Annotated in this window: 55 protein-coding genes (1 of these 55 only partly in view); 28 read left to right on the top strand and 27 right to left on the bottom strand. The window is 59.8% G+C overall.

Annotated features, from left to right (window positions below):
* On the bottom strand, positions 1 to 1,228 hold the 5' portion of the coding sequence (locus tag QF010_RS26920) for an acyl-CoA dehydrogenase family protein (RefSeq protein ID WP_429511829.1). It extends 422 nt beyond the left edge of the window; the window shows 1,228 of its 1,650 coding nt (coding positions 1–1,228); it begins with the start codon at positions 1,226 to 1,228; its stop codon lies beyond the left edge, outside the window.
* A 74-nt stretch (positions 1,229 to 1,302) separates the two neighbouring features.
* A complete protein-coding gene (locus QF010_RS26915; RefSeq protein WP_429534268.1) occupies positions 1,303 to 3,687 on the bottom strand; it encodes a 7TM diverse intracellular signaling domain-containing protein in 2,385 nt (794 codons plus the stop codon).
* Positions 3,688 to 4,011: 324 nt separating this feature from the next.
* Between QF010_RS26915 and QF010_RS26910 the strand changes: the two genes are divergently transcribed.
* The 4 genes from QF010_RS26910 to QF010_RS26895 all read left to right on the top strand — a co-directional run bounded on the left by QF010_RS26910 (position 4,012) and on the right by QF010_RS26895 (position 7,557).
* The gene (locus QF010_RS26910; protein ID WP_429534267.1) at positions 4,012 to 4,809 is read left to right on the top strand and encodes a hydroxymethylpyrimidine/phosphomethylpyrimidine kinase; all 798 of its coding nucleotides are present in this window, start codon (positions 4,012 to 4,014) and stop codon (positions 4,807 to 4,809) included.
* 32 nt (positions 4,810 to 4,841) lie between these two features.
* Positions 4,842 to 5,465, top strand: coding sequence for a thiamine phosphate synthase (gene thiE / locus QF010_RS26905; RefSeq protein WP_033054179.1), 624 nt, complete (start codon positions 4,842 to 4,844; stop codon positions 5,463 to 5,465).
* Between the two features lie 29 nt (positions 5,466 to 5,494).
* A complete protein-coding gene (hemL, locus tag QF010_RS26900; RefSeq protein ID WP_429534266.1) occupies positions 5,495 to 6,778 on the top strand; it encodes a glutamate-1-semialdehyde 2,1-aminomutase in 1,284 nt (427 codons plus the stop codon).
* A 224-nt stretch (positions 6,779 to 7,002) separates the two neighbouring features.
* Complete coding sequence (locus QF010_RS26895; protein WP_033054173.1) at positions 7,003 to 7,557, top strand: tetratricopeptide repeat protein; 555 nt, start codon at positions 7,003 to 7,005, stop codon at positions 7,555 to 7,557.
* Between the two features lie 170 nt (positions 7,558 to 7,727).
* On the opposite strand, the gene QF010_RS26890 is transcribed toward QF010_RS26895, so the two are convergent.
* Positions 7,728 to 8,057 (bottom strand): DUF1820 family protein, encoded by a 330-nt coding sequence (locus tag QF010_RS26890; protein ID WP_007894425.1) that lies wholly within the window; start codon positions 8,055 to 8,057, stop codon positions 7,728 to 7,730.
* 134 nt (positions 8,058 to 8,191) lie between these two features.
* Here QF010_RS26890 and miaB point away from each other — a divergent pair, with 134 nt between their 5' ends.
* From miaB to lnt, 5 genes are all read left to right on the top strand, one after another.
* Positions 8,192 to 9,520, top strand: coding sequence for a tRNA (N6-isopentenyl adenosine(37)-C2)-methylthiotransferase MiaB (gene miaB / locus QF010_RS26885; RefSeq protein WP_033054384.1), 1,329 nt, complete (start codon positions 8,192 to 8,194; stop codon positions 9,518 to 9,520).
* 206 nt (positions 9,521 to 9,726) lie between these two features.
* Positions 9,727 to 10,743, top strand: coding sequence for a PhoH family protein (locus tag QF010_RS26880; protein WP_033054171.1), 1,017 nt, complete (start codon positions 9,727 to 9,729; stop codon positions 10,741 to 10,743).
* Positions 10,736 to 11,230 (top strand): rRNA maturation RNase YbeY, encoded by a 495-nt coding sequence (ybeY, locus tag QF010_RS26875; RefSeq protein ID WP_033054170.1) that lies wholly within the window; start codon positions 10,736 to 10,738, stop codon positions 11,228 to 11,230. Before QF010_RS26880 ends, ybeY begins: the two co-directional genes overlap by 8 nt.
* Positions 11,231 to 11,235: 5 nt before the next feature.
* Positions 11,236 to 12,075, top strand: coding sequence for a CorC family transporter (locus tag QF010_RS26870; protein ID WP_008152854.1), 840 nt, complete (start codon positions 11,236 to 11,238; stop codon positions 12,073 to 12,075).
* A 15-nt stretch (positions 12,076 to 12,090) separates the two neighbouring features.
* Positions 12,091 to 13,614 carry an apolipoprotein N-acyltransferase gene (lnt, locus tag QF010_RS26865; protein ID WP_429534265.1) on the top strand — a complete coding sequence of 508 codons (1,524 nt, stop codon included), beginning with the start codon at positions 12,091 to 12,093 and terminating at the stop codon, positions 13,612 to 13,614.
* 106 nt (positions 13,615 to 13,720) lie between these two features.
* On the opposite strand, the gene QF010_RS26860 is transcribed toward lnt, so the two are convergent.
* Together QF010_RS26860 and QF010_RS26855 are read right to left on the bottom strand one after the other, a co-directional pair.
* Positions 13,721 to 14,479, bottom strand: a complete 759-nt coding sequence (locus tag QF010_RS26860) for a YdcF family protein (protein ID WP_429534264.1) — start codon at positions 14,477 to 14,479, stop codon at positions 13,721 to 13,723.
* Between the two features lie 108 nt (positions 14,480 to 14,587).
* The gene (locus QF010_RS26855) at positions 14,588 to 14,908 is read right to left on the bottom strand and encodes a hypothetical protein (protein WP_033054165.1); all 321 of its coding nucleotides are present in this window, start codon (positions 14,906 to 14,908) and stop codon (positions 14,588 to 14,590) included.
* 279 nt (positions 14,909 to 15,187) lie between these two features.
* Between QF010_RS26855 and leuS the strand changes: the two genes are divergently transcribed.
* From leuS to QF010_RS26830, 5 genes are all read left to right on the top strand, one after another.
* On the top strand, positions 15,188 to 17,794 hold the full coding sequence (leuS, locus tag QF010_RS26850) for a leucine--tRNA ligase (protein ID WP_429534263.1): 2,607 nt from the start codon (positions 15,188 to 15,190) through the stop codon (positions 17,792 to 17,794).
* 88 nt (positions 17,795 to 17,882) lie between these two features.
* Entirely contained in the window at positions 17,883 to 18,488 is a 606-nt protein-coding gene (locus QF010_RS26845) for an LPS-assembly lipoprotein LptE (RefSeq protein ID WP_033054161.1), read from the top strand.
* Positions 18,489 to 18,527: 39 nt separating this feature from the next.
* Positions 18,528 to 19,565, top strand: coding sequence for a DNA polymerase III subunit delta (gene holA, locus QF010_RS26840; RefSeq protein ID WP_033054159.1), 1,038 nt, complete (start codon positions 18,528 to 18,530; stop codon positions 19,563 to 19,565).
* Between the two features lie 112 nt (positions 19,566 to 19,677).
* Positions 19,678 to 19,842 carry an alternative ribosome rescue factor ArfA gene (gene arfA / locus QF010_RS26835; protein ID WP_008152840.1) on the top strand — a complete coding sequence of 55 codons (165 nt, stop codon included), beginning with the start codon at positions 19,678 to 19,680 and terminating at the stop codon, positions 19,840 to 19,842.
* A 62-nt stretch (positions 19,843 to 19,904) separates the two neighbouring features.
* On the top strand, positions 19,905 to 21,227 hold the full coding sequence (locus QF010_RS26830; RefSeq protein ID WP_033054157.1) for a lytic murein transglycosylase: 1,323 nt from the start codon (positions 19,905 to 19,907) through the stop codon (positions 21,225 to 21,227).
* Between the two features lie 117 nt (positions 21,228 to 21,344).
* Here QF010_RS26830 and QF010_RS26825 read toward each other — a convergent pair whose 3' ends face one another.
* From QF010_RS26825 to QF010_RS26765, 13 genes are all read right to left on the bottom strand, one after another.
* On the bottom strand, positions 21,345 to 22,295 hold the full coding sequence (locus QF010_RS26825; protein WP_429534262.1) for a S66 peptidase family protein: 951 nt from the start codon (positions 22,293 to 22,295) through the stop codon (positions 21,345 to 21,347).
* Between the two features lie 174 nt (positions 22,296 to 22,469).
* Complete coding sequence (gene lipA / locus QF010_RS26820) at positions 22,470 to 23,492, bottom strand: lipoyl synthase (RefSeq protein ID WP_059402097.1); 1,023 nt, start codon at positions 23,490 to 23,492, stop codon at positions 22,470 to 22,472.
* A gap of 1 nt (position 23,493) precedes the next feature.
* The gene (gene lipB, locus QF010_RS26815; protein ID WP_008152829.1) at positions 23,494 to 24,141 is read right to left on the bottom strand and encodes a lipoyl(octanoyl) transferase LipB; all 648 of its coding nucleotides are present in this window, start codon (positions 24,139 to 24,141) and stop codon (positions 23,494 to 23,496) included.
* Positions 24,141 to 24,416, bottom strand: a complete 276-nt coding sequence (locus QF010_RS26810) for a DUF493 domain-containing protein (RefSeq protein ID WP_008152827.1) — start codon at positions 24,414 to 24,416, stop codon at positions 24,141 to 24,143. The genes lipB and QF010_RS26810 overlap by 1 nt, the downstream gene beginning before the upstream one ends.
* Before the next feature lie 80 nt (positions 24,417 to 24,496).
* On the bottom strand, positions 24,497 to 25,654 hold the full coding sequence (locus QF010_RS26805) for a D-alanyl-D-alanine carboxypeptidase family protein (protein WP_033054153.1): 1,158 nt from the start codon (positions 25,652 to 25,654) through the stop codon (positions 24,497 to 24,499).
* 184 nt (positions 25,655 to 25,838) lie between these two features.
* Complete coding sequence (locus QF010_RS26800) at positions 25,839 to 26,849, bottom strand: septal ring lytic transglycosylase RlpA family protein (RefSeq protein WP_429534261.1); 1,011 nt, start codon at positions 26,847 to 26,849, stop codon at positions 25,839 to 25,841.
* Positions 26,849 to 27,859: a lytic murein transglycosylase B gene (gene mltB, locus QF010_RS26795; RefSeq protein ID WP_347803401.1), complete on the bottom strand. Its 1,011-nt coding sequence runs from the start codon at positions 27,857 to 27,859 to the stop codon at positions 26,849 to 26,851. The genes QF010_RS26800 and mltB overlap by 1 nt, the downstream gene beginning before the upstream one ends.
* 17 nt (positions 27,860 to 27,876) lie before the next feature.
* Positions 27,877 to 28,980 (bottom strand): rod shape-determining protein RodA, encoded by a 1,104-nt coding sequence (gene rodA, locus QF010_RS26790; RefSeq protein WP_050482761.1) that lies wholly within the window; start codon positions 28,978 to 28,980, stop codon positions 27,877 to 27,879.
* 31 nt (positions 28,981 to 29,011) lie between these two features.
* Entirely contained in the window at positions 29,012 to 30,907 is a 1,896-nt protein-coding gene (mrdA, locus tag QF010_RS26785; protein ID WP_033054149.1) for a penicillin-binding protein 2, read from the bottom strand.
* 10 nt (positions 30,908 to 30,917) lie between these two features.
* Positions 30,918 to 31,385, bottom strand: coding sequence for a 23S rRNA (pseudouridine(1915)-N(3))-methyltransferase RlmH (gene rlmH, locus QF010_RS26780; RefSeq protein ID WP_007937439.1), 468 nt, complete (start codon positions 31,383 to 31,385; stop codon positions 30,918 to 30,920).
* 9 nt (positions 31,386 to 31,394) lie between these two features.
* Positions 31,395 to 31,889, bottom strand: a complete 495-nt coding sequence (gene rsfS / locus QF010_RS26775; RefSeq protein ID WP_033054148.1) for a ribosome silencing factor — start codon at positions 31,887 to 31,889, stop codon at positions 31,395 to 31,397.
* Positions 31,890 to 31,961: 72 nt separating this feature from the next.
* Positions 31,962 to 32,651 (bottom strand): nicotinate-nucleotide adenylyltransferase, encoded by a 690-nt coding sequence (nadD, locus tag QF010_RS26770; RefSeq protein WP_269434502.1) that lies wholly within the window; start codon positions 32,649 to 32,651, stop codon positions 31,962 to 31,964.
* 1 nt (position 32,652) lies between these two features.
* Entirely contained in the window at positions 32,653 to 33,924 is a 1,272-nt protein-coding gene (locus QF010_RS26765; protein ID WP_033054146.1) for a glutamate-5-semialdehyde dehydrogenase, read from the bottom strand.
* 189 nt (positions 33,925 to 34,113) lie between these two features.
* On the opposite strand from QF010_RS26765, the gene QF010_RS26760 reads away from it, so the two are divergent.
* Both QF010_RS26760 and QF010_RS26755 read left to right on the top strand, forming a co-directional pair.
* A complete protein-coding gene (locus QF010_RS26760) occupies positions 34,114 to 34,809 on the top strand; it encodes a DNA-3-methyladenine glycosylase (protein WP_033054145.1) in 696 nt (231 codons plus the stop codon).
* Between the two features lie 44 nt (positions 34,810 to 34,853).
* Entirely contained in the window at positions 34,854 to 36,170 is a 1,317-nt protein-coding gene (locus QF010_RS26755) for a bifunctional DedA family/phosphatase PAP2 family protein (protein WP_033054144.1), read from the top strand.
* Between the two features lie 96 nt (positions 36,171 to 36,266).
* On the opposite strand, the gene QF010_RS26750 is transcribed toward QF010_RS26755, so the two are convergent.
* From QF010_RS26750 to QF010_RS26730, 5 genes are all read right to left on the bottom strand, one after another.
* Positions 36,267 to 36,878, bottom strand: coding sequence for a hypothetical protein (locus tag QF010_RS26750; protein WP_050482759.1), 612 nt, complete (start codon positions 36,876 to 36,878; stop codon positions 36,267 to 36,269).
* A gap of 61 nt (positions 36,879 to 36,939) precedes the next feature.
* On the bottom strand, positions 36,940 to 37,125 hold the full coding sequence (locus QF010_RS26745) for a hypothetical protein (protein ID WP_156363895.1): 186 nt from the start codon (positions 37,123 to 37,125) through the stop codon (positions 36,940 to 36,942).
* Between the two features lie 491 nt (positions 37,126 to 37,616).
* A complete protein-coding gene (locus tag QF010_RS26740; RefSeq protein WP_033054142.1) occupies positions 37,617 to 38,207 on the bottom strand; it encodes an LON peptidase substrate-binding domain-containing protein in 591 nt (196 codons plus the stop codon).
* 10 nt (positions 38,208 to 38,217) lie between these two features.
* Positions 38,218 to 38,934, bottom strand: coding sequence for an LrgB family protein (locus QF010_RS26735; protein ID WP_008152800.1), 717 nt, complete (start codon positions 38,932 to 38,934; stop codon positions 38,218 to 38,220).
* A complete protein-coding gene (locus QF010_RS26730; RefSeq protein WP_429534260.1) occupies positions 38,931 to 39,293 on the bottom strand; it encodes a CidA/LrgA family protein in 363 nt (120 codons plus the stop codon). The genes QF010_RS26735 and QF010_RS26730 overlap by 4 nt, the downstream gene beginning before the upstream one ends.
* A 196-nt stretch (positions 39,294 to 39,489) precedes the next feature.
* Between QF010_RS26730 and QF010_RS26725 the strand changes: the two genes are divergently transcribed.
* The 3 genes from QF010_RS26725 (at position 39,490) to QF010_RS26715 (ending at position 42,445) form a co-directional block, all read left to right on the top strand.
* Positions 39,490 to 39,945, top strand: coding sequence for a MaoC family dehydratase (locus tag QF010_RS26725; protein WP_008152797.1), 456 nt, complete (start codon positions 39,490 to 39,492; stop codon positions 39,943 to 39,945).
* A 112-nt stretch (positions 39,946 to 40,057) separates the two neighbouring features.
* Positions 40,058 to 41,776, top strand: a complete 1,719-nt coding sequence (locus QF010_RS26720; protein ID WP_033054140.1) for a C13 family peptidase — start codon at positions 40,058 to 40,060, stop codon at positions 41,774 to 41,776.
* Positions 41,777 to 41,803: 27 nt separating this feature from the next.
* Positions 41,804 to 42,445, top strand: a complete 642-nt coding sequence (locus tag QF010_RS26715) for an oxidoreductase (protein ID WP_033054138.1) — start codon at positions 41,804 to 41,806, stop codon at positions 42,443 to 42,445.
* 118 nt (positions 42,446 to 42,563) lie between these two features.
* On the opposite strand, the gene QF010_RS26710 is transcribed toward QF010_RS26715, so the two are convergent.
* From QF010_RS26710 to QF010_RS26695, 4 genes are all read right to left on the bottom strand, one after another.
* Complete coding sequence (locus tag QF010_RS26710; protein ID WP_033054137.1) at positions 42,564 to 42,848, bottom strand: YceK/YidQ family lipoprotein; 285 nt, start codon at positions 42,846 to 42,848, stop codon at positions 42,564 to 42,566.
* Positions 42,841 to 43,473, bottom strand: a complete 633-nt coding sequence (gene ubiX, locus QF010_RS26705) for a flavin prenyltransferase UbiX (protein WP_033054135.1) — start codon at positions 43,471 to 43,473, stop codon at positions 42,841 to 42,843. Before ubiX ends, QF010_RS26710 begins: the two co-directional genes overlap by 8 nt.
* Positions 43,470 to 44,819 carry a UDP-N-acetylmuramate:L-alanyl-gamma-D-glutamyl-meso-diaminopimelate ligase gene (gene mpl, locus QF010_RS26700; protein WP_033054133.1) on the bottom strand — a complete coding sequence of 450 codons (1,350 nt, stop codon included), beginning with the start codon at positions 44,817 to 44,819 and terminating at the stop codon, positions 43,470 to 43,472. The genes ubiX and mpl overlap by 4 nt, the downstream gene beginning before the upstream one ends.
* A gap of 223 nt (positions 44,820 to 45,042) precedes the next feature.
* On the bottom strand, positions 45,043 to 46,956 hold the full coding sequence (locus QF010_RS26695; RefSeq protein WP_033054131.1) for a sigma-54-dependent Fis family transcriptional regulator: 1,914 nt from the start codon (positions 46,954 to 46,956) through the stop codon (positions 45,043 to 45,045).
* Between the two features lie 433 nt (positions 46,957 to 47,389).
* On the opposite strand from QF010_RS26695, the gene exaC reads away from it, so the two are divergent.
* From exaC to QF010_RS26650, 9 genes are all read left to right on the top strand, one after another.
* Positions 47,390 to 48,910, top strand: a complete 1,521-nt coding sequence (gene exaC, locus QF010_RS26690; protein WP_033054129.1) for an acetaldehyde dehydrogenase ExaC — start codon at positions 47,390 to 47,392, stop codon at positions 48,908 to 48,910.
* A 248-nt stretch (positions 48,911 to 49,158) separates the two neighbouring features.
* Positions 49,159 to 50,529: an ethanolamine permease gene (gene eat / locus QF010_RS26685; protein WP_033054127.1), complete on the top strand. Its 1,371-nt coding sequence runs from the start codon at positions 49,159 to 49,161 to the stop codon at positions 50,527 to 50,529.
* A 137-nt stretch (positions 50,530 to 50,666) separates the two neighbouring features.
* Positions 50,667 to 52,061 (top strand): ethanolamine ammonia-lyase subunit EutB, encoded by a 1,395-nt coding sequence (locus tag QF010_RS26680; RefSeq protein WP_033054124.1) that lies wholly within the window; start codon positions 50,667 to 50,669, stop codon positions 52,059 to 52,061.
* An 8-nt stretch (positions 52,062 to 52,069) separates the two neighbouring features.
* Positions 52,070 to 52,894 carry an ethanolamine ammonia-lyase subunit EutC gene (gene eutC / locus QF010_RS26675; protein ID WP_429511817.1) on the top strand — a complete coding sequence of 275 codons (825 nt, stop codon included), beginning with the start codon at positions 52,070 to 52,072 and terminating at the stop codon, positions 52,892 to 52,894.
* 118 nt (positions 52,895 to 53,012) lie between these two features.
* Positions 53,013 to 53,474 (top strand): GNAT family N-acetyltransferase, encoded by a 462-nt coding sequence (locus QF010_RS26670; protein ID WP_008153569.1) that lies wholly within the window; start codon positions 53,013 to 53,015, stop codon positions 53,472 to 53,474.
* 218 nt (positions 53,475 to 53,692) lie between these two features.
* Positions 53,693 to 54,349: a DedA family protein gene (locus tag QF010_RS26665; protein ID WP_033054121.1), complete on the top strand. Its 657-nt coding sequence runs from the start codon at positions 53,693 to 53,695 to the stop codon at positions 54,347 to 54,349.
* A 6-nt stretch (positions 54,350 to 54,355) separates the two neighbouring features.
* A complete protein-coding gene (locus QF010_RS26660; RefSeq protein WP_429534259.1) occupies positions 54,356 to 55,168 on the top strand; it encodes a M90 family metallopeptidase in 813 nt (270 codons plus the stop codon).
* Between the two features lie 113 nt (positions 55,169 to 55,281).
* On the top strand, positions 55,282 to 55,809 hold the full coding sequence (gene ppa, locus QF010_RS26655) for an inorganic diphosphatase (protein WP_028620880.1): 528 nt from the start codon (positions 55,282 to 55,284) through the stop codon (positions 55,807 to 55,809).
* A gap of 223 nt (positions 55,810 to 56,032) precedes the next feature.
* Positions 56,033 to 56,785 carry a S24 family peptidase gene (locus tag QF010_RS26650; protein ID WP_033054118.1) on the top strand — a complete coding sequence of 251 codons (753 nt, stop codon included), beginning with the start codon at positions 56,033 to 56,035 and terminating at the stop codon, positions 56,783 to 56,785.
* Positions 56,786 to 56,925: the final 140 nt, after the last annotated feature.

Genomic DNA, 56,925 nt, shown 5'->3' with positions numbered 1-56,925 from the left:
AACCGGCGCCGCCCATGCATTCGGCAGCTTCGTTGATCATCCCGGGCGCGCGCTTGCAGATCCAGTACTTGCCCACCGCCGTGACCAGCCGAGCGAATTTGGCTTCATGCTCGTCATCCAGATGATCCAGCGCCCGGCCCATGCGCAGGCTCAAGGCCAGGGCGGCTTCGCTTTCCAGGGCCAGGTCGGCCAGGACGTTCTGCATCAAGGGTTGTTCGCTGAGTAGTTTGCCGCCGACCTTGCGGTGGGCGCAGTGATGGCTGGCCTGGGTCAGGGCCTGGCGTATCAGCGAACTGGAACCGACCATGCAATCGAAGCGGGTCATGGCGACCATTTCGATGATGGTCGGAACGCCCCGCCCTTCCTCGCCGACCATCCACGCCAGCGCACCACGGAACTCCACTTCGCTGGAAGCGTTGGAGCAATTGCCAAGTTTGTTCTTCAGGCGCTGTATGTAGAACTGATTGCGCGTGTCATCCGGGCGATGGCGCGGCAGCAGGAAACAGGTCAAACCCTTGTCTGTCTGGGCCAGGGTCAGGAAGGCATCGCACATGGGTGCCGAACAGAACCACTTGTGGCCCACCAGTTCATACGCCTGCCCCGGACCACTGGCACCGACCGGAAAAGCCTTGGTGGTGTTGGCCCGCACGTCGGTGCCACCCTGTTTCTCGGTCATGGCCATGCCGATGGTGACCCCGGCCTTGTGGGCCATGCCGACGTTGCGCGGGTCGTATTCGGTAGAGAGGATTTTCGGCAGCCACTGCTCGGCCAGGTCCGGTTGCAGACGCATCGCTGGAACGCTGGCGAAGGTCATGGTCAGCGGGCAACCACTGCCGGCTTCGGCCTGGCTGTGCAGGTAGGTCATGGAGGCGCGGGCGACATGAGCGCCGGACTGCGGATGCGCCCAGGGCATTGAGGTCAAACCGTGTTCGACCGCGGTGCGCATCAACTCGTGATACGCCGGGTGAAACTCCACCAGATCGATGCGATGGCCGTAACGGTCATGGCTGCTGAAAACCGGCTTGTTCTGATTGGCCAGGAACCCCGCTTCCATCAGCGGCCCGCCGGCCAGTGCACCGTAAGCGTCGATCCGCGACTCGGCCCACCCGGCCCCGAAACGCCGCGACCACTCCTGCAACGGCAGGTCGATGCGATACAGGTTGGCGCCGTCCAGCGACGGTGGCTGGTTGGTGACTTCGTGGGTTTCGGCGAACTGATGCAGGTTCATGACGGGGCTCCTTTGGTCAGCCAAGTGACTTCAGTTAAGCACCGCCCCTTGACCGAACAAAGTGTCATATCCGCCTAACTGTCGGCGCTTTCACCCTGTCTTGGGCACAGCACCCGGCGATAGAGCGCTGCCTGCAAGTCCTCGAATTTCACCGGTTTGCTCAGGTAATCGATCAAGGCACCTGTCGGGCAGCGTTCCCGATCAATGCTCAAGGCAATCACGAATACCGGCAGTTCGCCGCAGCCCGGCAACGCGCGGATCTGGCAACAGAGGGACGTGCCACCCAGAGATGGAAGCTGGCCATCGAGCAATACCGCATCGAAGGTTTCGCGCTGCAAGTGATCGATCGCGCCAGCCCCGTTGTCGGCGGTGCGAACCCGGAAGCCCAGCTTGAGCAACATGCCACGCATCACCAACTGATTGATGCTGTTGTCATCAACCAGCAGGACGGTGCAGTCCTGAGGCAGCCGCAAACGAGGAAACTCCCGGGTCATCAAGGGCACTGACGGCCGCTCGACCACAGGCAATTCGAACTCGACGTCGAGCTGGAAGCGGCTGCCGCGACCGAGCTCGGAGCGGTGAGTCAGTTTTCCACCGAGCAATTCGACCAGTTGCCGACAGATCGCCAGGCCGACGCCCAGACCGCCGTATTCACGGGTCATCGAGCCATCGAGCTGGAAGAACCGCTGATACAGCGTCGCCTCCCCCAGATCGGTGAAGCCGATGCCGGTGTCGATCACCGCAAAGGACAGGGCCAGTCGGTCGGGCGCCACGGGTTTACCCGTCACCCGCAGCGCCAGTCCGCCGATCCGAGTGAACTTGATCGCGTTATCCAGCAGGCATTCCAGGCATTGCGCCAACTTGGCGCTGTCGCCGTTCAAGCGATCCGGCAGCCCCGGCGTGACCTCGACTTTGAAGTCCAGCGACTTGCTCATCGCATTGCCCTCGAACTGCAGGCGCAAAGCCTCGACCACGCCGCGCAAACTGAAAACGGCCGGATAGGTCTTGAGCTTGCCGGCCTGCAATTCGGTCAGGGTGAGGATGCCGTTGACCATGCGCATCATGTCTCGCGCCGAACCGGCGGCCGTTTGCTGGTATTGCTCCAGCTCCGGGTCCATCTCGACGGTCTGCATCAGTTCCAGCGAGCCGATCACACCGTTCATGGGTGTGCGCAATTCGTGGGTCAGCGTGGCGAGGAATTCGTCCTTGAGCTTGTTACTGCGAGCCAGTTGCTGGTTCAGCACTTCAAGCGTTTGACCGGCATCGAACAAGGTCTGCGCCTGTTGCTCGCGCATGGCGTTGATGCGATCGGCCAGCGCCAGGGACAGCAGCGCCACCTCTATTGCCGAGCCAATCTGGCTGGAATACATGGTCAGGAACACGTTTGGCAGGTAACCCAGCACCATCAGGGTGTTGACGATGCCGCCGAGTAAAAACGCCGACCAGGCAATGATGAAATAACGCGCCACTCGCAGGCCACGCAGCCAGGCGAAAATCCCTGCGGCAAAAATCACCACGGTGAAGGTCAGTGCCAGCGCCGTCGCCAGGCGCAGGGCCAGCGCGTAACTGGTCATCAACGACAACCCGACCACCACCGCGCTAAACGCAATCAACGCCAGCAACAAGCGGTCGAGCCAACGACTGTGGGTTGCCGTCTGCAAGAAGCTGCGCGCGAACTGGCTGCCGAACAGGCCTGCGCAACCGATGAAAAACGGCGTCGCGGCGTTGGCCCACCAGGGATTGTTCGGCCAGAAATATTCCACGGCCGCGCCGTTCACTGACAGCTGATACAAGCCGAACGAGGCGATATAGAAGATGTAATAGAGGTAGCTGGTATCGCGCACGCTGAGATAGATGAACAGGTTGTACACCAGCATCCCCAGCAACACGCCGTAGATCAGCCCCAGCACATAGAGTCGGACCGGTTGCGCTTCCAGGTAAGCAGTGCTCGACCATAGGGTGACCGGCGCCTGGATCGACCCTTCACTTTGCAGGCGCAGGTACAGGGTTTGCGCTTGGTCAGGGGTGAAGTTCAGATCGAACAGGTAGTTGTTCTGGCGGATTTCGCGACTGTCGAACGGTAAGGCATCGCCGGTCTGACGTGCCAGTTGATAGCCACCGGCCGCATCGGGCAAATAGAGATCAATGTGATCAAGGGGCGGATAGGCCAGTTCGAGCAACCAGGTGCGTTGCACCGCGGGGTTGTTCGGACGGTAATGCAGATCGATTTTCAGCCAGAACACTGAACGCGAGTAACCGGCGTTGAGGGTGGCTTTGTCGTGGGGCTTGAAGTTTCCGGCCGCGGCTTGTGCACGGACATCGGCGATGGTCGCCTGACCGCCCGCGTCTTCGAACACTTGCAAGGTTCGGCCCAGGGGAAGGCTTTGAGTGAACTCGTCGAATTCGACTGCACTCGCCATGAGGGGCAAGCACAACAGCAACATCAGCAAATAGCGCATTTAAGCCCCAGCGTGGCCTGTCCGGTTATCTCAGGAAGCCCCTCATTCCTTTTGAGTAGACGTAAAACCGGTATTACCTGTTATTCGTTTGGATCCACTCTAGCATAGCCGTTGGTGGCCATTGAACACCATTGAAATTTTTCCTACAAAGGCTCTAGCACGGGCGTTCCAGCTGAATACATTGGTCTAGAGCTGTTTCGCCGGTCAGATTGTGACAATGCCGAACTTCTGTGGCGAGGGAGCTTGCTCCCTCGCCACAATGTATCGGCAAACCTGACGGTCACTGCCCCCGAAAAACAATGTTTGGTGGTAAGCTCGCGCACCATGAATATCTACAGCTCTCGCCCCGTTGTCCTCTGTCTCTCCGGCCACGACCCAAGTGGTGGCGCCGGCTTGCAGGCAGATATCGAAGCCCTGCTCGCTCAGGGTTGTCATGCGGCCCCGGCCGTCACCGCCCTGACCGTGCAAGACACGGTCAACGTCACTGACTTCCGCGTCCTCGACCGTGAGTGGGTGTTGGCCCAGGCCAATGCCGTGCTCAACGATTCCGAAGTCGCTGCCGTCAAACTGGGCATGCTCGGTTCCCTGGAAATGGTCGACACCGTGGTCGAACTGTTGTCGGCACACCCGCATTTGCCGGTGGTCTGCGACCCGGTGCTGCGCGCCGGTGGCGGCGGACGCCTGGGCAAGGACGAAGTCGGCTACGCCATGCGCGAGCGCCTTCTGCCTCTGTCGATCATCGCCACTCCAAACCTTCCCGAAGCCCGCATCCTCGCCGAACTGCCCGAAGGCACCGCGGACGAGTGCGCTGAAAAACTCCTGCCATTCGTCAAACACCTGCTGATCACCGGCGGCCATGGCGATGAACACGAAATCCACAATCGCCTGTACAGCCGCGACGGTCACCGCGAAACCTTCACCTGCCAGCGCTTGCCCGGCAATTATCACGGCTCCGGTTGCACGCTGGCCAGCGCCCTCGCCGGTCGTCTGGCCCTCGGCGAAAACCTCGCCAGTGCCGTGCAGACCGCGCTTAACTACACGTGGCGCACCCTGCGTGATGCAGAGCAGTTGGGCAAAGGCCAGTTCGTGCCGCGCCGCCTGCCGCTGGATTTCTGTTCGTAACTGTCCATGCGTAAAGCAAAAAGGATTGCCCGATGAAGCTACGTGGCCTGTACGCCATTACCGATAGCCAACTGCTGGCAGGTAAATTTCTTTCGTACGTGGAGGCGGCGCTGGAAGGCGGCGTCACCCTGCTGCAATATCGCGACAAGAGCAGCGACGAGGCCCGTCGCCTGCGCGAGGCCGAAGCCTTGCGCGATCTGTGCGAACGCTACAAAACCCAACTGATCATCAACGACGATGCCGAACTGGCCGCACGCCTGAACGTCGGCGTGCACCTGGGCCAGACCGATGGCCCGCTGACCCCGGCCCGCGCATTGCTCGGTCGCAAGGCGATCATCGGTTCGACCTGCCACGCGCAACTCGAACTCGCCGAGCAAGCGGCCAAGGAAGGCGCCAGTTACGTCGCCTTCGGTCGTTTCTTCAACTCCAACACCAAACCCGGCGCGCCGACTTGCAGCCTCGAATTGCTCGACCAGGCCCGCAGCAAACTGCACCTGCCGATCTGCGCGATTGGCGGCATCACCTTGGAAAACGCTGCGCCACTGGTGGCCCACGGGGTTGATCTGCTGGCGGTGGTGCATGGCCTGTTTGGCGCCGAGAGCACGGCTGAAGTGACACGCCGCGCCCGCGCATTTAACGAATTGCTTCATATTTAGAAAGCTAGTCTGACTTTGAGAGCCAAATCATGTCTCGTTCCGAAACGCTGTTTGCCAATGCCCAGAAACACATTCCCGGAGGCGTGAACTCGCCTGTTCGCGCCTTCAAAAGCGTGGGCGGCACGCCGTTGTTCTTCAAACACGCGGAAGGCGCCTACGTCACCGACGAAGACAACAAGCGTTATGTGGATTACGTCGGATCCTGGGGGCCGATGATTCTCGGCCACAGCCACCCCGACGTGCTGGACGCCGTACGCAAACAGCTTGAGCACGGATTGTCCTACGGCGCGCCGACCGAGATGGAAACCCAGATGGCTGATCTGGTCTGCTCGATCGTGCCGTCGATGGAAATGGTGCGCATGGTCAGCTCCGGCACCGAAGCGACCATGAGTGCGATCCGTCTGGCCCGTGGTTTCACCGGCCGCGACAGCATCATCAAGTTCGAAGGTTGCTACCACGGTCACTCCGACAGCCTGCTGGTCAAGGCCGGCTCCGGCGCCCTGACCCAAGGCGTGCCGAGCTCGGCCGGCGTGCCGGCGGCCTTTGCCAAACACACCCTGACCCTGCCATTCAACGACATCGACGCCGTAGCTACCATGCTCGCCGAAGTCGGCCAGGATGTGGCGTGCATCATCGTCGAGCCAGTGGCCGGCAACATGAACTGCGTACCGCCGGCGCCAGGTTTCCTCGAAGGCCTGCGCACCCTGTGCGACAAGCATGGCGTGGTACTGATTTTCGACGAAGTCATGACTGGTTTCCGTGTCGCCCTCGGCGGTGCACAAGCCCACTACGGCGTGAATCCAGACCTGACCACCTTCGGCAAAATCATCGGTGGTGGCATGCCGGTTGGCTGCTTCGGCGGCAAGCGCGAAATCATGTCGCACATCGCGCCACTGGGCCCGGTCTATCAGGCGGGCACCTTGTCGGGTAACCCGCTGGCCATGGCTGCCGGCCTGACGACCCTGCGCCTGATCAGCCGCCCGGGTTTCCACGCAGAGTTGACTGACTACACCAGTCGCCTGCTCGATGGCTTGCAACAGCGCGCCGATGCGGCGGGCATTCCGTTCGTGACCACACAGGCCGGCGGCATGTTCGGCCTGTACTTCAGCGGTGCCGACGAGATCGTGACCTTCGATGACGTGATGGCCAGCGACGCCGCTCTGTTCGGGCGCTTCTTCCACCTGATGCTCGAAGGCGGCGTGTACCTGGCGCCTAGCGCCTTCGAAGCCGGCTTCACCTCGATCGCCCACGGCGAAACCGAGCTGAAACTGACGCTGGATGCCGCCGAGCGCGCATTTGCTGCATTGAAATAACGCTGTGTCGCTGACGTTGGCGATTGCCAGCGTCAGCTTTCACCTGCATTCCCGCCCTTATTCCTACGCCTCTGCTCAAAATTCCCAGCAAAGTGGGCGATATATTCCCCGCGCAGCAGAAAAACGAGTAAAGACTTTGTAAGGTTGGCCCTGCTTATTTCATAATGCGCGCTTATTGGATCCCTCGATGGGTCCACGCGCCCTTCAGAGGTAAGTCGATTCCCATGAACCGCACCGGCCGCGCCCTTGCATTGGGCTGCCTGTTGCTCCTTCAGCCCCTGCTCGCGCTCGCACAAGCAGGCGGCAACTCGTTGTTAATCCCAGCGATGGGTCGTTGCACCCTCAATACTCAGCCGCAAGATCTGGCGCAGGCTCTCGCCGCCTGCCAGAAAGCGTCGGATGAAGGGGATGCGCAAGCGCAATACGAGTTGGGTGAGTTCTACTACGACGGCAAAAATACGCCGCGCGACCTCAAAAAAGCCCTGGGCTACTTCGAAAAGGCCTCGCTGCAAGGCCATGCTCAGGCGCAATTCAAACTCGGCTCCATGTTCTTCCACGGCGAAGGCGTACCGGCCAATAACGTTCAAGCGTATATCGTGCTGAAAATGGCTGCGGTCAATGGCGCTGAAGAAGCGTTGGACACCGCCGACGAAGTCGCGGAGAAAATGCCCCGCGAAGAACTTGAAGTGGCGACCCAGGTGCTGGGGCAAATCTTCCGCAAGTATCTGATGGAATTGCAGAGCGCCGATGGGCGTACGCCGTTCTCACCCCTTCCCTGAATCCTGCTAACAACCTGGTGGGCTTTTGTGGCGAGGGAGCTTGCTCCCGCTGGGGCGCGAAGCGGCCCTGAGTCCTGCAATCACAGTCTGTCAGGCACACCGCATTCTTCGGTTTTACGACTGCTTCGCAGCCGAGCGGGAGCAAGCTCCCTCGCCACAGTGTCTGCTGCTTACTTCTCAGGCATCGGCATCGGAAACGGCATGACATTGCCGACCGCGCCGCGGGCTTCGCTGATTTTCGGCGTACCGAGGCGCTCGACTTCGTCGATCCGCACGATCGAATGCATCGGCACAAAGCTGCGCACAACGCCTTCGAACTGAGCCTTGAGCTTCTCTTCGCTCGGATCGACGACCACTTGCGTGCGCTCGCCAAAGACGAACTCTTCCACTTCCAGGAAGCCCCACAGATCACTTTGATAGATCTGCTTGGCATACATTTCGTACACCTGGCCCTGGTTGAGGAAAATCACCTTGTAGATTGGAGCTTCACGTTTGGTCATGGTGGGCGAGCAACACATCGGGGATAAAAATGAGGGCGCGAACTATAGCATAGCCACCGGACGCACAGCGGTAGGAACCTTGGGTCATGTTCCCTATAATGCGCGGTTCTTTGAATCACGTGATGACTCTTTCCATGGCCAAGAAGCTTTACATCGAAACCCACGGTTGCCAGATGAACGAGTACGACAGCTCGCGCATGGTCGATCTGCTGGGCGAACATCAGGCCCTGGAAGTCACCGCTCGCGCTGAAGATGCCGACGTGATCCTGCTCAATACCTGCTCGATCCGCGAACGCGCCCAGGACCGGGTGTATTCCCAGCTCGGTCGCTGGCGCGAACTGAAACTGGCCAACCCGGACATGGTCATCGCCGTCGGCGGTTGCGTGGCCAGCCAGGAAGGCGCGGCTATCCGCGACCGCGCACCGTACGTGGACGTGGTCTTCGGCCCGCAGACCCTGCACCGCCTGCCGGAAATGATCGACGCCGCCCGCGCTACCAAACTGCCGCAAGTCGACGTCTCGTTTCCGGAAATCGAAAAGTTCGACCACTTGCCCGAGCCCCGCATCGACGGCCCAAGCGCCTACGTGTCGGTCATGGAAGGCTGCAGCAAGTACTGCACGTTCTGCGTGGTGCCTTACACCCGCGGCGAAGAAGTCAGCCGCCCCTTCGATGACGTGATCGCCGAGATCATCCACCTGGCTGAAAACGGCGTGCGCGAAGTGACTCTGCTGGGGCAGAACGTCAATGGCTATCGCGGGACCACTCATGACGGTCGTTTGGCTGACCTGGCCGAACTGATCCGCGTCGTCGCCGCCGTCGATGGCATCGACCGCATCCGCTACACCACCTCACACCCGCTGGAGTTCTCCGACAGCCTGATCCAGGCCCACGCCGACGTGCCGGAACTGGTCAAACACCTGCACTTGCCGGTGCAATCGGGCTCGGACCGGATCCTGGCGGCGATGAAGCGCAACCACACCGCGCTGGAATACAAATCCAAACTGCGCAAGCTGCGGGCCGCTGTGCCGGGAATTTGCATCAGCTCCGACTTCATCGTTGGCTTCCCGGGCGAGACCGAAAAAGACTTCGAACAGACCATGAAGCTGATCGAAGACGTCGGCTTCGACTTCTCCTACTCGTTCGTCTATAGCCAGCGCCCCGGTACTCCGGCTGCCGACCTGGCCGACGAAACGCCGGAAGCGCTGAAAAAAGAACGCCTGAACGCCCTGCAACATCGCCTGAACCAGCAAGGCTTCGAGATCAGCCGACAAATGGTCGGTTCGATCCAGCGGATCCTGGTGACCGATTATTCGAAAAAAGACCCCGGCGAACTGCAAGGCCGGACCGAGAATAACCGCATCGTCAATTTCCGCTGCGACAATCCCACGCTGATTGGGCAGTTCGCCGATGTGCGCATCGACGCCGCCCAGCCGCACTCGCTGCGGGGCTCGTTGATCCAATAACACCCCATTACCCTGCGGGAGCGAGCTTGCTCGCGATTACGGTCTGACATTCAACATATAAGTCGTCTGTCATGCCGCCATCGCGAGCAAGCTCGCTCCCACAGGGGACGGTGTTTGAGCTTGGGTTATTTAAGAGCTTTCGCACCCAGGCCACTGGCGTTATCCTTGATTTCATCTTAATTGCCCCAGGGCGGCTAAATACGACCTTGAACGCACCCATAGAACCACATCGTTTTATCCTCGAGCCTTTTGAAGCTCGCCGCTTCGCCAATCTGTGCGGGCAATTCGACGAGCATCTGCGCTTGATCGAACAGCGCCTGACCATCGAGATCCGCAATCGCGGAAACCAGTTCGAACTGATCGGCGAGCCCAAGCACACCACCTCCGCGGAAAACCTCCTGCGCCGCCTGTACCGGGAAACCAAGGGTACCGAGCTGTCGCCGGACATGGTTCACCTGTTCCTGCAGGAATCGGCCGTCGAAGAGCTGGACAACGTCTCCCCCTCCGAACCTTCCGTCGCCCTGCGCACCAAAAAAGGCATGATTCGCCCTCGTGGCTTGAATCAGTTGCGCTATGTGAAGGAAATCCTCGGTAACGACATCAACTTCGGCATCGGCCCGGCCGGTACCGGCAAGACTTATCTGGCCGTTGCCTGCGCGGTAGACGCGCTGGAACGCGAGCAGATTCGTCGCATCCTGCTGGTGCGCCCGGCGGTTGAAGCGGGCGAAAAGCTCGGCTTCCTGCCCGGTGACTTGTCGCAGAAGATCGACCCATACCTGCGCCCGCTCTACGACGCACTCTACGAAATGCTCGGCTTCGAACACGTCGCCAAGCTGATCGAGCGTCAGGTGATCGAAGTTGCGCCGCTGGCCTACATGCGCGGTCGCACCTTGAACAACAGTTTCATCATCCTCGACGAAAGCCAGAACACCACCGTCGAGCAAATGAAGATGTTCCTGACCCGGATCGGCTTCGGCTCCACTGCGGTCATCACCGGTGACATCACCCAGGTCGACCTGCCGAAAGGCACAAAATCCGGGCTGCACCATGTGATCGAAGTGCTCAAAGACGTGCCGGGCATCAGCTTCACCCATTTCATGCCCAAAGACGTCGTGCGCCATCCGCTGGTGCAGCGCATCGTCGAAGCTTACGAGCGCTTCGAGAATCGCGTGGCCGACGAACCGGCGAAGTTCTCGTCCAAGGACAATCGCCACGATGCTTGAGCTTGATCTGCAACTGGCTACCGACGCGCCTGCCCCAAGCGAAGCCGAGTTCCGCCAATGGTGCGAACTGGCGCTGCGCCAGCGCACAGCCGACTCCGAAATGACCATCCGTTTGGTCGATGAAGAGGAAGGTCGCGAGCTGAACCACACCTGGCGGCAAAAGGATTACGCCACTAACGTCTTGTCGTTTCCTGCCGATGTGCCCGACGAGTTTCTCGACATCCCTCTGCTGGGCGATCTGGTGATCTGCGTGGCGGTGGTTCAGCGAGAAGCCGCCGAACAAGGCAAGGCACTCAAGGCCCATTGGGCTCATCTGGTCATTCACGGCTGCTTGCATCTGCTGGGTTACGACCATATAGATGACGATGAAGCCGAAGAAATGGAAGCACTGGAACGAACGTTGCTTGCAGAGTTGGGCTATCCCGACCCGTATGCGGACGACGAAACAGACGCATCCCCTATCGTTACAACAAAGGATTCAGAGTAATCGCTATGAGCGAAGATCGATCGAGCAACGGGCAAAAGTCATGGCTGGGTAAGCTCACCCAGGCTTTTGCCCACGAGCCGAAGAACCGCCAGGAGCTGCTGGAGCTGCTGCGCGACGCACACCAAAACAAGTTGCTGGACAGCGAAGCGCTGGCCATCGTCGAAGGCGCCATCCAGGTCGCTGACCTGCAAGTTCGGGACATCATGGTCCCGCGCTCGCAGATGATCAGCATCAAGGCGACCCAGACACCCCGCGAGTTCCTGCCTGCCGTGGTCGACTCGGCCCACTCCCGCTACCCGGTGATCGGCGAAAGCCACGATGACGTGATGGGCGTGTTGCTGGCCAAGGACTTGCTGCCGTTGATCCTCAAGGAGAACGGCGACAGCTTCAACATCAAGGACCTGCTGCGCCCGGCCACTTTCGTGCCTGAGTCCAAGCGTCTGAATGTGCTGCTGCGCGAGTTCCGCGCCAACCACAACCACATGGCCATCGTCATCGACGAATACGGCGGTGTGGCCGGCCTGGTCACCATCGAAGACGTGCTGGAACAGATCGTCGGCGACATCGAAGACGAGCATGACGTCGAAGAAGACAGCTATATCAAGCCGCTGCCCAGCGGTGATTTCCTGATCAAGGCCCTGACGCCGATCGAGAACTTCAACGAGTTCTTCGACAGCCAATTCTCCGATGACGAATTCGACACTGTCGGCGGTCTGGTGATGAGCGCGTTCGGGCACCTGCCAAAACGCAACGAAATCACTGAAATCGGCCCTTATCGCTTCCGCATCCTGAACGCCGACAGCCGTCGGATTCACTTGCTTCGCCTGACGCCTATTGCTCGGTAAAAACTAAGGATAGAAATGCGCTGGATAACCCGCCCCGGCTGGCCCGGTAACCTGCTGGCCGTGGCGGCCGGTGCACTCACCACCCTGGCCCTGGCGCCGTTCGATATCTGGCCGTTGGCGTTGCTGGCGGTCGGTTTCTTCTATGCCGGCTTACGCGAGCTGAACCCACGTCAGGCCCTGGGCCGTGGCTGGTGTTTCGGTTTCGGCCTGTTTGGCGCTGGCACCAGTTGGATCTACTACAGCATTCACCACTTCGGCGGCGCTTCGGTGCTGCTGGCCGGTTTCCTGATGCTGATCTTCACGGCGGCGATTGCCTGGTTCTTCGCCCTGCCCGCCTGGATCTGGGCGCGCTGGCTGCGCCGTAACGAAGCGCCGCTGGCCGATGCCTTGGCGTTCGCGGCTCTGTGGGTCGGCCAGGAAGCCTTTCGTGGCTGGTTCCTGACCGGCTTCCCCTGGCTTTATTCCGGCTACAGTCAGCTCGACGGTCCATTGGCCGGGCTCGCGCCACTCGGCGGGATGTGGCTGATCTCCTTCACCTTGGCCCTGACGGCCGCGCTGATCTATAACGCTTTGCGTCTGGTGCGCACCGGTCGCAAAGGTTTCATCGCCGCGGGCGTGTTGCTGCTGGTCGGCCCTTGGGTGGCCGGCATGGCGCTCAAGGAACACGCCTGGACAAGCCCGGCGGGTGCTCCGCTGAGTGTCGCGGCGATTCAGGGCAACATCGAACAAAGCATGAAGTGGGACCCGGCGCAGCTCAACGCGCAGTTGGCGCTGTACCGCGACATGAGCTTCAGCTCGAAACGGGTCGACTTGCTGATCTGGCCGGAAACGGCCATCCCGGTGCTCAAGGAGTCTGCCGAGGGCTACCTGAACATGATGGGGAATTTTGCTGCAGAGCGTAATTCCGCGCTGATTACCGGCGTACCGATTCGCGAGGAAGTCCATCACCAGAAGCGCTTCTACAACGGCATCACCGTCGTGGGCGAAGGCGATGGCACTTACCTCAAACAGAAGCTGGTGCCGTTTGGCGAATATGTTCCGTTGCAGGACGTGCTGCGCGGGCTGATCGCCTTCTTCGACCTGCCGATGTCAGACTTTGCCCGTGGCCCGGCTGATCAGCCGATGCTGCAGGCCAAGGGTTATCAAATTGCGCCGTTTATCTGCTACGAAGTGGTTTACCCGGAATTTGCCGCCAGCCTCGCAGCGCGTAGCGATCTGCTACTGACCATCAGCAATGACACCTGGTTCGGCACCTCGATCGGCCCGCTGCAACACTTGCAAATGGCGCAGATGCGCGCGCTGGAGGCCGGTCGCTGGATGATCCGCGCCACCAACAACGGCGTGACCGGTTTGATCAACCCGTTCGGCCAGATCACCGCACAGATCCCGCAGTTCGAGCGCGGCATTTTGTACGGCGAAGTGGTGCCCATGCACAACCTGACGCCTTATCTGGAATGGCGTTCGTGGCCGCTGGTCATTGTTTGCGTGCTGTTGTTTGGTTGGGCGCTGATCGCGAGCCGGATGGCCAAGACTGTTTAAGTCAGCTTCTGTGGCGAGGGGATTTATCCCCGTTGGACTGCGCAGCAGGCCCATTTTCAGGGCTGCTCCGCAGTCCAACGGGGATAAATCCCCTCGCCACAGGTCATCAGTAAAACACCGAATATCCGATCTGCCCCAACGCCTCATTCAACAACTGCCCGCTCTGCCAGATCGACTTGAATTCCGGCATCCAGCCGCCCAGTGGCCGGGCGTTGTCCACACCTAAAAACCCCACCGGTGCTGGCACCACTTCAAATCCTGCATTTTTGAAACTCCAGACCGCTCGTGGCATGTGCCAGGCATGAGTCACGACGACCACGCGCTTGATCCCTTCCGGCAACAATACCTCGGCGCTGAACTGCGCGTTCTCCCAGGTCGTACGGCTGCGCCCTTCTTGCCAGCGCACTGCCATGCCGAAATCATCGCGCAACGAGTCCGCCATCAACTTCGCTTCGGTCGGCGGGGTGCCGTAATGCAGGCCACCGCTGGTCAGAATCGGCAAACCGGAGGCCTTGGCCAGCCGCGCCGCATAGCGCTCGCGTTCCAGACCCACACCCGTTGGCTGGTCAGCGCCCCATGCCAGATCCCCCCGCTCACGCCCCGAACCGAGCACCACGATCGCATCGGCGTGCCGACTCAGCGTTGCCCAATCATCGCGAGCCAGCGGCGCTTCACGCTCCAGCGCCTTGGCGCCCCACTGCACCACCACCGGCAGACTCATCAGCCAGAAGCCGCCCACGCCCAACGCAAAGCAGAATCCGGCAAGGCGCGGTCTTGAGCGACGAAACCACCAGGCAAGCACCAACAACAGCAAAAGAATGCCGGGCGGCAACAGGAGTTGTTTAACGAAATAGCGAAAAGGCATCGAGCATCTCCAAAAAGATGCCCGAAGCCTAAGTGGGTTGACGCAATGCGACAACAAATACGAAAGGACTATGCTTCACAAATACATCAGACATTACTTCCAGTGTCCCTACTTGAATTGCAAAGACCGGACCTTTACCGCGTCCCTGCCGGGAACCTTGTCCTTGAGCCAGATGATCTTGGCCGAACGTGGTGCGTCGAGTTGCTTCACTGCTTCTGACAAGCATCCGTGTGTCTCACGTTCACTGCGATCGAGATACGCCTTGACCAGTGCAAACTCTGCGGGGCTCAAGCCACGCAATTCCAGTTCCAGCGGGCGCTCATCGCGTAACCGGCCAGCGGTTTTTGCCGCGTCCAGGGCCATTCCCAGACGATCGATCAGTCTTTCGTACAGCTCCGGTTTTGTAACTTTTTTTCGTGACTCAACCATCCATCACCTCATTGAAGATAAGACTCACTCCCCATTTAGAGCTTAGCTTCCATGAACAAACCGGCTGAATGCTGCGACCAACGGCCCTCGCAGCGTTTTTTGGGCGACCCGCAGCCGTAATCAGGGTTTCCCTCGGTAGAGTGCGGTCATGTATGCTACGGCGCTTCCTGTAACTCCACTTCCAGCTCGTCTGGACACCGAAACGCCGATTTGGCGTGATCACCGTCCAGCGTTGCATTGAAGAGGATTAGGCCACCCCTATTCAGTTCAAAAGTAGCCATGCACGAACAATATCAGCCCCGTGAAATCGAAGCCGCCGCCCAGTCGTTCTGGGACGAGCAAAAGTCCTTTGAAGTCAGTGAACAGCCAGGCAAGGAGACTTTCTACTGCCTGTCGATGTTCCCTTACCCCAGCGGCAAGCTACACATGGGGCACGTGCGCAACTACACCATCGGCGACGTGATCTCCCGCTACCAGCGCATGCAAGGCAAGAACGTCCTGCAACCCATGGGTTGGGACGCCTTCGGCATGCCGGCGGAAAACGCCGCGATGAAGAACAACGTAGCGCCCGCCAAGTGGACCTACGAAAACATCGCCTACATGAAAAACCAGCTGCGCAGCCTGGGTCTCGCGGTGGACTGGTCCCGCGAAGTCACCACCTGCAAGCCTGATTACTACCGCTGGGAACAATGGCTGTTCACTCGCCTGTTCGAAAAAGGCGTGATCTACAAAAAAAGCGGCACCGTGAACTGGGACCCGGTCGACCAGACCGTCCTGGCCAACGAACAGGTGATCGACGGTCGCGGCTGGCGTTCCGGCGCGCTGATCGAAAAGCGCGAAATCCCGATGTACTACTTCAAGATCACCGCCTACGCGGATGAGCTGCTGGAGAGCCTGGACGAACTGACTGGCTGGCCTGAACAGGTCAAGACCATGCAGCGCAACTGGATCGGCAAATCCCGCGGCATGGAAGTGCAGTTCCCGTACGACGTCGCGTCCATCGGCGAAGCCGGTGTTCTGAAAGTGTTCACCACCCGTCCAGACACCTTGATGGGCGCGACCTACGTTGCCGTAGCCGCCGAACACCATCTGGCGACCCTGGCCGCGCAGAACAACCCTGAGCTGCAAGCGTTCATCGCTGAATGCAAGGGCGGCAGCGTCGCCGAAGCCGACGTCGCCACTCAAGAGAAAAAAGGCCTGCGTACTTCGCTGTTCGTCGAGCATCCGCTGACCGGTGAGAAACTCCCGGTGTGGGTCGCCAACTACGTGCTGATGCACTACGGCGATGGCGCGGTAATGGCCGTTCCGGCGCACGACGAACGTGATTTCGAGTTCGCCACCAAGTACAACCTGCCGGTCAAACCCGTCGTGCGCACCAGCGCCGGCGACGAAACGCCGACGCCGTGGCAGGACGCTTATAACGAATACGGCACGCTGATCAATTCCGGCGAATTCGATGGCCTCGACTTCGCGGGCGCTTTCGACGCCATCGAAGTCGCGCTGATCAAGAAGAACCTCGGCGCCTCGCGTACCCAGTTCCGCCTGCGCGACTGGGGCATCAGCCGTCAGCGCTACTGGGGCTGCCCGATCCCGATCATCCACTGCAACACCTGCGGTGATGTACCGGTCCCGGAAGATCAGTTGCCCGTCGTATTGCCGGAAGACGTCGTACCGGACGGCGCGGGTTCGCCACTGGCGCGCATGCCCGAGTTCTACGAGTGCAGCTGCCCGAAATGCGGCGCACCGGCCAAGCGTGAAACCGACACCATGGACACCTTCGTCGAGTCCTCGTGGTACTACGCCCGTTACGCCTCGCCGCACTATGAAGGCGGTCTGGTGGAAAAGTCGGCGGCCGACCATTGGTTGCCGGTGGACCAGTACATCGGCGGTATCGAACACGCCATTCTTCACCTGCTCTATGCGCGCTTCTTCCACAAGCTGATGCGCGACGAAGGCCTGGTGAGCTCCAACGAGCCGTTCAAGAACCTGCTGACCCAGGGCATGGTGATCGCCGAGACTTACTATCGTCGCGAAGCCAACGGTGCTTACACCTGGTTCAACCCGGCGGACGTCGAACTCGAACGCGACAGCAAAGCCAAAGTCATCAGCGCCAAGCTGATCGCAGACGGCCTGCCGGTGGAAATCGGTGGCACCGAGAAGATGGCCAAGTCGAAGAACAACGGCGTTGACCCACAGTCGATGATTGACCAGTTTGGTGCAGACACCTGCCGCCTGTTCATGATGTTCGCCTCGCCACCCGACATGAGCGCGGAATGGTCCGACTCCGGAGTAGAAGGTTCGCACCGCTTCCTCAAGCGCGTCTGGCGCCTGGCTCAAGCCCACGTCACTCAGGGCCTGCCGGGCAAACTGGACGTCGCCAGCCTGAACGACGAGCAAAAAGTCATTCGCCGTTCGATCCACCAGGCCATCAAGCAGGCCAGCCACGACGTCGGCCAGAACCACAAATTCAACACCGCCATCGCCCAGGTGATGACGCTGATGAACGTGCTGGAAAAAGCCCCGCAAGGCACCGAACAGGATCGCGCGCTGGTTCATGAAGGCCTGGAAACCGTGGTCCTGCTGCTGGCGCCAATCACTCCGCACATCAGCCATGAACTGTGGCATCGCCTGGGTCACGCCGATCCGGTGATCGACGCCGGCTGGCCGGTGCTGGACGAGAGCGCTCTGGTGCAAGACAGCCTGCAACTGGTGATTCAGGTCAACGGCAAGCTGCGCGGCCACATCGAAATGCCCGCCAGCGCCAGCCGCGAAGAAGTCGAAGCCGCCGCACGGGCCAACGAGAACGTGCTGCGCTTTGTCGACGGTCTGACCATTCGTAAAGTGATCGTAGTGCCCGGGAAACTGGTCAATATCGTCGCCAGCTAATTGGATCAGGCGCCAGGTCATGCCTGGCGCCGAGTAAAACCTTTCGGGCCGCAAGATCGGCCCACATGGTTTCAAGGGGAGCAACAAGATGATCAAACGCAATTTGCTGGTGATGGGCCTTGCGGTCCTGCTGAGCGCCTGCGGTTTCCAGCTGCGCGGCACCGGCACCAATGAACTGGCGGTCAAGGAACTCGACCTGAGTGCCCGTAACGCCTACGGCGAAACCGTGACTCAACTGCGTCAGGTGCTGGAAAGCAGCGGCGTCAAGGTCTACAAGGGTGCACCATACAAGCTGGTGCTGACCAATGAGCAGGAAAGCCAGCGCATCCTCAGCTATGCAGGTGCCGGTCGTACTGGCGAGTATCAGGTGAGCACAGTGCTGAACTACGACATCCGTGGTGCACGCGACCTGCCGCTGATGAGCGACAAGCTTGAAGTGCAGAAGATCTTTATCCACGACGGCAACAACCTGGTGGGTTCTGATCAAGAAGCCGCGACTGCTCGCGCTGAAACCCGTCGCGAGCTGGTTCAACGCATGATGCTGCGTCTGTCACAGCTCACTCCGACTCAGTTGGAGCAACTGCAACAGACTGCCGACGCCAAAGCCAAGGCCGAAGCCCAGGCACTGGAAGCTGCGCAGAAGGCTGAAGCGGAAACCCCGCGTCAGTCGCCCATCGAAATCCCGCAGCAATAAGACTTACGGGGCGCTCAGGCGCCCCGTTCGCCCTCTCCTATGAAACTCGCCCCCGCCCAACTCGCCAAACACCTGCAAGGTGCCCTCGCGCCGGTCTACATCATCAGTGGCGATGACCCACTGCTGTGTCAGGAAGCCGCCGACGCCATTCGTGCCGCCGCCCGCCAACAGGGATTCGATGAGCGCCAGGTATTCGCCGCCGACGCCAGTTTCGACTGGGGAACGCTGCTGCAAGCCGGTGCGAGCATGTCGCTGTTCGCCGAAAAACGCCTGCTGGAACTGCGTCTGCCGTCCGGCAAACCCGGTGACAAAGGCGCTGCCGCGTTTATCGAGTACTGTTCACGGCCCGCCGAAGACACGGTGTTGCTGATCAGCCTGCCGAAACTTGATGGCAGTGCGCAGAAAACCAAGTGGGGCAAGGCGCTGATCGAAGGTCAGCAGACCCAGTTCGTGCAAATCTGGCCGATAGAGGCCAATCAGTTGCCGAGCTGGATCCGTCAACGGTTGTCCCAGGCCGGGCTTTCCGCCAGTCAGGACGCCGTCGAACTGATCGCCGCACGGGTCGAGGGCAACCTGCTGGCCGCCGCCCAGGAAATCGAAAAGCTCAAGCTGATGGCCGAAGGTGGTCAGATCACCGTTGAAACCGTGCAAGCGGCGGTGGCCGATAGTGCGCGCTTCGATGTCTTTGGCTTGACCGATGCGATTCTCAACGGCGAAGCGGCTCATGCCCTGCGCATGCTCGAAGGGTTGCGCGGTGAAGGCGTCGAACCACCCGTGATTCTCTGGGCGCTGGCCCGGGAACTGCGCCTGTTGGCCAATCTGTCGCTGCAGTACAGCCAGGGCGTGCCGCTGGACAAAGCCTTCAGCTCTGCCCGACCGCCGGTCTGGGACAAACGCAAACCGCTGATGAGCAAAGCCCTACAACGCTACTCGGCGCAACGCTGGGCGCAGCTATTGCTGGAAGCGCAGCGCATCGACGCACAGATCAAAGGCCAGGCCGCCGGTTCTCCGTGGATGAGCCTCAGTCGATTGTCGTTGTTGATGGCCGGCCAAAGATTGTCGTTGCCCGCTGAATAAGATCTTTTGATTCTGCTTCCTACAAAAACAACCTGCATTTGTCCTATAGACAGAGCCCCGACTTCGGCCGATGATTTGCCCCGCAAAACCCACTCACTTGCGAGAAATCATCATGAGCAAAAAGCCATCCAAAAATGGCCCCAACAAGGCCAAATCCATCATCGCCCAGCCACTGTTCCGCAGCCGTCAGGAACCCGCCGGCAAGGGCAAAGGCAGCTACCGCCGCGAAGCCTTCCAGTCTAATAGCTGGGAGGCTTCTTACTTTCTGGCAGCCTGAAAGGCAAGCGCTCGCTCAACATGTTAAGGTCTGCACCTGATTCGTACTCTCTGGACCCGTGCATGCCCCTTTGTATTTCCAGTCGTTGGCCCCTGCGCCAACTGATAGCTGCCTCCAGCCTCGTTTTGCTAGTCGCCTGCGCGGAAAAACCGACCGCAGCCGACGCCAAGCCGCTTCAGACCCTCCCCGTTGCGACAGCCCCTGCGGTCATTCCGCCCGTGGTTCCGACGGGTGAAAATCTCGACATCCAGCCCACCCAGACCTTCGCCGAATGGCAGGCAGGGTTCCGCAAGGACGCTTTGGCCGCCGGTATCCGCGCCGATCTGTTCGACCGCGCCTTCGCCAATGTCAGCCTCGACACCAGCGTGATCCGTGCCGACCGCAGCCAGCCGGAATTCTCCCGCCCGGTGTGGGAATACCTCGACGGCGCCCTTTCGCCGTTGCGGGTACGCAAAGGCGAGGCGCTGGTCAGCCAGTACGCCGACATCCTGCAAAGCATCGAACAGCGCTACGGCGTCGATCGTCAGGCACTGGTCTCGGTGTGGGGCATGGAAAGTAACTTCGGGCAGTTTCAGGGCAACAAGTCGGTGATTAATTCCCTGGCGACCCTGGCCTATGAAGGTCGGCGTCCCGGGTTTGCCCACGCGCAACTGATCGCCGCCCTGCAGATCCTGCAACAGGGTGATATCGAACCTGAGAAAATGCTTGGCTCCTGGGCGGGTGCCATGGGCCAGACCCAGTTCATCCCGACCACCTACAACACCCACGCCGTAGACTTCGATGGCGACGGCCGCCGCGACATCTGGGGCAGCCCGGCCGACGCGCTGGCGTCGACGGCGCATTACCTGCAAAGCTCGGGCTGGCAGAAAGGCCAGCCGTGGGGCTTTGAAGTGCAGCTACCGGGCAGTTTCAACTACATCCTGGCCGATGGCACGATTCGCAAGAGCGTCGCTGAATGGCAGCAACTGGGCGTCACCCTGCCCAATGGCGGCCAGGTTCCGCCGGGCTCCGAACACCTGTCAGCCGCCCTGCTGCTGCCGGCCGGTTACCGTGGCCCGGCGTTCCTGGTCCTCGACAACTTCCGCGCGATCCTCAAGTACAACAATTCGTCGTCCTATGCGTTGGCGGTGAGCCTGTTGTCCGAACGTTTCAACGGTTCAGGCTTCATCAGCGGCACGTGGCCCAAAGATGATTTGCCGCTGAGCCGTACCGAGCGGATCGAACTGCAAAGCCTGCTGAGCGCGCAGAACTATGACGCCGGTAACGCCGACGGCATTATCGGCGCCAACACCCGCAAAGCGATCCGCAGTGCCCAGCAGTCGTTTGGCTGGCCGGCGGATGGGTATCCGACGCACAAGTTGCTGGAAGGTTTGCGTAACCGCTGAAAAGCATCGCGGGCAAGCCCGCTCCCACAGGGGTCAAGGTGTACGCAAATGCGGTATTCACCTTGAACTTGTGGGAGCGGGCTTGCCCGCGATGACTGACTGTCAGGCTGTGATGATCTAACGTTTGGTCACCACATCCTGTTCCAACACCAATTCCTTGTTCCCCGCATCCAGCCTCACCAGCGCGCCCATCGGCAACGTCAGGTTCGGATCGCAATGCCCGCTGCGCCAACCGGACAACACCGGTATCCGCAATGGCTCGAAGGTCTGCTTGAGCAAGCGCTCCAACGCAATCGTATCAACCCCCGCCACATCCCCCACCAAAACCCCGCGCAGCTTGTGCAGCGTGCCGGCAAGACGCAGATGGGTCAGCAGCCGGTCGATGCGATACAGCGGCTCGTTAATGTCCTCGATGAACAGGATGACGCCCTCGGCTTCCAACTCATACGGCGTGCCCATGGTCGCAGCGATCATCGACAAATTGCCCCCCAGCAAACGGCCGTGAGCGATACCAGGCTCGATGGTGGTCAACGGGTAGGCCACCGGGTGCGTCAACACGCTGCCGGCCTTCACCTGCCCTCTGAGCATGTTGAAGAATGAAGGCTCGGTAGGTTTTTGCTTGTCACCCAGCAGGTCGGCGTTGAGCATCGGGCCATGAAAAGTCACGAAGCCCGCATAACGGCTGATTGCCAAGTGCAGCGCGGTGATGTCGCTGTAGCCGATGAACGGCTTGGCATTGTTGCGCAGCAGTTCAAAGTCGATGCGATCGAGCAACCGCGGCGTACCGTAACCCCCACGCAAGCAAATGATGGCGTCGACCTCACTGTCGGCGAACGCTGCGTGCAGGTCATTGAGCCGCACATCATCACTGCCGGCCAGGTAATCGTCTTTCTCATACACGCCGGGGAAAATCCGCAGTGAATACCCGCGAGCGCGCATCCAGGCGATGGCTTTATCGGTGTCCAGCGCTGCGGGACCGGCGGGAGCAATGACGCCGATCAGCCCTTGCGACGGCAAAGCCGGAACGGGTGCATGAGGACAAAGGGTGTGGGTCGGTCGAACGGTCATCCATGAATCTCCCTGCGTGAAAACGTCAAGCACACAGTAGTCAGGAACGGGGACAAACAGAAGAGGGTTCGTTGCCCCGCAGGTTGCAGGAAAAAGCGCTGATTGCCGTGGGCAAGGCAAAAAAACGCCCGCAAGGCGCAAGGCCTTGCGGGCGTTTTCATGTCTTGCAACCGATCAGGACGACATCAGCTCGGCTTTAACCAATTTCGCCTGCTCGTCGGCGTGGTACGAGGAGCGCACCAGCGGGCCGGAAGCGACGTTCTTGAAGCCCATCTTGTAACCTTCCTCGGCGAACCAGGCGAACACGTCCGGGTGCACGAAACGCTGCACCGGCAAGTGGCTGCGGGACGGTTGCAGGTACTGGCCCAGGGTCAGCATGTCGATGTCGTGTTCGCGCATGCGCTTCATGACTTCGATCACTTCTTCGTCGGTCTCGCCCAGACCCAGCATCAGGCCGGACTTGGTCGGAATGTGCGGCATCATCTGCTTGAAGCGTTGCAGCAGGGTCAGCGACCACTGGTAATCCGAACCCGGACGCGCAGCCTTGTACAGGCGCGGCACGGTTTCCAGGTTGTGGTTGAACACATCAGGCGGCTCGGCAGCGGTGATTTCCAACGCAACGTCCATGCGGCCACGGTAATCCGGGACCAAGGTTTCGAGCTGCACGTTCGGCGACAGCTTGCGGATCTCGCGGATGCAGTCGGCAAAGTGCTGGGCACCACCGTCACGCAAGTCGTCGCGGTCAACCGAGGTGATCACCACGTACTTGAGCTTCAGGTCGGCGATGGCGATGGCCAGGCTTTCCGGCTCGTTGACGTCCAGTGGCTTCGGACGACCGTGGCCAACGTCGCAGAACGGGCAGCGACGGGTGCAGATGTCACCCATGATCATGAAGGTCGCGGTGCCGCCGGAGAAGCATTCACCCAGGTTCGGGCAGGACGCCTCTTCGCAGACACTGTGCAGCTTGTGTTTGCGCAACAAAGCCTTGATGCGGTCGACTTCCGGGGAAACCGGGATACGCACGCGAATCCAGTCAGGTTTCTTCGGCAGTTCGGTGGTCGGAATGATCTTCACCGGGATACGTGCAACCTTCTCGGCGCCGCGCAGCTTCACGCCGGCTTCAACCTTGGCACGCGGGGCCGGACGCTCGGTGACATCCAGCGTCGGGATCATGGTTTGCACTGCATCAGTAGTCATATCAGTCGATTCCGCCCGTTAGGGTCGTCTGCTCAGCATAGTCGAGGTGTTTGACGAGCTGCGCGCGCAGCCGGGCACTTACCTCGGCAAATTCAATCGATCCTGCGTGATCGCTCAGCTGGGTCATCGCCAGCCCGGCGTAGCCGCAGGGATTAATCCGTCGAAACGGTTCCAGGTTCATGTCCACATTCAGGGCCAGGCCATGAAAGGAGCAACCGTGGCGGATCCGCAGACCCAGAGAAGCGATTTTCGCCCCATTGACGTAGACACCTGGAGCATCCGGCTTGGCCACGGCAGTGACGCCGTAGCTGGCCAACAACTCGATCAGGCATTGTTCCATGCGGCTGACCAGGTCACGCACGCCGAAACCCAGCTTGCGCACATCGAGCAACAGGTAGGCCACCAATTGGCCGGGACCGTGATAAGTCACCTGACCACCGCGATCAACCTTTACTACCGGAATATCTCCCGGGAGTAACAAGTGCTCGGCCTTGCCGGCCTGCCCCTGGGTGAACACCGGTGGGTGCTCGACCAGCCAGATCTCGTCCGCGGCATCGCTGCCGCGTTCGTTGGTGAAGCGTTGCATGGCATGCCAGACCGGCTCGTAAGCCATCTGGCCGAGCTCGCGAAAGCCCAGCGTGCCAGACATCACAGCACCATGTGCACGAAACCGGTAGCCCGCAACTCGCTGTTGATGTCGTACAGCTGTTCTTGACCGGTGGCGATGATGTGCAGCTGGATAGTCGTGTACTTGCCGTTGGTACTCTGGCGCTCGGCCAGGGTCTTGTGGTCAACGGTCGCGTGCTTCTCAAGGATCGCGATGATCTTGTCCTTGAAACCCACGCCGGTGTCGCCGATGACCTTGATAGGGTAATCCGCGCAGGGGAATTCGATTTTTGGCGCCTTTACTTCGGTGTCTGTCATGGCGTAACGGCCTCGTAAGCCGTGGCAACGGACATGGCCCCGTTCCGGATTGGAACAGGGCCATGCAGGTCCACACTAATTCAGTTGAACAAGCCGTAGAAGAATAGACGGATGCTATCCCACATGCGGCGGAAGATACCACCCTCGTCGACCGCGTCCAGAGCGATCAGGTCAGCGCTGTGCACGACTTTGTCGTCCAGCTTCACTTCGACTTTACCGATTACGTCGCCCTTGGCGATTGGCGCAACCAGTTGCGGGTTCATGGTCATGCTGGCGGCGAGCTTTTTCAGCTGGCCTTTTGGCAGGGTCATGGTCAGGTCTTCAGCCAGGCCGGCCTTGACTTGATTGGTGGTGCCTTTCCAGACAGGAGCCTGAGCCAGCTCGGCGCCTTTCTGATAGAACGTCTGGGTTTCGAAGAAGCGGAAACCGTAAGTCAGCAGCTTCTGGGTTTCAGAGGCGCGAGCCACTTCGCTGTTGGTGCCGAACACCACGGCGATCAGGCGCATGCCGTCACGTACAGCCGAAGACACCATGCAGTAGCCAGCTTCGTCGGTGTGACCGGTTTTCAGGCCGTCGACCGTCTTGTCGCGCCACAGCAGCAGGTTACGGTTAGGTTGCTTGATGCCGTTCCAGAAGAACTCTTTCTGCGAGTAGATCGCGTAGTGAGCCGGATCTTCGTGGATGATCGCGCGAGCCAGCACCGCCATGTCGTGAGCCGACGAGTAGTGCTCAGGGTTCGGCAGACCGGTCGGGTTCATGAAGTGGCTGTTGGTCATGCCCAGATCGGCCACGGTTTTGTTCATCATGTCAGCGAAGGCGTCTTCGCTGCCGGCGATGTGCTCGGAGAGCGCAACGCTGGCGTCGTTACCCGACTGAATGATGATGCCGTGCAGCAGGTCGCTGACAGTGACTTGCGAGCCGACCTTGATGAACATCCGCGAACCGCCGGTACGCCAGGCGTTCTCGCTGACGGTCACCGGATCGTTTTCGCCGATCTGGCCACGACGGATTTCCAGGGTCGCGATGTACGCGGTCATCAGCTTGGTCAGGCTTGCCGGAGGCAGACGCTGGTCACCGTTGTTCTCCACCAGCACGTTGCCGCTGCTGGCGTCCATGAGTACATAGGCTTTGGCGGCCAGTTGCGGTGGCGACGGCATCATCTCGACCGCGAAAGCGGCAGGCGAGAGGAGCAGCGGGACTAGCAGACACAGGCGTTTGGCAAAGGTGGTGATGTTCATCCGTCTCTCGAAATCGCTAATGGAAACTGCCCTAAGGGGCAAAACTAATCAGATGACCTTCTAACGGGTCATCGCGTGTTCAGTTGCTCACTCTGTAACCCTTGCCGGGCTTTTGTTCTTCAACGAGCCAACAACCAGGTCCACCCCCCAAACCGCAAGCGAACCGTCAATCAAGTACTACGTATTACTCGGCAGTGACCAGGCTCGGCGAACCGAGATTGGCCAGGCGCACACTGTTCTGCACTTGCTGGATTTCACCCGGCGAGCCGATCGGCCCCAGGCGCACCCGATGCAGCGTCTGTTGATTGCGCACGATCGAACTGATGAACACCGGAGCGCTCACCATCCCGCTCAGCTTCGATCTCAGGAGCTCTGCAGCGTCCGGGTTGGCGAACGCGCCCACCTGCAGATACTGGCCAGAGGCTGGTACAGAAGCGTTTTTTTTTGCATCCATCGGTACGGGCACAACGGCCGCGGCGTGCTGCTGCGGCGGTGGTGTCCATTGTTCGACGGTACCGGCCGAAGCCGTAATCGTCGGGGCGCTACTTTGCGAGATTTGCGGCTCGTTAAGCATCAAAGGCGCCGGACGGCCTTTGGCTGCCCACCATTGCTGCGGGTCAATGCCTTCGACCTTGACCCGCGCGGTACCGGTTTCGGCATAGCCGAGCTTCTTGGCGGCCGCGTAGGACAAGTCGATGATTCGGTCCGAATAGAACGGCCCGCGGTCGTTGACTCGCAGGACGACGCTCTTGTTGTTGTCCAGGTTGGTCACCCGAACGTAACTTGGCAGCGGCAAGGTCTTGTGCGCGGCACTCATGCCGTACAGGTCGTAAACCTCGCCATTGGCGGTGTTCTGACCGTGGAACTTGGTGCCATACCAGGACGCAGTGCCCGAGGCCACGTAGGTCTTGGATTCCTGCAACGGGAAATACGTCTTGCCCAGCACGGTGTATGGGTTGGCTTTATAAGGACCTGTATGCAGGGTCGGCGTCGCATCCGGGATGCGCGATACATCGACGTCCCACCACGGCGCGCCATCTTTGTGCGCACGGTTGATGTCCAGGCCTGGCGCTGCGCGCACGGCGGTGGAAGACTTTTGGGTCGGCGCGCGGCTGGTCGAGCAACTGGCGAGCAGCACCGCCAACGCGGCGAATGCCATCAGCTTCAGGGGTTTATTCATAGGCAATGCCCGCATTACTTGACGCCCCGTGCTTGGACCAGCTGTTCAGACAGTTGATGTACGGCCATGGCGTACATCACGCTGCGGTTATAACGCGTGATTGCGTAAAAATTCGTCAAGCCCATCCAGTATTCGGGGCCATTGTCACCTTCCAGGCGGAACGCCGTGACCGGCATATCATCGCGCAGCGCATCATGACTTGACCACCCCAGCGCCCGCAACTCCCCGACGGTTTTAGTCGGCTCGATGCCCGTGGTCAAACCTTCGTCCACCTGATCGCCACGTACATCGGCGCGGCTGACCACCGGTTCGCCGGCGACCCAGCCGTGACGCTTGAAATAACTGGCGACGCTGCCAATGGCATCGTCCGGATTGGTCCAGATATTAATGTGGCCGTCACCGTCGAAGTCCACCGCATAGGCGCGAAAGCTGCTCGGCATGAACTGCGGCAAACCCATCGCGCCAGCGTAAGAGCCTTTGAGCGTCAGCGGATCAACCTGCTCTTCCCGGGCCAGCAACAGGAACTCACGCAATTCCTTGCGGAAAAATTCGGCACGGGGAGGATAGTCGAAACCCAGGGTCGACAAGGCGTCGATTACCCGAAAATTGCCGGTATTGCGGCCGAAAAAGGTCTCAACACCGATGATCGAAACAATAACCTGCGCCGGCACGCCATATTCCTGCTCGGCACGGGCCAGTACCGCCTCGTGCTGACGCCAGAAGTCCACACCACGGGCGATGCGCGCGTCGGTGATGAACATCGGGCGATATTCGTTCCACTGCTTGACCCGCTCGGCCGGTTTCGAGATCGCGTCCAGAATCGACTGCTTGCGCTCGGCTTCGCGGAACACGCCCATCAGCTGCTCACCGGCGAAACCGTAGTCGCGGGTCATTTCACCGACGAATTCGGCCACTTGGGGTGAGCCTTCGTAATCGCCGGCCAACGCTTCCTGCGCTGTGCCAAGGATGCTTACCAGGCCGACCCATGGCGCATATCGAGTCGCCCAGCCACGCATTACTTGCATTGAAATCTTCACCTTATTCAAACCTGAGCGATCCACTTACGATGGGTATGGATCGACATCAAAACCCCAAACGCTGACAGCAGCGTTACCAGCGAAGTTCCTCCGTAGCTAATGAACGGCAACGGCACCCCCACAACCGGCAACAGGCCACTGACCATACCGATGTTGACGAAAACGTAAACAAAAAACGTCATGGTCAGGCTGCCCGCGAGCAATTTGCCGAACAATGTCTGGGCCTGGGCGGTAATCACCAGTCCGCGGCCGATCAACAACAGGTAAATCAGTAGCAGTGCACAGATACCTACCAGGCCGAATTCTTCGCCCATGACCGCAATAATGAAGTCCGTGTGGCTTTCCGGCAGGAAGTCCAGGTGCGACTGAGTGCCGAGCAGCCAGCCCTTGCCGAACACACCGCCGGAACCGATGGCGGCTTTCGATTGGATGATGTTCCAGCCAGTGCCCAGCGGATCGCTTTCGGGGTCGAGGAAGGTCAGGATTCGCTGTTTCTGGTAGTCGTGCATGATGAAAAACCACATCGCGACGGCCACCGGAACGGCGGCGGCGATTACGCTGATGATCCAGCGCCAGCGCAGGCCGCCCATGAACAACACGAAAGCGCCACCGGCGAGGATCAGCAGCGAAGTGCCGAGGTCGGGCTGACGCACGATCAGGATGAACGGCAAGCCGATCAGAAACAGACTGACGCCCACATGCTTGAGCTGCGGCGGCAAGGTGCGCTTGGACAGGTACCAGGCGATGGTGGCCGGCATCAGAATCTTCATGAATTCCGAGGGCTGGAAGCGGATCACCCCGGGAATGTTGATCCAGCGTGTGGCGCCCATGGCGTTGTGGCCCATGACATCCACCACCACCAGCAACAGCACACCGATCACATAACCGACCGGCACCCAACGGGCCATGAAGCGCGGCTCGAATTGGGCGATGACGATCATCGACACCAGGCCGATGCCGAACGAGGTGGCTTGCTTGGCCAGCAGATCCCAGCTCTTGCCGCTGGCCGAATACAGCACGAACAGGCTGCCGGCAGCGAGGGTCAGCAGCAGGATCAGCAACGGGCCGTCGATGTGCATGCGTTGCAACAGCGTCGCGCGGCGACGCATCACATCCTCGCTGGAGAGGATGCGATCGAAATTACTCTTCACGGGCCGTAGCCTCCGCACTGATAGGGCTGGCGTATTCGGCCTTCAACCGACCGTCCTGGTCCAGAAGCCAGGCGTCCATGATTTGACGCACCACGGGCGCGGCGACGCCGGAACCGGACTCGCCGTTCTCGACCATCACCGACACCACGATTTGCGGGTTGTCGGCGGGTGCGAAGCCGACGAACAAGGCGTGGTCGCGATGGCGCTCCTGAACCTTGGAGCGGTCGTACTTCTCGCCCTGCTTGATCGCGACCACCTGAGCCGTACCACTTTTACCCGCAATGCGGTATTGAGCGCCGATCGCCGCTTTGCGTGCCGTACCCCGGGCACCGTGCATCACCTGTTGCATGCCGTGGTTGACCTTGGTCCAGTCGGACGGGTCACGCAGAATGATGTCCGGCATCGGGTTTTCATCCTTCGGCCGCTCGCCTTCGACGGTCTTGGCCAGGTGCGGACGGTTCCAGACACCCTTGTTCGCAACCAGCGCCGTGGCCTGGGCCAGTTGCAATGGCGTTGATTGCATGTAGCCCTGACCGATCCCGAGAATCAGCGTTTCGCCCGGGAACCAGGCCTGACGCCGGGTTGTACGCTTCCACTCACGTGTCGGCATCAGTCCCGGCGACTCTTCGAACATGTCCAGCGAAACCTTCTGACCGATGCCGAACTTACTCAAGTACGCCGACAACCGATCGATTCCCAGTTTGTGGGCCAGGTCATAGAAGTAGGTGTCGTTGGACCGCATGATCGCCGTGTCCAGATCGACGTAGCCGTCACCGGTACGGTTCCAGTTACGGTATTTGTGATCGTAGTTGGGCAACTGGTAATAGCCGGGGTCATACACCCGACTCGACGCGTTCACAACGCCAGCATCCAGGCCGGCAATTGCCACGGCCGGTTTGATGGTCGAGCCCGGCGGGTACAGGCCGCGCAGCACGCGGTTGAACAGCGGCCGATCAATGGAATCGCGCAGCTCGGAATAGGCCTTGAAACTGATGCCGGTGACGAACAGGTTCGGGTCAAAACTCGGCTGACTGACCATCGCCAGGACTTCGCCGGTTTTCGGGTCCAGCGCCACCACGGCGCCACGGCGACCGCCGAGTGCAGCTTCGGCGGCCTCCTGCAATTTGATGTCCAGGCTCAGGACGATGTCCTTGCCGGAAATCGGTTCGGTACGTTTGAGTACCCGCAGCACGCGGCCACGGGCGTTGGTCTCGACTTCTTCGTAACCGACCTGACCGTGCAATTCGGGCTCGTAGAAGCGCTCGATGCCGGTTTTGCCAATTTGATGGGTGCCGCTGTAGCTCACCGGGTCCAGAGACTTGAGCTCTTTCTCGTTGATCCGCCCCATGTAACCCACCGAGTGCGCAAAGTGCGCGCCCTGCGGATAGTGACGCACCAGCTGCGCGACCACTTCCACGCCCGGCAGACGGAACTGGTTCACCGCGATGCGGGCGATCTGTTCTTCGGTCAGCTCGAACAGGATCGGCACCGGCTCGAACGGCCGACGCCCCTGACGCATGCGTTTCTCGAAGATCACCCGATCCTCGGGCGTCAGCTCCAGCACTTCGACAATGACGTCGAGTACTTGCTGCCAGTCGCCAGAGCGCTCGCGGGTCATGCTCAGGCTGAAGCTGGGCCGGTTATCCGCCACCACCACGCCATTGCGGTCGAAAATCAACCCGCGTGTCGGCGGAATCGGCTGCACATGGACGCGGTTGTTTTCCGACAGGGTCGAGTGGTACTCGTACTGAATCACCTGGAGGAAATACAGCCGCGCGATCAGCACTGCGATCAGCGTCACGACCGCAATTGCCCCGAACACGACGCGGCCACGCACCAGACGGGCGTCTTTTTCGTGGTCCTTGATGCGGATCGGCTGGGGCATGAGGGCAGAACTACTTGTGGTAAGGGTGGCCGGACAGGACTGTCCAGGCACGATACAGCTGTTCGCCGATCAGGATTCGCACCAGCGGGTGCGGCAACGTCAACGGCGAGAGCGACCAGCGCTGATCGGCCCGGGCACAGACTTCCGGCGCCAGCCCTTCGGGGCCGCCGACCATGAAATTCACCGTGCGCGAGTCCAGCCGCCAGCGATCGAGCTCGACCGCCAGCTGCTCGGTGCTCCAGGGCTTGCCGTGGACTTCGAGGGTCACAACGCGCTCGTTCGGCCCGACCTTGGCCAGCATGGCTTCGCCTTCCTGACGGATGAAGCGCGCCACGTCGGCGTTCTTGCCACGGGTGTTGAGCGGTATTTCCACCAGTTCCAGCGCCAGCTCGGACGGAAGACGCTTGGCATATTCATGCCAGCCTTCTTCCACCCACTTGGGCATGCGAGAACCGACGGCGATCAGTCGCAGTCGCACAGCGGTCCCTTATTGCTGGTCTTTGTTGAGCTTGACGAAGTGCTCATGGGTGTTTTCCGGGCTGTGGTGAGCCGCGTTCAGAGCACGGCTCTGTTCTGCACCGGACCACAAACGCTCCAGGTCGTAAAACTGACGAGCCGAAGCGGTCATCATGTGCACGATGACATCATCCATATCCAGCAGGACCCAGTCGCTGTCGCCCTTGCCTTCTTCACCCAGCGGCTTGACGCCCAGGGCTTTGACCGCTTCGCGGACCTTATCCAGCATCGCGCCGATCTGGCGGTTGGAGGTACCGGTAGCGATGATCATGAAGTCAGTGATGCTCTGCTTTTCACGAACGTCGATGACCTGAATGTCCTGGCCTTTCACGTCTTCCAGGGCCGCTACTGCAACCTTGACCAGCTCTTCGCCGCGCAGCTCAGGGCCGGTTGGAACCTCTACTGGCAGAGGGGCGCTCTTGAACGTGCCTTTGCGCTTTACTTTAGTTACGTCTTTGTTCGTCATATAAAACTCGTTTTGCTCGTATGTTCGGGCGCTTCGGTACACGCGTTCACGTGTGTTGAAGCGCTCCCTTTTTCAGTTCGACGCACGGTAGAGACCGTGCGCATCGATGTAGGCCAGGACCGCGTCGGGCACCAGGAAACGTACCGACTTACCGCTGGCCAGCAGTTGACGGATCTGGGTGGCGGATACCGCGAGCGGTGTCTGCCAGACGAATGCAATCTGTCCGCTCGGCCCTTTGAGGGCCAGCGGGTCGCTCACCGAGCGCGCTGCCAGCAGGTTGCGCAAGGCATCCGGCGGTTCGCTGTCGGCATCCGGGCGTTGCAGCACCAGGATGTGGCAATGCTGGAGCAACTCTTCCCAGCGGTGCCAAGTGGGCAGGCCGCAAAATGCGTCCCAGCCCAAAAGTAGAAAAACCTGGTCTTCAGCGGCCAGTTCGGCGCGCATCAGTTCCAGGGTGTCGATGGTGTAGGACGGTTTGTCCCGCTGCAGTTCGCGGGCGTCCACCACCAACGGCGCCACACCGGCCACCGCGCACTCGACCATCGCCAGACGGTCTTTCGCCGACACTTGCGGCGTACCGCGATGAGGCGGTCTGGCACTGGGTGTCAGACGCAGCTCATCGAGCACCAGCGATTCGGCGACTTCCAGCGCACTGCGCAAATGGCCGATGTGCACCGGGTCGAAGGTCCCGCCCAGCATGCCAATGCGTCGAGGCGCAGGCTCGCTGGCGGTTACCGGGGCTGACAGGTCGAGGTCGCCCAAGTCAGTTCGACGCCTGGCCGCGCAACTGGCCATCACCGACCACGATGTACTTCTCGCAGGTCAGACCTTCGAGGCCCACCGGGCCGCGGGCGTGCAGCTTATCAGTAGAAATGCCAATCTCGGCACCCAATCCGTATTCGAAGCCATCGGCGAAGCACGTCGGGGTGTTGATCATTACCGACGACGAATCGACTTCCGCGACAAAACGCCGGGTGTCAGCAAGGTTTTCGCTGACGATCGAATCGGTGTGATGGGAGCCGTACTTATTAATGTGTTCGATGGCCTGGTCCAGCCCGTCGACCACACGGATCGAAAGAATCGGCGCCAGGTACTCGGTGTTCCAGTCTTCTTCAGTGGCCGCAACAGCCTCGATGATCGCCCGGGTGCGTTCGCAACCGCGCAACTCGACGCCTTTTTCGCGGAACTGTGCAGCCATCGACGGCAGGAAATCCTTGGCAACGGTTTGGTCCACCAACAGGGTTTCCATGGCACCGCAGATGCCATAGCGGTAAGTCTTGGCATTGAACGCGATGCGCTGGGCTTTCGGCAGATCGGCGTGGGCACTGACGTAGACGTGACAGATACCGTCCAGATGCTTGATAACCGGCACGCGGGCGTCACGGCTAACCCGCTCGATCAGGCCACGGCCACCACGGGGCACGATGACGTCAACGTACTCCGGCATGGTGATCAGCGCGCCAACGGCGGCACGGTCAGTGGTTTCGACCACTTGCACCACGGCGGCAGGCAAATCGGCTTCGGCCAGACCGCGCTGGATGCAGGCGGCAATGGCACGGTTGGAATGAATCGCTTCGGAGCCGCCACGCAGGATGGTCGCGTTGCCAGACTTCAGGCACAGGCTGGCGGCATCGATGGTCACGTTTGGCCGGGATTCGTAGATGATCCCGATCACGCCCAACGGCACGCGCATCTTGCCGACCTGAATACCCGACGGGCGAAAGCTCATGTCGCGGATCGCGCCGACCGGGTCCGGCAGAGCCGCCACCTGACGCAAACCAACGATCATGCCGTCGATACGTTCCGGGGTCAGCGCCAGACGCTCAAGCAATGCCGGCTCAAGACCATTGGCACGGCCAGCGGCCAAATCCAGCTCATTGGCAGCCGTCAGCTCGGCGCGAGCGGCGTCCAACGCATTGGCAGCAGACTGCAAGGCGCGGTTTTTCTGCGCGGTGCTGGCACGGCCGATGACGCGAGAAGCTTCGCGGGCAGCGCGACCCAATCGGGTCATGTAGTCAAGAACGGACTCAGTCATGGTCTGGAGTGGTCTTTGCTAAGGTCTTGGTAAAGAGTAAAGCGGCAGATTATAGCTGTCGCGTCCCGGGACTAACAGCGGTGACGGGCGGATGGTCGAAATGGAGGGCAATTTGCCGACGTTCAGCCGTGATTAAGCTGCAAATTGTTATCATCGCGACTCAATCAGCCCTGATAAACGCCGTTCATCATGACTAACCTGACCGTTCGCACGTCCGCGACGGGCCTGCCCAAAGGGCTCGCGGATGCATTTTTCGACAGAGACGCCCAAACGCTGGCCCGGGATTTACTCGGCAAAGTCATTCGTCACCGGGTCGACGACCTGTGGCTCAGCGCCCGGATTATCGAGACCGAGGCCTATTACTTCGAAGAAAAAGGCAGCCACGCCTCCCTCGGCTACACAGAAAAACGTAAGGCTTTGTTTCTGGATGGCGGCCACATCTATATGTACTACGCCCGGGGCGGCGATTCCCTGAACTTCAGCGCCCAGGGCCCGGGCAATGCTGTGCTGATCAAATCCGCCTATCCGTGGGTCGATGACTTGAGCGGGCCGGCGAGCCTGGCGCAGATGCTGTTGAACAATCCCGACGCCCAAGGTCGCCCTCGCCCCTCGCAAAAGCTTTGTGCCGGACAGACGTTGCTCTGCAAGGCGCTGGGCCTGAAGGTGCCGGTCTGGGATGCCAAGCGCTTCGACCATGAAGTGCTGCTGGTGGAGGATGTCGGCCCGGCACCTGTTCACATCATACAAACCACGCGCTTGGGCATTCCCCACGGCCGCGATGAGCATTTGATGTACCGTTTCGTCGATGCGGCTTACGCGCCGTATTGCACGAGAAACCCGCTGCGACGGGGGCAGGTCGAAGGTCGCGATTATTTTTTGCTGTGAGTACAACTCCTGCGGGGGTCAATTAATAAGAGGGAGTTGTTTTTATGGGCCCATGGCTCGATAGCGTGACCGGTTGGTTGACGGTCAACCCGCAATGGCTGGCCGCGGCGGTGTTCATAGTGGCCTTTGTGGAATGCCTGGCGATTGCCGGGCTGATCGTGCCCGGCACGGTATTGCTGTTTGCCGTGGCGGTACTGGCCGGTAGCGGTGCGCTGTCGCTGGGCGAAACGCTATTACTGGGATTCGTCGCCGGCGTTCTGGGCGATATCGTCTCTTACTTCATCGGACGACATTTCCATCAGAACATCCGGCGCCTGCCTGGGTTGCGCCATCATCCGGAATGGATCGCCGGGGCCGAGGCGTATTTCCAGCGTTACGGCATCGCCAGCCTGTTGGTCGGACGTTTCATCGGTCCGCTGCGACCGATGTTGCCGATGGTCGCCGGGATGTTCGACATGCCCTTCCCGCGCTTCGCCGCCGTCAGCTTGCTAGCCGCCGCCGGTTGGAGCGTCGCGTATCTGCTGCCCGGTTGGGCCACAGGCGCGGCGATTCGCTTGCCTTTGCCGGAGGGCTTCTGGCCTGAGGCCGGCATCGTCGCCGGTAGCATCGTCGTCATGGTGGGCTTGAGCGCCACCAGCAGTCTGCGCCGTCATCGCAAAGCGACGATGATGATTACCGGAATGAGCTTCCTGATTCTGGCGGGACTGTTTATCGGCTATCCGCACCTGACCGCCCTCGATCAGGGTGTGATGACCCTGGTGCAGGAACACCGAAGCCCGCTGCTCGATGAAGTGGCGGTGACGTTCACGCTGATCGGCGAGTTTCGCAACATGCTGTTGTTCAGCGCCCTGCTGACGGGTTTGCTGTTGCTCACCCGGCAATGGCGCCAGGCGATTTTCGCCGGCAGCACCCTGCTGTTCACCGCACTGGGCAACACCGCGACCAAACACTTTTTCGCCCGCCTACGCCCGGAAGTATTGAGCGATCCTCTGACCAGCTACAGCATGCCCAGCGGCCATGCCTCGGGCTCTTTTGCGCTGTTTCTGACGCTAGCCGTGCTGGCCGGCCGCGGACAACCACCGCGCATGCGCCTTACCTGGCTGCTGTTAGGTTGCTTGCCAGCGCTGGCGATTGCCCTGTCCCGGGTGTACCTGGGCGCCCACTGGCCGACGGATGTGCTGGCCGGCGCGATGCTGGCAGCGTGCGTGTGTGCGGCGAGCTTGTGGCTGAGTCAGCGCCCGGCGCCGCTCAACGCCTTGCCACCGAAGGTCTGGTGGCTGGTGTTACCGGCACTGGTGGCGCTGTTCGGGTTCTTCGCGCTGCGGCATTTACCCCATGCGATGTTGCGGTATGCGTACTAACGGGTAACGCCCTGACTGGAGCAGGGCGTTACCCGATCAATTGACCGGCCGTTGATGAACGCCAGCCATCTAAGCGCGCAAGCTCAATCTGAGTAATTAATTGTTTGCAGTCGGCAAATGGGGGATTCCATTGCGCTCAATCGAGTGTCCATGACCCGAGGAAATCACCCTGACTGCGAACTCCGTCGAATCCGGGAACAGTGCAAATTCGGACCTCCCCTCCTTACTGTCCGAAAAATAGTAATCACCTCTCTCTCCAAGCTTAAACACCGAACTCTTTGTCGACCAACTAACAAGGTGAATACCAAAAAGATCTACGTCAGGCCTGTCATACACCACCACTTTATGATCGTCATGCAAACGAAACATGGTCGGATCCTCTCCCGCAGGCACACAGACTCTTTCCGAGCCTTCCATGCTCAAATAAAACCCTTGAGCAGAGCCTTCGGCGACCAGAATCGTGTATTTATCACCCAGGCATTCAAAATAAAACAATTGCGGCTCGTGCCTTTCCTTGTCAGCAAGCGTCAAGTAGTTGGAATACTTATCTCCACGCAATATCAACTCGAATTCGGTACGCTCGCGCACGCTATAACGGTCATTTTCCAAGCGTTTTTTCATCCGCTCAAAGTTCATGACAACAGGCTTCCCTTCAAACTCCAGAGTCGCCAGGAAGGAGTGTTTCAAATTCAATTCGCTTTGCTCCATGATACACCTTGAAATTCCATTTAAAATTCACACGAACGTCACGCTGGACTCAGCCGGCCCTTTATTCTTCGTCTTTACGTTTGTCTTCGATGCGATTACGCTCACGTCGTTCTTCAACCGCCAGGTCTGCAAACCGGCCTGCATTATTAAAAGCATACTCCCAACCTTCCTGATGCCCCTTCACCTGCAGATAGCGCGCAAAAATGTCATCCCAGAATTCCAGCTCATTGCTTTGAATAGTCATCACGGCCATTAACTCCTTAATTAGTTAGTCGGTTACTTCGCCCGCTTCCTGCAAGCGAAACCAAAGACTAATATAAAGTTGTTAACCCGACAAGCACCCACCTACGGCGCACTTACTTCAAAATAAAACTGCAAACCACAACTATCAGGTCTGAATTAATAGAGATTCGAACATTACATCATCGTCATCGATAACCAACAGATTGATTGCGTAGTACTATCCGTCAGCTCCTCGTTGAACGTCACAGGTGACTTTTTGCCCTACCCGGATAACCGGACTGCCCTCTTCGACCGAGGGCCTCGCTAATAATTATCAAGTTGTAGACACGTTAAAACGACCACACCTCTACCTGACCAAACAAAGTCAACCCACTTTACTCTTAGCGGCCAATTGACACCCAAACTGATCAAAAAAAGCCTTGCATGGTTAAACCTGCAAGACTTTTTTGTGCACGCAAAAAACCAGCGATTTAAGTACGGCGCATCGCCCATCACTCAGGCAAACAACTCACCCTGCAACTCATCCAGCAGCGCCTGAATCGCATCCAGTCGCTGTTGCGGATCATCGAGTTGCAGCAGGTCGATCTTGTCCACTTCGGCAAACGGCAACAGGTACGCCAACTGATTGGCCAACGACTGCTGCCCGGTTGCTTCGGTACCCATGTTCAATGCTTCGACCATCGGGTGTTCGGCCAACGCTTTGAGCAGCGCAACCAGGTCGGCGTCCTCGTCCTGCAGCGGTTGCTCAGGTTCGTCTTCCAGCCACTCGACCTCGGCAATGGTCAACTGATCGCGCTGAACCTCGGTGCGCAACACGTGGAAACGCCGTCCGCCCTGCACCCGAATGCCCAGCAAGCCATTTTCCTGCTGTTTGAAATCAGTGATCAGCGCCTCGCACCCGACCAGCGCGTAGCCCGCCGGGGCGATGCCGACTTCTTCGCCGTCGAGGATGCACACCACGCCGAAGCCGCCGCCCTGTTTCATGCAGCGACTGATCATGTCCAGGTAGCGCGCCTCGAAGATCTGCAAATCGAGGATGCAACCAGGAAACAACACCGTGTTCAGCGGAAAAAGCGGCAAGCTCATAGACATTTCCTTACACCACCATCGACACCGCCAACGGCAGGAAAACTGCCGTGGCCACGCCCATCAGACTCATCGCCAGCGCCGCGAAGGCGCCGCATTCTTCATTTTCCTGCATTGCCACCGCAGTGCCTACCGCGTGGGCGGTCATGCCCAGTGCCATGCCGCGCGCCTCAGGGCTGTGCACACCCAGCCGAGTCAAAAGACTCGGCCCGAAGATCGCCCCGATCACTCCGGTAATCAACACGAACACTGCCGCCAGCGCCGCAACACCACCGATCTGCTCCGCTACCAACATGGCAATCGGCGAGGTCACCGACTTCGGCGCCATGGTCATCAGGATCATGTGTTCGGCACCAAACGACCAGCCTAACAAAACGCCCATGCCGGTGGCGACGACGCCACCTATCACCAGCGTAGTAAATATCGGCCAGAACAACTGCCGAATGCGTCGCAGATTGAGGTACAGCGGCACAGCCAGCGCAACGGTCGCAGGCCCGAGCAGGATGCTGAGGATCTCAGTGCTCTTGCGGTACTCGGCATAGGTCAGGCCGCAACCCACCAATACGCCGATCACCAGCAGCATCGAGACCAGCACCGGTTGCAGGAAGATCCAGCGGGTTTTCTCGAATGCCGCCAGCACCAACTGATAAGCCCCCAGCGTAATACCGATGCCGAACAACGGATGATGAATCACCGACGCCCAGGCGCCGTGCCAGTCGAAGATCATTGGCCGTCCTCACGATGAGCGTGACGCTTGACCATGCGCTGCATCAGCACGCCAGCGAAGGCCATGGACAGCAACAGAGACAACACCAGCGCACCGACGATGGCCCAGAAATCCGCGGCAATGTCCTTGGCGTAAACCATCACGCCTACGGCTGGCGGCACCAGCAGCAACGGCAGGTAACGCAACAGACTGCTGGCCGCGAGACTCAGCGGTTCGCCGACCTGGCCACGGCTGATCAGGAACACCAGCAGCAACAGCAGGCCAACAATCGGCCCCGGCAGCACCGGTAAAAACAAGTGGTTGAGGGCTGTGCCCAGCAATTGGAACAGCACCAGCCAGGTCAGGCCACGTAACAACATCCGTCATCTCCCGCCAATATCATCCCGCACAAGCGGGCCGAGCATTATAAGCACGCCAACGCTATAGACCGGCATTCGCCAAAATCATGGTCAGTTGACCGGAGCCATTTGCCATGTTGATCTAAAGTGGTAATCCGGGAGGTCAAATCCCCCCACCTCAAAAACTATAAAACCGATGAACCCAAGGAGAGTCTCAATGCCCTATGTTCCAGTTGCAGAGCTCAAAGATTATGTCGGCAAGGAACTCGGACGTTCCGAATGGCTCACCATCGATCAGGAGCGTATCAACCTGTTCGCCGAAGCCACTGGGGACTATCAGTTCATCCACGTCGACCCGGTCAAAGCCGCGCAAACGCCATTTGGCAGCACCATTGCACACGGTTTCCTGTCTCTGTCGCTGATCCCCAAACTGATGGAAGACATCCTGATCCTCCCTGAGGGAGCGAAGATGGTGGTCAACTACGGCCTGGATACCGTGCGTTTCATCCAGCCAGTGAAGGTCAATTCCAGGGTACGACTCAAGGTCGACATGAACGAAGTCACCGAGAAGAAACCCGGCCAATGGCTGCTCAAGGCCACCGCCACGCTTGAGATCGAAGGCTCGGACAAACCGGCCTACATCGCCGAGCCACTGTCCCTCTGCTTCGTGTAACCCATCCCGGATGCGAAGCAGCTCATGCTGTTTCGCGCCCTCTCCTGTTTACTGGCTATATAAGGTCAAACAGCTGCGGCATACTCGGTCGCCTAATTGCCCGGATCCCGCTATGCGCCCACTTGCACTCCTCGCTCTGACCCTATTGCTCACCGCTTGCGGCGACGGCGAATCGCTGTTGCCCCCCGATGCCCGCTTGCCGGACGGCGGACGCTATCGCGGTGAACTGGTCAACGGATTGCTGCAAGGCCAGGGCCGTATCGATTACCCGAACGGCAGCTGGTACGCCGGCGATTTCGACAAGGGCCAATGGCATGGCCAGGGCGAATGGCACGGCAGTAACGGCGAAGTCTATCGCGGGGGATTCAGTCTGGGGCTGTTCGACGGCAAGGGCACACTGACCACCAGCGGCAGCAGCTTCACCGGCAGTTTCAAAGCCGGTCGACGGGACGGCGAAGGCACCCTCAAAGAAAACGGTATGACCTACCGCGGTGAATTCAAGGCCGATCAATATTCAGGGCTGGGTCGTCTCGAACTCGAAGACGGCAGCTCGTATCAGGGCCAGTTCGCCCACGGCAAACCCAACGGCGAAGGCCAGCGGGGCGACGCCAGCGGCAATCAGTTCACCGGGCATTTCGTCGACGGTCAGCTCGAAGGCAACGGGACGTTCAACAGCGCCGATGGCGATATCTATGTCGGTGGCTTCAAGAACAACCAACTGCACGGCAAGGGCCGTTACGAGAACGCCGACGGTGATGTCTGGCTCGGTCAATTCAAGGAAGGATCGCTGAACGGCAAGGGCGAGTTGATCGGGGCCGACGGCAGCCATTACATCGGCCAGTTCAGTGACTGGCGCTTCGCCGGCCAAGGTCGATTGAACCTGTCCGACGGCAGCTTCTATATTGGTCAATTCGACGGTGACAGTTACTCGGGGCATGGCACCCTGGTGCTGACTGACGGCACGGTGCAAAACGGAACGTGGATTGCTGGCCAGCGTGTTCGCGATGCCAACGGCAAGCTGCTGCCCGACAGCCTCGAACTCGGTTTGCTGGCCCAGGGCCGTTTGCTCGACGATGCACTGTCCAGCGTGCCGGCTTCGACCCCGGCAGTCGAGTTGTACACCCTGACCCTGGGCGGTGACGGCAAGCAAAGCGTGTTCCTGCGCGAATCCGATTACGTCAGCAACATGCTCAACAGTCGCTTCGGTGCGTTTGGCCAGATCCGCCTGGTGAACCATCGCGACCACCTCGTCGACCGGCCGATGGCCACCCGGGAAAACCTGCGCCGCGCCGCCGCCACCCTGGCCGAACGCAGCGGCCCGGAAGACTTGATCTTCATCTACCTGACCAGCCACGGCACCAGCGAACACGAACTGGTGCTCGACCAGCCGCGCATGGAACTGTCTGATCTGCCGGCCGACGAACTTGCCGCAGTGCTCTCTCCGTTGAAAAACCGCGACAAAATCATCGTGATTTCATCCTGTTACTCCGGTGGCTTCATTCCGGCACTCAAGGATGAACGCACCCTGATCATGACCGCCTCGCGCGCTGACCGCGTGTCCTTCGGCTGCTCGGAAGAAGCCAACTTCACCTACTTCGGCGACGCGCTGTTCGCCCAGGCACTGAACCAGACCGACGATCTGGAGCAAGCCTTCAAACAGGCCAAGGCCACCGTCGCCGAACGTGAACTGGCGGACAGCTTCGAAGCCTCTGAACCGCAGATCTGGGCGCCGAAAACCGTCCTCTCCCACTGGCAACTGTTACGCAAGCAGCAGGCACGCAAGGCACTACAAAGTGTTTCCAGCGACAGCAAGGACCCAAAGAGCAACTAAGCTGAATAGTATCAAGGGGGAAACACTATGTACTTGACGCCTCAGCACGTACTGCTTGCCGGAGCTACCGGGTTGACCGGTGAACATTTACTTGATCGCCTGCTCAATGAGCCCACGATCTCACGAGTATTGGCGCCCTCACGCCGGCCCTTGGCCGAACATCCCCATCTGGAAAACCCGGTCGGCGACCCTGCGGTGTTTCTGCCGCAATTGAATGGTCGTGTCGACATTGCCTATTGCTGCCTGGGCACCACAATCAAGAAAGCCGGCTCGGAACAGGCGTTTCGCGCGGTAGACCTGGACATGGTGGTGGCATTCGCCAAACGTGCACGGGAGATGGGCGCACGGCACCTGATCGTGATCAGTGCCCTGGGGGCTGATCGCAGGTCCTCTATTCTCTACAACCGGGTCAAAGGCGAGATGGAATATGCATTGCGTGCACAGGACTGGCCGCAACTGACCATTTGCCGACCTTCGCTGCTGCTGGGCGAGCGTATGGAACCGCGTATGGCCGAGCAATTCGTCGCCCCCTTGTCCCGCTTGATCCCCGGCAAATACCGCGGCATCGAAGCCTGCCAACTGGCCCGCGCGATGTGGCGACTGGCGCTGGAAGAGCAGGATGGGGTGCGGATTGTTGAGTCAGATGAGTTGCGCAAACTCGGCAAATAATCCGCGGACCTGTGGCGAGGGAGCTTGCTCCCGCTGGACTGCGCAGCAGTCCCTATTTTGGGGCCGCGTTGCGGCCCAGCGGGAGCAAGCTCCCTCGCCACAAGAGCCGCGCTCAGTCTTACAATCCGCCCGTTGCCTGAAAACTTACCCCGATCACCGTGAGCACCGACAGCGGCAACAGCAGCGTGTCGAGCAACGCGCTGGCAGGCAGGTCGATGCCGGGGTAGCTCGGCGCTTCGGCGCCGAAGCGGTCCATGGCGCAGCAGCCGCCGTTCATGGCATACAAATCCAGACGCGTCCCCGAATACACCACCGGTGCACCAGGCTTGGCGGCATCAAGCGTTCGCGCCGTGGCGCAGCCAGCCAATTGCAGCGCCAGCACAATCGCCAGCAGCTTATTCATCGCTGGTCAGATGGTGTTCGCCCCAACGCGGCAGCATGTCCTGGGGAATGTTCAGCAGATTGAGAATCCGCGCCACGACAAAGTCGATCAGGTCGTCGATGGTTTGCGGCTGATGATAAAAGCCAGGCGACGCCGGCAAAATCGTCACGCCCATGTTCGACAACTTGAGCATGTTCTCCAGATGGATGCTCGAATACGGCGACTCACGCGGCACCAGAATCAGCTGACGGCGCTCCTTCAACGTCACATCCGCGGCACGTTCGATCAGGTTGTTGCAGGCACCCGTCGCGATGGCCGACAAGGTCCCGGTGGAACACGGCACCACCACCATCGCCGCCGGCGCGCCAGAGCCCGAGGCCACTGGCGACATCCAGTCTTCCTTGCCATACACCCGAATCTGCCCGGCGGCAGCGCCGGTGTATTCGGTGAGGAAGGCCTGCATCATCTGGGGTTTGGGCGGCAACGTAACGTCAGTCTCGGTGGCCATCACCAGTTGCGCAGCCTTGGAGATCATGAAGTGCACTTCGCGGTCTTCGCGAATCAGGCAGTCAAGCAGGCGCAAACCGTACTGGGCGCCGGAAGCGCCGGTCATCGCCAGCGTGATGCGTTCCGGGCCATTGTTCATCGCAGCGCCTCGGCGAGTTTGCCGTGCAGGCCGCCGAAGCCGCCGTTGCTCATGATCACCACGTGAGTGCCGGGCTGGGCCTGGCTCTTCACACGTTCGATGATGCCTTCCAGCGAATCACTGACGATCGACGGCACCGTGCACAACGCAGCAGTAGCCCCCAGATCCCAACCGAGGTTGGCCGGCGCGTACCAGATCACTTGATCGGCATCGACCACGCTTTCCGGCAAGCCGTCGCGGTGAGCACCGAGCTTCATGGAGTTGGAGCGCGGCTCGATGATCGCAATCAACGGTGCATCGCCGATGCGCTTACGCAGCCCGTCGAGGGTCGTCGCAATCGCCGTCGGATGGTGAGCGAAGTCGTCGTAGATGGTAATGCCACGGACCTCTGCGACTTTCTCCATCCGGCGCTTGACGCTTTTGAATGCACTCAGCGCCGCGATGCCCATGGATGGCACAACACCGACGTGGCGCGCCGCAGCCAACGTGGCCAGCGCGTTGGCGACGTTGTGTTGGCCGGTCATGTCCCACTCGACCACACCTTGGGCAACACCTTCGAACATCACTTCAAACTTCGAACCGTCTTCGCTGAGCAGTTTGACCTGCCACTGACCGCCGGCACCGGTGGTTTGCACCGGGGTCCAGCAGCCCATCTCGATCACACGCTGCAACGCAGGCTCGGTGGTCGGATGGATCACCAGGCCTTCGCTCGGAATAGTCCGCACCAAATGGTGGAACTGCCGCTCGATAGCGGGCAGATCGGGGAAGATGTCGGCATGATCGTATTCCAGGTTGTTCAGAATCGCCGTGCGCGGGCGGTAGTGAACGAACTTGGAGCGCTTGTCGAAGAACGCGCTGTCGTACTCGTCGGCTTCGATCACGAAGAATGGGGTATCACCCAGACGAGCGGACACCGAGAAGTTTTGCGGCACGCCGCCGATCAGGAAACCCGGGCTCATGCCCGCGTGCTCCAGCACCCAGGCGAGCATGCTGCTGGTGGTGGTTTTGCCATGAGTACCGGCGACGGCCAGCACCCAGCGACCTTGCAACACGTGATCTGACAGCCATTGCGGGCCGGAGACGTAGGGCAGGCCTTTATTCAGCACGTATTCGACAGCCGGGTTGCCGCGAGACATCGCATTGCCGATCACCACCAGATCCGGTGCCGGATCGAGCTGCGCCGGGTCATAGCCTTGGGTCAACTCAATGCCCTGAGCCTCCAGCTGAGTGCTCATCGGCGGATAGACGTTGGCATCGGAGCCCGTCACGTGATGGCCCAGCTCTTTGGCCAGAACCGCCATCGAACCCATGAAAGTGCCGCAGATACCAAGAATGTGAATGTGCATTAGTCGACCTCGTAAAACATGGCCGCAGGTTAGCGTAGGGTGGGAAAAATCGCACTCTTTAGCTGATGGTGTCCCGGTCTCTGTGGCGAGGGAGCTTGCTCCCGCTGGGTCGCGCAGCGGCCCCAAAACCGGCCACCTCCTTTTTTTCAGATACACCGCGAACCCTGGATTTACGACTGCTGCGCAGCCGAACGGGAGCAAGCTCCCTCGCCACAAAAGCGGTTTACCGGGCGATGCCGTGTTTACGCAGCTTTCTATAAAGCGTATTACGGCTGACGCCAAGTTGTTCAGCCGTATGTGTCATATGCCAGCGCGTCTGTTCCAGCGCATTCAGCAACGCCAGCCGCTCAGCGTCATCCAGCGGATGGTCCGAAGGCTCTTCAACGGCAACAACCGGAACCGGCCGGGCCTGACGAATCATCGCCGGCAAATCCTCCAGCCCGATCCGCCCGCCGTCACACAGCGCCGCTAACGTGCGCAACACATTGCGTAACTGCCGCACGTTCCCCGGCCAGGCGAAGGCCAGCAACGCCTGGCGTGCCGGACCGTCGATCAATACGGTTTCCCCGCCGGCCTCTTCAGCCAGCAAAAAGTCGAGCAACTGGGACTTATCACTGCGATCACGCAACGCCGGCAAAGCAACTTCCAGCCCATTGAGCCGGTAATACAAATCCTCGCGGAAGCTGCCGTCCTGCACACGTTCCAGCAGATTACGGTGAGTGGCGCTGATGATCCGCACATTGACCGATTCCGGCTCACCGCCGATCGGCACCACCTGACGATCTTCCAGCACCCTTAATAGCCGGGTCTGCAAGGCCAGGGGCATGTCGCCGATTTCATCGAGGAACAGAGTCCCGCCATCAGCCTGCTGCAACTTGCCGCGCATGCCTTCCTTGCGAGCGCCGGTAAAGCTGCCGCCGCGATAGCCAAACAGTTCGCTCTCGATCAGGCTTTCGGGAATGGCGGCGCAATTGAGGGCGACGAAGGCTTTTTCTGCTCGCTGGCTGGCCTGGTGGACGGCTTTGGCAAATGCTTCTTTGCCGGATCCGGTTTCGCCGTTGATCAGTAGCGGTACGTCCCGCTCGAACACGCGCAAGGATTTGCGGAAGTCTTCCTGTAACCCCGTGTCGCCCAGACAAATGCCCGACAAGCGCGAAGGTTCGGCGATCACCGGACTTTGCACCACCGGCACCGGAACGCTGCGTGGCTGCCCGCGCAACAGCGCAAACAGACTCCGCCCGTCGCGCGTACGCAACGGCCAACTGGCGCTGGCATTGACGCTGGCGCGGCCGAGCAATTCATCCAGCGAGCAATCGAAAAACGCCTCCACCGGTTTGCCCAGCAGCCCTCCGCGAATATGCCCCAGCAGGTTCAGCGCACTCTGGTTGACCGCGCTGATCCGCCCTTCCCCGTCAAACGCCAGCAATCCTTCGCTGAACAGCCCGACGGATTCGGCCTGAAGGTGAAAACGCAGCAACCATTGATTGTCGAAATAACGCAGGAAGTAGCAGCTCTCGATCATCTTCGCCGAAAGATTGACCAGGGCCATGGTGTGGAACTGGCTTTGACGAGAGACCTCATGGCGCGCCGAGGACACGTCGAGCACCGCCAGCAGTTCGCCGTGTGGGTCGAACACCGGGCTCGCCGAGCAGGTCAGGCCGGTGTGACGGCCGCGGAAGTGCTCGTCCTGGTGGATGGTCAGCGACTGACGCTCCACCAGACAGGTGCCGATGCCGTTGGTGCCTTCGCAGGCTTCGCTCCAGTCCGCACCGAGCCAGAGGCCGGCGCGCTCGAAAATCTTCCGTTCGGCAGGCGCGGTCACGCAATTGAGGATCACGCCGCGGGCGTCGGTCAGCAGGACCGCATGGCCGGCACCGGAGAGTTGCTGATGAAGGCTGGTCATTTCGCTGCCGGCGATGTGCAGCACTTGCTGCAAGCGCTCGCGGCTTTCCAGGACGCGGCCATGTTCCAGCACCGTCGGCGCCATGGTCAGGGCCGGGTCGAGGTGATAATCCTCAAGACAGCGGAGCCAGGAACGGGCAATCGACGGATCGCTGCCGGGACCGTGCAGGTGGGATTTCCCCTGAGTGACGGTCAGGACCTGCTGGGCATGGCGACTCAAATGGTTGTCGTGCATTTCTTATTGTTCTCCCCGCAGAGTCTGGCTCGCTTCTATGTAGCAACTGCCGAAGGCTGCGTCCGGCTGCGAAGCAGCCGTAAACCTGAGCATCGGATTAGTTGCAGAAATCGAAGCGAGTGCTTCGCCCTCGAACGCAGCCTTCGGCAGCTGCTACAAGGGCAATGCGTTCACACGAACGCCGAGCATCCTCCAGCCTAGCCTTCATTGCAATGCTGGCAAGACCGCACGGTCACAGGTTGTGCCGCAAGCGGTACAAAGTGTCACGGGGGCTGTACCGAAAGCGTCACAGGCGCGGTCCGCCTGTCCGACAAAAGTAACGTAAGGCCTTGATTTGCCTGACCTGCAAGGCAGTGGCCCGACCTTTGCTCTACGCTTATAGCAAGCGCACATGCGCCTCTCTGATAAGTACAAAAGCCAAGGAGAAATCACTATGCGTTACGCTCACCCCGGTACTGAAGGCGCTATCGTTTCGTTCAAGAGTAAATACGGTAACTACATCGGCGGCGAGTTCGTCGCGCCTGTCAAAGGTCAGTACTTCACCAATACCTCGCCAGTCAATGGCCAACCGATTGCCGAATTCCCGCGCTCCACGGCCGAAGACATCGAAAAGGCCCTGGACGCTGCCCACGCGGCCGCCGATGCCTGGGGCGCCACGTCCGCCCAGGCGCGCTCGCTGGTGCTGCTGAAAATCGCCGACCGCATCGAACAGAACCTGGAAGTCCTGGCAATCACCGAATCCTGGGACAACGGCAAAGCCGTGCGTGAAACCCTCAACGCCGACATCCCGCTGGCCGCCGACCACTTCCGCTACTTCGCTGGCTGCATCCGCGCCCAGGAAGGCAGCGCCGCCGAAATCGACGGCAATACCGTGGCCTATCACATCCATGAACCACTGGGCGTGGTCGGGCAGATCATCCCGTGGAACTTCCCGATCCTGATGGCCGCCTGGAAACTCGCCCCGGCCCTGGCTGCCGGTAACTGCGTGGTGCTCAAGCCGGCCGAACAAACGCCGCTGGGCATTACCGTGCTGATGGAGCTGATCGGCGACCTGCTGCCGCCGGGCGTGCTGAACGTCGTGCAAGGTTTCGGCAAAGAAGCCGGCGAAGCGCTGGCCACCAGCAAACGCATCGCCAAAATCGCCTTCACCGGCTCGACCCCGGTCGGTTCGCACATCATGAAATGCGCTGCCGAAAACATCATTCCGTCCACCGTGGAGCTGGGTGGCAAGTCGCCGAACATCTTCTTCGCCGACATCATGCAAGCCGAAGAAACCTTCATCGAAAAAGCCGCCGAAGGCCTGGTGCTGGCGTTCTTCAACCAGGGCGAAGTTTGCACCTGCCCTTCCCGCGCATTGGTGCAAGAGTCGATCTACGACGACTTCATGAAAGTCGTGATGAAGAAAGTGCTGTCGATCAAACGTGGCGACCCGCTGGACACCGACACCATGGTCGGCGCCCAGGCGTCCGAGCAGCAATTCGACAAAATCCTTTCGTACCTGGAAATCGCCAAGGGCGAAGGCGCCGAGCTGCTGACCGGCGGCAAGGTGGAAAAACTCGAGGGCAACCTGGCGACCGGGTATTACATCCAGCCGACCCTGCTCAAGGGCACCAACAAAATGCGTGTGTTCCAGGAAGAAATCTTTGGCCCGGTGGTGAGCATCACCACGTTCAAGGACGAAGCCGAAGCCCTGGCCATCGCCAACGACACCGAGTTCGGCCTCGGTGCCGGCCTCTGGACCCGCGACATCAACCGTGCCTATCGCATGGGCCGCGCCATCAAGGCCGGTCGTGTGTGGACCAACTGCTACCACCTGTACCCGGCGCACGCCGCGTTCGGCGGTTACAAAAAGTCCGGCGTCGGCCGTGAAACCCACAAAATGATGCTCGATCACTATCAGCAGACCAAAAACCTGCTGGTGAGCTACGACATCAATCCGTTGGGCTTCTTCTAAAAACCGGGGGCGATGCAGGTATTCCTGTGTCGCCCTTTCAAGAGTCATCGCGAGCAAGCTCGCTCCCACACTGGATCTCCAGTGTTCACACAACCAATGTGGGAGCGAGCTTGCTCGCGATGGCGCCCTAAATGACACAACGAATATCGCCCTGCCGCTCTGGCACGGGCTTTGCGTGCCCGCTCCACACGAAAACGTCGCACCTGAAAGTCCAATAAATCAAAAAATAAAAAAGACAGCGAGGACTTATGACTTCTACTACACAGCTCAAACCCACACTCGGCACCCTGCATTTATGGGGCATTGCCGTCGGCCTGGTGATTTCCGGCGAGTATTTCGGCTGGAGTTACGGCTGGGGCACCGCAGGGACCCTGGGTTTCCTCGTCACCGCGTTGATGGTGGCGACGATGTACACCTGTTTCATCTTCAGCTTCACCGAATTGACTACCGCGATTCCCCACGCGGGCGGGCCGTTTGCCTACAGCCGGCGAGCCTTTGGTGAGAAAGGCGGACTGATCGCCGGCATCGCCACCCTGATCGAATTCGTCTTTGCGCCCCCGGCGATTGCCATGGCCATTGGCGCCTACCTCAACGTGCAATACCCGGAACTGGACCCCAAGATCGCTGCCGTTGGCGCCTATTTCGTGTTCATGGGCTTGAATATCCTCGGCGTCAGCATCGCCGCGACGTTTGAACTGGTCGTCACCGTGCTGGCGGTCGCCGAATTGCTGGTGTTCATGGGCGTCGTTGCGCCGGGCTTCAGCTTCAGCAATTTCGCGCTTAACGGCTGGTCGGGTGCCAACGAGTTCACCATGGGCTCAATTCCCGGCATCTTTGCGGCGATCCCCTTTGCGATCTGGTTTTTCCTTGCGATTGAAGGCGCGGCGATGGCGGCCGAAGAAGCCAAGGACCCGAAACGCACGATTCCCAGGGCTTATGTCAGTGGCATTCTGACCCTGGTGTTCCTGGCCATCGGCGTGATGGTGATGGCGGGCGGTGTCGGCGACTGGCGTCAACTGGCGAACATCAACGATCCGTTGCCTCAGGCAATGAAAGCCGTGGTCGGCAACAATTCGAGCTGGATGCACATGCTGGTGTGGATCGGCCTGTTCGGACTGGTGGCGAGTTTCCACGGGATCATTCTTGGTTACTCGCGGCAGTTCTTTGCGCTGGCCCGGGCCGGTTACCTGCCTCGCGGCCTGGCCAAGCTCTCGCGCTTCCAGACTCCGCACCGGGCGATCCTGGCCGGCGGCGTGATCGGCATCGCGGCGATCTACAGCGACGGTCTGGTCAACCTGCAAGGCATGACCCTGACGGCAGCAATGATCACTATGTCGGTATTCGGTGCCATCGTGATGTACATCATCAGTATGCTGAGCCTGTTCAAACTGCGTAAAACCGAGCCGAACCTTGAACGCACCTTCCGCGCGCCGGGCTACCCGATCGTGCCAGGGATTGCGCTGTTTCTGGCGGTGGTGTGCCTGGTGGCGATGGCCTGGTTCAACACACTGATCGGGTGTGTGTTCCTCGGGTTTATGGCTGCCGGTTACTTGTATTTCCAATTGACCGCCAAGCAGCGCTTCGATGCGCCGGCGGACGCGATGCTCGAAGGCGTCTGAGTTGCACCGGCGCCGGGCTGATTCCCGGCGCCTGCCTTATTGAAGTGCACGCAGTTCTCAATGTAGGAGCAAGCCCGCTCCCACAGGGGTTCGGTGGTGTATTTGAGTCATTTATTGAACCAGGAGGACCCCGTCCCATGGCCGCATTTGCCCATTCCGTCGGCGCCCAGACCTATCGCTTCGAGAGCCTCAAGGACGTCATGGCCAAGGCTAGTCCGGCGCGCTCCGGGGATTTTCTGGCCGGCGTCGCCGCCCTCAACGATGGCGAACGTGTGGCCGCGCAGATGGCCCTCGCTGACATCCCGCTCAGCCACTTCCTGCAAGAAGTACTCATTCCGTACGAGGCCGATGAAGTCACCCGACTGATCATCGACACTCACGACAAACAAGCATTCGCCGCCGTCAGCCACCTCACTGTTGGCGGTTTTCGCGACTGGCTGCTCAGTGATGCCGCCGACGAACAGAGCCTGCGCGCCCTCGCGCCAGGCCTGACCCCGGAAATGGCCGCCGCCGTGTCGAAGATCATGCGCGTGCAGGATCTGGTGCTGGTGGCGCAAAAAATCCGTGTTGTTACAAAATTCCGCGGCACGATGGGCCTGCGCGGTCGCCTATCCACCCGCCTGCAACCCAACCACCCGACCGACGAACCGGCCGGTATCGCCGCGAGCATTCTCGACGGCCTGCTGTACGGTAACGGGGACGCGATGATCGGCATCAACCCGGCCACCGATAGCATCTCCTCGATCTGCGCCATTCTGGAAATGCTCGACGCGATCATTCAGCGCTACGAGATTCCGACCCAGGCCTGCGTACTGACGCATGTCACCACGTCCATTGAGGCAATAAATCGCGGCGTTCCGCTGGATCTGGTGTTCCAGTCGATCGCCGGCACCGAGGCGGCCAACGCCAGTTTCGGTATCAACCTGAATGTACTGCAAGAAGGCTATGACGCCGGTTTGAGCCTGAATCGCGGCACCCTGGGCCAGAATCTGATGTATTTCGAGACCGGCCAAGGCAGCGCCCTGTCAGCCAACGCCCACCACGGCATCGATCAACAGACCTGCGAAACCCGCGCCTACGCCGTTGCGCGACATTTCAAACCGTTCCTGGTGAACACCGTCGTAGGATTCATTGGCCCGGAATACCTCTACAACGGTAAACAGATCATTCGCGCCGGCCTCGAAGACCACTTCTGCGGCAAGCTCCTGGGCGTGCCCATGGGTTGCGACATCTGTTACACCAACCACGCCGAAGCCGACCAGGACGACATGGACACCCTGCTGACCCTGCTGGGCGTGGCCGGGATCAACTTCATCATGGGCATCCCAGGCTCCGACGACATTATGCTCAACTACCAGACCACTTCGTTCCACGACGCCCTTTACGCGCGCCAGACGCTGGGCTTGAAACCAGCGCCGGAATTCGAACAGTGGCTGGCCAAAATGGGCATCTTCACCCAGGCAGACGGCAAGATTCACTTCGGCGACAGCCTGCCGCCGGCCTTCCGCCAAGCGATGGCGCAACTGGGATGAGTGTTGAAATGGATAAACCACCCGCTGATCCACAGAACCCGTTGCTGGAACTGCGTCGCCTGACGCCGGCACGGATCGCCTTGGGAAGAACCGGCACCAGCATGCCAACCAGCGCGCAGCTGGATTTCCAGTACGCCCACGCTCAGGCGCGGGATGCGGTGCACTTGCCGTTCGACCACGCGGGGCTCAGCTCACAACTGGCTGAACGCGGGCGTGCCAGTTTGCTGCTGCACAGCGCCGCTACGGACCGGAACAGTTATTTGCAACGCCCCGATTTGGGGCGAAAGCTGAGTGATGAATCGGCGCAGGCACTGCGCGATTACGCATTGGCCAATCCCGGCGGTGTCGATCTGGCCATTGTCGTTGCCGATGGGTTGTCGGCGTTGGCCGTTCATCGCCATACCCTGCCGTTTCTGGAACGGATGGAAGAGCAGATTGTGAATGACGGCTGGTCCGTCTCACCGGTCATTCTGGTGGAACAGGGGCGGGTCGCCGTAGCCGATGAGATCGGCGAGCTGCTGGGTGCGAAAATGGTGGTAATCCTGATCGGCGAACGCCCTGGCCTCAGTTCCCCGGACAGCCTGGGGCTGTATTTCACCTACAATCCAAAGGTGGGGCTGACGGATGCCTACCGCAACTGCATCTCCAACGTCCGACTCGAAGGCCTGAGTTACGGCATGGCGGCACACCGTTTGCTGTATTTGATGCGCGAAGCCTGCCGACGGCAGTTGTCAGGGGTCAATCTGAAGGACGAAGCCCAGGTTCTGACACTGGAGTCGGACGCAGGAGCGGACATGAAAGGTAATTTCCTACTGAGTCTGCCGGATGCCTGAACCGTTTCCGCATTGCGTTTCTGATTCAGTTTCAGGCAGGATCGAAACACGGCTGCTCGAGTGAGAACCGTTCGCCGTCACAGTACGTGAAGACAGCCACTTGAAGACGAGACCTACCATGCGGATTATTCAAGCGACCCTCGAACACCTGGACCTGTTGACCCCGTTGTTCGTCAAATATCGCGAGTTTTATGGCTCCCTGGCTTATCCGGACTCGTCCCGGGCGTTCCTTGAAAAGCGCCTGCGTCGCAAGGAGTCGGTGATCTACCTGGCCCTGGCCGATGACGACAGCAACAAACTGATGGGTTTCTGTCAGTTGTATCCGAGCTTTTCGTCCCTTTCGCTGAAGCGCGTGTGGATCCTCAACGACATCTATGTCGCCGAAGAGGCCCGCCGCCAATTGGTGGCCGACAACCTCATCCGCACCGCGAAGAAAATGGCCAAGGAAACCAACGCTGTACGCATGCGCGTTTCCACCAGCAGCAATAACGAAGTCGCACGGAAAACCTACGAATCCATCGGATTCAAGGAAGACACCGAGTTCAAGAACTACGTGTTGCCGATCAGCGACGAGCTGTAAGCCGAAAAAATCGCAGCCCTTGCGGGTACGGCCAGAGGCTGCGATCTTCTCTCACTGCGCTCCGAAATCCCCCGCTACAAACTCAACGCGATTTTCACCTCTTAGCCCGTATAATGCCGACCTTCCCGGCTTGTAAGAAAAACTACACCCGTCTGTAGCCTTTCGCGAAGTCATCCGCACAGGCCTGCCGAGTCGGGCCGTCACTTCAGGTGCTTTCCATGGATTTCAACCCGCTCGACCTTATTCTGCATCTCGATGTTTACCTCGATTTGCTGGTAACCAACTACGGGCCATGGATTTACGCCATTCTGTTCCTGGTGATCTTCTGCGAAACCGGCCTGGTGGTGATGCCATTCCTGCCGGGCGACTCCCTGCTGTTCATCGCGGGAGCAGTAGCAGCCGGCGGCGGCATGGACCCGGTGCTGCTGGGCGGCCTGCTGATGCTGGCGGCGATCCTTGGCGACAGCACCAACTATGTGATCGGACGAACGGCGGGTGAGCGTTTGTTCAGCAACCCGAACTCGAAAATCTTCCGCCGCGACTACCTGCAGCAAACTCACGACTTCTATGACAAGCACGGTGGCAAAACGGTGACGTTGGCGCGTTTCATGCCGATCATTCGTACCTTTGCACCATTTGTCGCCGGCGTGGCCAAAATGCCCTACCCGCGTTTCTTCGCCTTCAGTGTTTTGGGCACGATCCTCTGGGTGGGTGGCCTGGTGACCCTCGGTTACTTCTTCGGCAATGTACCGTTCATCAAAAAGAACCTGTCACTGCTGGTAGTGGGCATCATCCTGCTGTCGCTGTTACCGATGATCATCAGCATCATCCGCAGCCGCTTCGGCAACGCCGCGTCCAAAGCCCAATCGCGCTGATTCACCGTGTGGTCCCTTAGCGCCTGGCGTCGCCGGCGCATCTTGGCCAAACACCCGATTGCCGACGACATGTGGCAGCGGGTGCGCCATCACTTGAGTTTTCTCGATGGCCTCAGCGCCGCTGAAGACCGGTGGCTGCGCGAAGCCAGCGTGCTGTTCCTCCAGGACAAACACCTGACCGCCCTGCCCGGCGTCGAACTCCACCAGGAGCAGCGACTGCTGCTTGCCGCCCAAGCGCAACTGCCACTGCTGCACCTGGGCGATCTGAACTGGTATCAGGGTTTCCACGAAATCGTCCTCTACCCCGACGACTTTCTCAGCCCCCAGCGCCATCGCGATGCCAGCGGCGTCGAGCACGAATGGGACGGCGAACACAGCGGCGAAGCCTGGCAGCAAGGCCCGATCATCCTCGCGTGGCCCGGCGTGATGGCCAGTGGTGGCTGGGAAGGCTACAACCTGGTGATCCACGAACTCGCGCATAAACTCGACATGCTCAACGGCGACGCCAACGGCCTGCCACCGCTGCACACCGACATGCGGGTCAGCGACTGGGCCAAGGTCATGCAAGAAGCTTACGACGACCTGGATCGGCAACTGGACCGCAACCCGGATGCAGAAACCGCCATCGACCCGTACGCTGTGGAAAACCCGGCCGAATTCTTCGCAGTCACCAGCGAATACTTCTTTAGCGCCCCGGATTTACTGCACGAGGCGTATCCTCTGGTGTATGAGCAGCTGAAGCTGTTTTATCGCCAGGACCCTCTGGCCCGGCTGCGGCAACTTCTGGCCGAAGACCCGGTCTATCAGGCACGCGACTAAGGTCTCTACGACCTCTGGTACATAGCATCGGCGGCGGAATATGCCTATAATCGCCGCCACTTTTTGGTCAATCCGGCCAAGTGATTTTGGTCAACTAACGGGGGCACCGCCCAATGAGCTACAGCAAGATTCCGGCTGGCAAAGACCTGCCGAACGACATCTACGTCGCGATCGAGATTCCGGCCAACCACGCGCCGATCAAATACGAAATCGACAAAGACAGCGATTGCCTGTTCGTTGACCGTTTCATGGCCACCCCGATGTTCTACCCGGCCAACTACGGTTTCATCCCGAACACCCTGGCTGATGACGGTGACCCCCTCGACGTGCTGGTCGTGACCCCTTACCCGGTTGCTCCAGGCTCGGTCATCCGCGCCCGTCCGGTCGGCATCCTGCACATGACCGACGACGGCGGCGGCGATGCCAAAGTCATCGCAGTCCCACACGACAAGCTGTCCCAGCTGTACGTCGACGTGAAGGAATACACCGATCTGCCACCTCTGCTGCTGGAACAGATCAAGCACTTCTTCGAGAACTACAAAGACCTCGAAAAAGGCAAATGGGTGAAGATCGAAGGTTGGGGCGACGCAGAAGCCGCTCGCACCGAGATCATGAAGTCGGTTGCGGCCTATAAAGGCTGATAGCCGTCTCTCACGAACGGCTACAACGAAGAACCCCGGTTGATCCGGGGTTTTTTGTGGGCGTTTGAATATCACATTCAACAGCACATTTAACGGGCGGGCAAACCGGTTTTTTCTTGTTTAATTTTTACAAAAGACGTCTTACATCAGGACTTAAATTTCACGCCAGATTTGAACGGTTTGTTGAATCAAAGCCTTATGCCGCAAGGCTAGACTCGTGTTTATGAAAAAGAACAAAACCTGCGGCCCACGATTCAGAATGCTCCTGAAAGAGCTACAAATCACGACGACGAGATTTGCCGAATTCCTGGGTATTTCCGACCCTCAAACGGTCCATAACTGGTATACCCGCGGAGTGCCTGACTACCGCATGGAAGATGTCGCCAGGAGACTGTCCGTGAACACTGAATGGCTGAAAACCGGCGAAGGACCGCAAGACGCCAGGGCATTGCATCTGGTCGACGCATCCGGCAATACCTTCGACGCCCAGTCAATCCGGGGCACCTATCGGGTCATCGACCCAGTCGATATCGAACTACCCTTTTACAAAGAAGCGGCCACTGCCCCCGGCTCCGACAAAAACCATGTGATCAAAGACCCCAGCGAATCGATCCGCCTGCCGCGCAACGATCTTGACTCCCTGGAAATCAACCACGCCGATGCCATCTGCGCTCGCATGGTTGGCAACAGCATGGCCGAAAAAATTGAGGATGGCTCCATCGTCGCCATCGACCGCGGGCTCACGCAAATTGTCGACGGAGAGATTTACGCCATCGAGCACGACGGCATGTTGCGCATCAAATACCTGAGCCGGGTACCCGGCAACGCGATACGCATGCGCAGCCACAACAGCTCCGAATACCCGGATGAAGTCTTCAGACCTCCGCAAATCGAAGAACAAAACATAAGGGTTCTGGGATGGGTGTTCTGGTGGTCGACCCTGAATAAACGCAGGCCACCCGTACCTTTTCTGTAAACACATGACTTTGTAGCCGCAGGCTCCGTCAGCTGCTATGTATGAACTCGCCCCCACATTCAACCTGCTTTTGAACACTGCTACCCGGTTGCATCTATGTATGAGGCCTGTTCGAGGAAGTCTTGAGCGGCTTCTGGCCA

The organism is Pseudomonas silensiensis (assembly GCF_050434865.1).
Classification (GTDB): domain Bacteria; phylum Pseudomonadota; class Gammaproteobacteria; order Pseudomonadales; family Pseudomonadaceae; genus Aquipseudomonas; species Aquipseudomonas fluorescens_W.
This window is presented reverse-complemented; position numbering and strand designations above follow the sequence as displayed.

Bases quoted from the DNA above. Each gene is read 5' to 3' on its own strand.
- QF010_RS26915 (WP_429534268.1), bottom strand. From the start codon at position 3,687: ATGCGCTATTTGCTGATGTTGCTGTTGTGCTTGCCCCTCATGGCGAGT.
- QF010_RS26910 (WP_429534267.1), top strand. From the start codon at position 4,012: ATGAATATCTACAGCTCTCGCCCCGTTGTCCTCTGTCTCTCCGGCCAC.
- thiE (WP_033054179.1), top strand. From the start codon at position 4,842: ATGAAGCTACGTGGCCTGTACGCCATTACCGATAGCCAACTGCTGGCA.
- hemL (WP_429534266.1), top strand. From the start codon at position 5,495: ATGTCTCGTTCCGAAACGCTGTTTGCCAATGCCCAGAAACACATTCCC.
- QF010_RS26895 (WP_033054173.1), top strand. From the start codon at position 7,003: ATGAACCGCACCGGCCGCGCCCTTGCATTGGGCTGCCTGTTGCTCCTT.
- QF010_RS26890 (WP_007894425.1), bottom strand. From the start codon at position 8,057: ATGACCAAACGTGAAGCTCCAATCTACAAGGTGATTTTCCTCAACCAG.
- miaB (WP_033054384.1), top strand. From the start codon at position 8,192: ATGGCCAAGAAGCTTTACATCGAAACCCACGGTTGCCAGATGAACGAG.
- ybeY (WP_033054170.1), top strand. From the start codon at position 10,736: ATGCTTGAGCTTGATCTGCAACTGGCTACCGACGCGCCTGCCCCAAGC.
- QF010_RS26870 (WP_008152854.1), top strand. From the start codon at position 11,236: ATGAGCGAAGATCGATCGAGCAACGGGCAAAAGTCATGGCTGGGTAAG.
- lnt (WP_429534265.1), top strand. From the start codon at position 12,091: ATGCGCTGGATAACCCGCCCCGGCTGGCCCGGTAACCTGCTGGCCGTG.
- QF010_RS26860 (WP_429534264.1), bottom strand. From the start codon at position 14,479: ATGCCTTTTCGCTATTTCGTTAAACAACTCCTGTTGCCGCCCGGCATT.
- QF010_RS26855 (WP_033054165.1), bottom strand. From the start codon at position 14,908: ATGGTTGAGTCACGAAAAAAAGTTACAAAACCGGAGCTGTACGAAAGA.
- leuS (WP_429534263.1), top strand. From the start codon at position 15,188: ATGCACGAACAATATCAGCCCCGTGAAATCGAAGCCGCCGCCCAGTCG.
- QF010_RS26845 (WP_033054161.1), top strand. From the start codon at position 17,883: ATGATCAAACGCAATTTGCTGGTGATGGGCCTTGCGGTCCTGCTGAGC.
- holA (WP_033054159.1), top strand. From the start codon at position 18,528: ATGAAACTCGCCCCCGCCCAACTCGCCAAACACCTGCAAGGTGCCCTC.
- arfA (WP_008152840.1), top strand. From the start codon at position 19,678: ATGAGCAAAAAGCCATCCAAAAATGGCCCCAACAAGGCCAAATCCATC.
- QF010_RS26830 (WP_033054157.1), top strand. From the start codon at position 19,905: ATGCCCCTTTGTATTTCCAGTCGTTGGCCCCTGCGCCAACTGATAGCT.
- QF010_RS26825 (WP_429534262.1), bottom strand. From the start codon at position 22,295: ATGACCGTTCGACCGACCCACACCCTTTGTCCTCATGCACCCGTTCCG.
- lipA (WP_059402097.1), bottom strand. From the start codon at position 23,492: ATGACTACTGATGCAGTGCAAACCATGATCCCGACGCTGGATGTCACC.
- lipB (WP_008152829.1), bottom strand. From the start codon at position 24,141: ATGTCTGGCACGCTGGGCTTTCGCGAGCTCGGCCAGATGGCTTACGAG.
- QF010_RS26810 (WP_008152827.1), bottom strand. From the start codon at position 24,416: ATGACAGACACCGAAGTAAAGGCGCCAAAAATCGAATTCCCCTGCGCG.
- QF010_RS26805 (WP_033054153.1), bottom strand. From the start codon at position 25,654: ATGAACATCACCACCTTTGCCAAACGCCTGTGTCTGCTAGTCCCGCTG.
- QF010_RS26800 (WP_429534261.1), bottom strand. From the start codon at position 26,849: ATGCGGGCATTGCCTATGAATAAACCCCTGAAGCTGATGGCATTCGCC.
- mltB (WP_347803401.1), bottom strand. From the start codon at position 27,859: ATGCAAGTAATGCGTGGCTGGGCGACTCGATATGCGCCATGGGTCGGC.
- rodA (WP_050482761.1), bottom strand. From the start codon at position 28,980: ATGCGTCGCCGCGCGACGCTGTTGCAACGCATGCACATCGACGGCCCG.
- mrdA (WP_033054149.1), bottom strand. From the start codon at position 30,907: ATGCCCCAGCCGATCCGCATCAAGGACCACGAAAAAGACGCCCGTCTG.
- rsfS (WP_033054148.1), bottom strand. From the start codon at position 31,889: ATGACGAACAAAGACGTAACTAAAGTAAAGCGCAAAGGCACGTTCAAG.
- QF010_RS26765 (WP_033054146.1), bottom strand. From the start codon at position 33,924: ATGACTGAGTCCGTTCTTGACTACATGACCCGATTGGGTCGCGCTGCC.
- QF010_RS26760 (WP_033054145.1), top strand. From the start codon at position 34,114: ATGACTAACCTGACCGTTCGCACGTCCGCGACGGGCCTGCCCAAAGGG.
- QF010_RS26755 (WP_033054144.1), top strand. From the start codon at position 34,854: ATGGGCCCATGGCTCGATAGCGTGACCGGTTGGTTGACGGTCAACCCG.
- QF010_RS26750 (WP_050482759.1), bottom strand. From the start codon at position 36,878: ATGGAGCAAAGCGAATTGAATTTGAAACACTCCTTCCTGGCGACTCTG.
- QF010_RS26740 (WP_033054142.1), bottom strand. From the start codon at position 38,207: ATGAGCTTGCCGCTTTTTCCGCTGAACACGGTGTTGTTTCCTGGTTGC.
- QF010_RS26735 (WP_008152800.1), bottom strand. From the start codon at position 38,934: ATGATCTTCGACTGGCACGGCGCCTGGGCGTCGGTGATTCATCATCCG.
- QF010_RS26730 (WP_429534260.1), bottom strand. From the start codon at position 39,293: ATGTTGTTACGTGGCCTGACCTGGCTGGTGCTGTTCCAATTGCTGGGC.
- QF010_RS26725 (WP_008152797.1), top strand. From the start codon at position 39,490: ATGCCCTATGTTCCAGTTGCAGAGCTCAAAGATTATGTCGGCAAGGAA.
- QF010_RS26720 (WP_033054140.1), top strand. From the start codon at position 40,058: ATGCGCCCACTTGCACTCCTCGCTCTGACCCTATTGCTCACCGCTTGC.
- QF010_RS26715 (WP_033054138.1), top strand. From the start codon at position 41,804: ATGTACTTGACGCCTCAGCACGTACTGCTTGCCGGAGCTACCGGGTTG.
- QF010_RS26710 (WP_033054137.1), bottom strand. From the start codon at position 42,848: ATGAATAAGCTGCTGGCGATTGTGCTGGCGCTGCAATTGGCTGGCTGC.
- ubiX (WP_033054135.1), bottom strand. From the start codon at position 43,473: ATGAACAATGGCCCGGAACGCATCACGCTGGCGATGACCGGCGCTTCC.
- mpl (WP_033054133.1), bottom strand. From the start codon at position 44,819: ATGCACATTCACATTCTTGGTATCTGCGGCACTTTCATGGGTTCGATG.
- QF010_RS26695 (WP_033054131.1), bottom strand. From the start codon at position 46,956: ATGCACGACAACCATTTGAGTCGCCATGCCCAGCAGGTCCTGACCGTC.
- exaC (WP_033054129.1), top strand. From the start codon at position 47,390: ATGCGTTACGCTCACCCCGGTACTGAAGGCGCTATCGTTTCGTTCAAG.
- eat (WP_033054127.1), top strand. From the start codon at position 49,159: ATGACTTCTACTACACAGCTCAAACCCACACTCGGCACCCTGCATTTA.
- QF010_RS26680 (WP_033054124.1), top strand. From the start codon at position 50,667: ATGGCCGCATTTGCCCATTCCGTCGGCGCCCAGACCTATCGCTTCGAG.
- eutC (WP_429511817.1), top strand. From the start codon at position 52,070: ATGGATAAACCACCCGCTGATCCACAGAACCCGTTGCTGGAACTGCGT.
- QF010_RS26670 (WP_008153569.1), top strand. From the start codon at position 53,013: ATGCGGATTATTCAAGCGACCCTCGAACACCTGGACCTGTTGACCCCG.
- QF010_RS26665 (WP_033054121.1), top strand. From the start codon at position 53,693: ATGGATTTCAACCCGCTCGACCTTATTCTGCATCTCGATGTTTACCTC.
- ppa (WP_028620880.1), top strand. From the start codon at position 55,282: ATGAGCTACAGCAAGATTCCGGCTGGCAAAGACCTGCCGAACGACATC.
- QF010_RS26650 (WP_033054118.1), top strand. From the start codon at position 56,033: ATGAAAAAGAACAAAACCTGCGGCCCACGATTCAGAATGCTCCTGAAA.